Source organism: Fodinibius roseus (assembly GCF_900129315.1).
GTDB classification, from domain to species: Bacteria; Bacteroidota; Rhodothermia; order Balneolales; family Balneolaceae; genus Fodinibius; species Fodinibius roseus.
This window is the reverse complement of the sequence record NZ_FQUS01000004.1, coordinates 1-57,671: the sequence shown is the minus strand read 5'-3', so window position 1 is coordinate 57,671 and position 57,671 is coordinate 1. Positions and strand designations below refer to the sequence as shown.

General features: G+C 47.5%; 51 protein-coding genes and 1 riboswitch (1 of these 52 running past the window's edge). Of the genes, 39 read left to right on the top strand and 12 right to left on the bottom strand.

Annotated features, from left to right (window positions below):
* The 3 genes from BUB16_RS04700 to BUB16_RS04690 all read left to right on the top strand — a co-directional run.
* On the top strand, positions 1-1,072 hold the 3' portion of the coding sequence (locus tag BUB16_RS04700) for an alternate F1F0 ATPase, F1 subunit alpha (protein ID WP_073060019.1). 479 nt of this gene lie to the left of the window's left edge; 1,072 of the gene's 1,551 nt are visible here — the last part of the coding sequence; the start codon falls outside the window, past its left edge; the stop codon is at positions 1,070-1,072.
* Positions 1,059-1,955, top strand: coding sequence for a F0F1 ATP synthase subunit gamma (locus BUB16_RS04695; protein ID WP_073060017.1), 897 nt, complete (start codon positions 1,059-1,061; stop codon positions 1,953-1,955). The genes BUB16_RS04700 and BUB16_RS04695 overlap by 14 nt, the downstream gene beginning before the upstream one ends.
* Before the next feature lie 271 nt (positions 1,956-2,226).
* Positions 2,227-2,637 carry a DUF6567 family protein gene (locus BUB16_RS04690; protein WP_244545637.1) on the top strand — a complete coding sequence of 137 codons (411 nt, stop codon included), beginning with the start codon at positions 2,227-2,229 and terminating at the stop codon, positions 2,635-2,637.
* Between the two features lie 235 nt (positions 2,638-2,872).
* Here BUB16_RS04690 and BUB16_RS04685 read toward each other — a convergent pair whose 3' ends face one another.
* Together BUB16_RS04685 and BUB16_RS04680 are read right to left on the bottom strand one after the other, a co-directional pair.
* The gene (locus BUB16_RS04685; protein ID WP_073060015.1) at positions 2,873-3,982 is read right to left on the bottom strand and encodes a serine hydrolase domain-containing protein; all 1,110 of its coding nucleotides are present in this window, start codon (positions 3,980-3,982) and stop codon (positions 2,873-2,875) included.
* Positions 3,983-4,100: 118 nt separating this feature from the next.
* On the bottom strand, positions 4,101-4,685 hold the full coding sequence (locus BUB16_RS04680) for an outer membrane protein (RefSeq protein ID WP_073060014.1): 585 nt from the start codon (positions 4,683-4,685) through the stop codon (positions 4,101-4,103).
* Positions 4,686-5,341: 656 nt separating this feature from the next.
* On the opposite strand from BUB16_RS04680, the gene BUB16_RS04670 reads away from it, so the two are divergent.
* From BUB16_RS04670 to BUB16_RS04635, 8 genes are all read left to right on the top strand, one after another.
* A complete protein-coding gene (locus tag BUB16_RS04670) occupies positions 5,342-6,847 on the top strand; it encodes a GNAT family N-acetyltransferase (RefSeq protein WP_073060012.1) in 1,506 nt (501 codons plus the stop codon).
* Positions 6,807-7,103 (top strand): STAS domain-containing protein, encoded by a 297-nt coding sequence (locus BUB16_RS04665; protein WP_073060011.1) that lies wholly within the window; start codon positions 6,807-6,809, stop codon positions 7,101-7,103. Before BUB16_RS04670 ends, BUB16_RS04665 begins: the two co-directional genes overlap by 41 nt.
* A gap of 11 nt (positions 7,104-7,114) precedes the next feature.
* Positions 7,115-7,729 carry a flavin reductase gene (locus BUB16_RS04660; RefSeq protein ID WP_073060010.1) on the top strand — a complete coding sequence of 205 codons (615 nt, stop codon included), beginning with the start codon at positions 7,115-7,117 and terminating at the stop codon, positions 7,727-7,729.
* 11 nt (positions 7,730-7,740) lie between these two features.
* Positions 7,741-8,901 carry a M20 family metallopeptidase gene (locus tag BUB16_RS04655; RefSeq protein WP_073060009.1) on the top strand — a complete coding sequence of 387 codons (1,161 nt, stop codon included), beginning with the start codon at positions 7,741-7,743 and terminating at the stop codon, positions 8,899-8,901.
* A 161-nt stretch (positions 8,902-9,062) separates the two neighbouring features.
* Positions 9,063-9,404 carry a hypothetical protein gene (locus tag BUB16_RS04650; protein WP_073060008.1) on the top strand — a complete coding sequence of 114 codons (342 nt, stop codon included), beginning with the start codon at positions 9,063-9,065 and terminating at the stop codon, positions 9,402-9,404.
* 491 nt (positions 9,405-9,895) lie between these two features.
* On the top strand, positions 9,896-11,131 hold the full coding sequence (locus BUB16_RS04645) for an efflux RND transporter periplasmic adaptor subunit (protein WP_084088035.1): 1,236 nt from the start codon (positions 9,896-9,898) through the stop codon (positions 11,129-11,131).
* A gap of 3 nt (positions 11,132-11,134) precedes the next feature.
* Positions 11,135-11,896 (top strand): ABC transporter ATP-binding protein, encoded by a 762-nt coding sequence (locus BUB16_RS04640; RefSeq protein WP_073060006.1) that lies wholly within the window; start codon positions 11,135-11,137, stop codon positions 11,894-11,896.
* A complete protein-coding gene (locus BUB16_RS04635; protein ID WP_073060004.1) occupies positions 11,893-13,101 on the top strand; it encodes an ABC transporter permease in 1,209 nt (402 codons plus the stop codon). The genes BUB16_RS04640 and BUB16_RS04635 overlap by 4 nt, the downstream gene beginning before the upstream one ends.
* A gap of 167 nt (positions 13,102-13,268) precedes the next feature.
* Here the strand turns inward: BUB16_RS04635 and BUB16_RS04630 are convergent, their stop codons facing one another.
* From BUB16_RS04630 to hemG, 4 genes are all read right to left on the bottom strand, one after another.
* A complete protein-coding gene (locus BUB16_RS04630) occupies positions 13,269-13,667 on the bottom strand; it encodes a hypothetical protein (RefSeq protein WP_073060002.1) in 399 nt (132 codons plus the stop codon).
* A 40-nt stretch (positions 13,668-13,707) separates the two neighbouring features.
* Entirely contained in the window at positions 13,708-14,391 is a 684-nt protein-coding gene (locus BUB16_RS04625; RefSeq protein ID WP_073060001.1) for a dienelactone hydrolase family protein, read from the bottom strand.
* Between the two features lie 234 nt (positions 14,392-14,625).
* The gene (locus tag BUB16_RS04620; RefSeq protein WP_073059999.1) at positions 14,626-15,024 is read right to left on the bottom strand and encodes a YybH family protein; all 399 of its coding nucleotides are present in this window, start codon (positions 15,022-15,024) and stop codon (positions 14,626-14,628) included.
* 21 nt (positions 15,025-15,045) lie between these two features.
* The gene (gene hemG / locus BUB16_RS04615) at positions 15,046-15,582 is read right to left on the bottom strand and encodes a menaquinone-dependent protoporphyrinogen IX dehydrogenase (RefSeq protein WP_073059997.1); all 537 of its coding nucleotides are present in this window, start codon (positions 15,580-15,582) and stop codon (positions 15,046-15,048) included.
* Positions 15,583-15,979: 397 nt separating this feature from the next.
* Between hemG and BUB16_RS04610 the strand changes: the two genes are divergently transcribed.
* Positions 15,980-16,903, top strand: a complete 924-nt coding sequence (locus BUB16_RS04610; protein WP_084088034.1) for a L,D-transpeptidase — start codon at positions 15,980-15,982, stop codon at positions 16,901-16,903.
* A gap of 35 nt (positions 16,904-16,938) precedes the next feature.
* Here BUB16_RS04610 and BUB16_RS04605 read toward each other — a convergent pair whose 3' ends face one another.
* Positions 16,939-17,562 carry a Tll0287-like domain-containing protein gene (locus BUB16_RS04605; protein WP_073059995.1) on the bottom strand — a complete coding sequence of 208 codons (624 nt, stop codon included), beginning with the start codon at positions 17,560-17,562 and terminating at the stop codon, positions 16,939-16,941.
* Positions 17,563-17,808: 246 nt separating this feature from the next.
* Entirely contained in the window at positions 17,809-18,186 is a 378-nt protein-coding gene (locus BUB16_RS04600) for a hypothetical protein (protein WP_073059993.1), read from the bottom strand.
* A gap of 399 nt (positions 18,187-18,585) precedes the next feature.
* On the opposite strand from BUB16_RS04600, the gene BUB16_RS04595 reads away from it, so the two are divergent.
* On the top strand, positions 18,586-18,879 hold the full coding sequence (locus tag BUB16_RS04595; protein WP_073059991.1) for a hypothetical protein: 294 nt from the start codon (positions 18,586-18,588) through the stop codon (positions 18,877-18,879).
* 366 nt (positions 18,880-19,245) lie between these two features.
* Positions 19,246-19,346, bottom strand: a riboswitch (TPP riboswitch).
* 317 nt (positions 19,347-19,663) lie between these two features.
* Here the strand turns inward: BUB16_RS04595 and BUB16_RS04590 are convergent.
* Both BUB16_RS04590 and BUB16_RS04585 read right to left on the bottom strand, forming a co-directional pair.
* Positions 19,664-20,014: a hypothetical protein gene (locus tag BUB16_RS04590; protein ID WP_073059989.1), complete on the bottom strand. Its 351-nt coding sequence runs from the start codon at positions 20,012-20,014 to the stop codon at positions 19,664-19,666.
* The gene (locus BUB16_RS04585) at positions 20,007-20,408 is read right to left on the bottom strand and encodes a TraR/DksA family transcriptional regulator (protein ID WP_073059987.1); all 402 of its coding nucleotides are present in this window, start codon (positions 20,406-20,408) and stop codon (positions 20,007-20,009) included. Before BUB16_RS04585 ends, BUB16_RS04590 begins: the two co-directional genes overlap by 8 nt.
* Positions 20,409-20,849: 441 nt before the next feature.
* Between BUB16_RS04585 and BUB16_RS04580 the strand changes: the two genes are divergently transcribed.
* The 13 genes from BUB16_RS04580 to BUB16_RS04520 all read left to right on the top strand — a co-directional run bounded on the left by BUB16_RS04580 (position 20,850) and on the right by BUB16_RS04520 (position 44,038).
* A complete protein-coding gene (locus tag BUB16_RS04580) occupies positions 20,850-21,176 on the top strand; it encodes a DUF5335 family protein (protein WP_073059986.1) in 327 nt (108 codons plus the stop codon).
* 12 nt (positions 21,177-21,188) lie between these two features.
* Entirely contained in the window at positions 21,189-29,912 is an 8,724-nt protein-coding gene (locus BUB16_RS04575; RefSeq protein WP_073059985.1) for a glycoside hydrolase family 94 protein, read from the top strand.
* 475 nt (positions 29,913-30,387) lie between these two features.
* Positions 30,388-31,551, top strand: coding sequence for a chemotaxis protein CheB (locus tag BUB16_RS04570; protein ID WP_073059984.1), 1,164 nt, complete (start codon positions 30,388-30,390; stop codon positions 31,549-31,551).
* A 25-nt stretch (positions 31,552-31,576) separates the two neighbouring features.
* Positions 31,577-34,342 carry a cation-translocating P-type ATPase gene (locus tag BUB16_RS04565; protein WP_073059983.1) on the top strand — a complete coding sequence of 922 codons (2,766 nt, stop codon included), beginning with the start codon at positions 31,577-31,579 and terminating at the stop codon, positions 34,340-34,342.
* Positions 34,339-34,560 (top strand): CBS domain-containing protein, encoded by a 222-nt coding sequence (locus BUB16_RS04560; protein ID WP_073059982.1) that lies wholly within the window; start codon positions 34,339-34,341, stop codon positions 34,558-34,560. The genes BUB16_RS04565 and BUB16_RS04560 overlap by 4 nt, the downstream gene beginning before the upstream one ends.
* A gap of 87 nt (positions 34,561-34,647) precedes the next feature.
* Positions 34,648-34,971: a thioredoxin gene (trxA, locus tag BUB16_RS04555; RefSeq protein ID WP_073059981.1), complete on the top strand. Its 324-nt coding sequence runs from the start codon at positions 34,648-34,650 to the stop codon at positions 34,969-34,971.
* A 232-nt stretch (positions 34,972-35,203) separates the two neighbouring features.
* Entirely contained in the window at positions 35,204-35,590 is a 387-nt protein-coding gene (locus BUB16_RS04550) for a DUF302 domain-containing protein (RefSeq protein WP_073059980.1), read from the top strand.
* A 151-nt stretch (positions 35,591-35,741) separates the two neighbouring features.
* A complete protein-coding gene (locus BUB16_RS04545; protein ID WP_073060498.1) occupies positions 35,742-36,428 on the top strand; it encodes a response regulator transcription factor in 687 nt (228 codons plus the stop codon).
* Positions 36,415-37,734 (top strand): sensor histidine kinase, encoded by a 1,320-nt coding sequence (locus BUB16_RS04540; protein ID WP_073059979.1) that lies wholly within the window; start codon positions 36,415-36,417, stop codon positions 37,732-37,734. Before BUB16_RS04545 ends, BUB16_RS04540 begins: the two co-directional genes overlap by 14 nt.
* Positions 37,735-37,883: 149 nt before the next feature.
* Positions 37,884-39,122 (top strand): TolC family protein, encoded by a 1,239-nt coding sequence (locus BUB16_RS04535; RefSeq protein WP_073059977.1) that lies wholly within the window; start codon positions 37,884-37,886, stop codon positions 39,120-39,122.
* Positions 39,123-39,144: 22 nt separating this feature from the next.
* Positions 39,145-40,371, top strand: coding sequence for an efflux RND transporter periplasmic adaptor subunit (locus BUB16_RS04530; RefSeq protein ID WP_170864281.1), 1,227 nt, complete (start codon positions 39,145-39,147; stop codon positions 40,369-40,371).
* Between the two features lie 17 nt (positions 40,372-40,388).
* Positions 40,389-43,481: an efflux RND transporter permease subunit gene (locus tag BUB16_RS04525; RefSeq protein WP_073059973.1), complete on the top strand. Its 3,093-nt coding sequence runs from the start codon at positions 40,389-40,391 to the stop codon at positions 43,479-43,481.
* Positions 43,482-43,531: 50 nt separating this feature from the next.
* Positions 43,532-44,038: a hypothetical protein gene (locus tag BUB16_RS04520; protein ID WP_073059970.1), complete on the top strand. Its 507-nt coding sequence runs from the start codon at positions 43,532-43,534 to the stop codon at positions 44,036-44,038.
* 32 nt (positions 44,039-44,070) lie between these two features.
* Here BUB16_RS04520 and BUB16_RS04515 read toward each other — a convergent pair whose 3' ends face one another.
* Entirely contained in the window at positions 44,071-44,883 is an 813-nt protein-coding gene (locus BUB16_RS04515; RefSeq protein ID WP_073059968.1) for a universal stress protein, read from the bottom strand.
* A gap of 597 nt (positions 44,884-45,480) precedes the next feature.
* Between BUB16_RS04515 and acnA the strand changes: the two genes are divergently transcribed.
* The 13 genes from acnA (at position 45,481) to BUB16_RS04460 (ending at position 57,406) form a co-directional block, all read left to right on the top strand.
* On the top strand, positions 45,481-48,276 hold the full coding sequence (gene acnA, locus BUB16_RS04510; protein WP_084088032.1) for an aconitate hydratase AcnA: 2,796 nt from the start codon (positions 45,481-45,483) through the stop codon (positions 48,274-48,276).
* A 331-nt stretch (positions 48,277-48,607) separates the two neighbouring features.
* Positions 48,608-48,760: a hypothetical protein gene (locus BUB16_RS21380; protein WP_170864280.1), complete on the top strand. Its 153-nt coding sequence runs from the start codon at positions 48,608-48,610 to the stop codon at positions 48,758-48,760.
* Between the two features lie 8 nt (positions 48,761-48,768).
* Complete coding sequence (locus BUB16_RS21375) at positions 48,769-48,918, top strand: hypothetical protein (RefSeq protein WP_170864279.1); 150 nt, start codon at positions 48,769-48,771, stop codon at positions 48,916-48,918.
* A 12-nt stretch (positions 48,919-48,930) separates the two neighbouring features.
* Positions 48,931-49,170 (top strand): type II toxin-antitoxin system death-on-curing family toxin, encoded by a 240-nt coding sequence (locus tag BUB16_RS21045; RefSeq protein WP_280173643.1) that lies wholly within the window; start codon positions 48,931-48,933, stop codon positions 49,168-49,170.
* Between the two features lie 405 nt (positions 49,171-49,575).
* Positions 49,576-50,796, top strand: coding sequence for a tyrosine-type recombinase/integrase (locus BUB16_RS04500; RefSeq protein WP_073059967.1), 1,221 nt, complete (start codon positions 49,576-49,578; stop codon positions 50,794-50,796).
* A 39-nt stretch (positions 50,797-50,835) separates the two neighbouring features.
* On the top strand, positions 50,836-51,831 hold the full coding sequence (locus BUB16_RS04495) for a hypothetical protein (protein ID WP_139240189.1): 996 nt from the start codon (positions 50,836-50,838) through the stop codon (positions 51,829-51,831).
* A gap of 111 nt (positions 51,832-51,942) precedes the next feature.
* Positions 51,943-52,146 (top strand): helix-turn-helix transcriptional regulator, encoded by a 204-nt coding sequence (locus tag BUB16_RS04490; protein ID WP_084088030.1) that lies wholly within the window; start codon positions 51,943-51,945, stop codon positions 52,144-52,146.
* Between the two features lie 24 nt (positions 52,147-52,170).
* The gene (locus BUB16_RS04485) at positions 52,171-52,932 is read left to right on the top strand and encodes a hypothetical protein (RefSeq protein WP_073059965.1); all 762 of its coding nucleotides are present in this window, start codon (positions 52,171-52,173) and stop codon (positions 52,930-52,932) included.
* 411 nt (positions 52,933-53,343) lie between these two features.
* The gene (locus BUB16_RS04480; protein WP_073059964.1) at positions 53,344-53,724 is read left to right on the top strand and encodes a plasmid mobilization protein; all 381 of its coding nucleotides are present in this window, start codon (positions 53,344-53,346) and stop codon (positions 53,722-53,724) included.
* Positions 53,721-55,874, top strand: coding sequence for a relaxase/mobilization nuclease domain-containing protein (locus tag BUB16_RS04475; protein ID WP_073059963.1), 2,154 nt, complete (start codon positions 53,721-53,723; stop codon positions 55,872-55,874). The genes BUB16_RS04480 and BUB16_RS04475 overlap by 4 nt, the downstream gene beginning before the upstream one ends.
* Before the next feature lie 72 nt (positions 55,875-55,946).
* A complete protein-coding gene (locus tag BUB16_RS04470) occupies positions 55,947-56,723 on the top strand; it encodes a ParA family protein (RefSeq protein ID WP_073059962.1) in 777 nt (258 codons plus the stop codon).
* Positions 56,710-57,021 (top strand): ribbon-helix-helix protein, CopG family, encoded by a 312-nt coding sequence (locus tag BUB16_RS04465; protein ID WP_073059961.1) that lies wholly within the window; start codon positions 56,710-56,712, stop codon positions 57,019-57,021. Before BUB16_RS04470 ends, BUB16_RS04465 begins: the two co-directional genes overlap by 14 nt.
* A gap of 31 nt (positions 57,022-57,052) precedes the next feature.
* Entirely contained in the window at positions 57,053-57,406 is a 354-nt protein-coding gene (locus BUB16_RS04460) for a hypothetical protein (protein WP_073059960.1), read from the top strand.
* Between the two features lie 22 nt (positions 57,407-57,428).
* Here BUB16_RS04460 and BUB16_RS04455 read toward each other — a convergent pair.
* Positions 57,429-57,671: transposase (locus BUB16_RS04455; RefSeq protein ID WP_139240188.1), on the bottom strand; the 243-nt coding region annotated here is incomplete at its 5' end.

Below are 57,671 nucleotides of genomic sequence, written 5' to 3'. Positions count from 1 at the left end.
AGACGCACTGTTTCCGATCGGACGGGGGCAGCGCGAACTGATTGCAGGAGACCGGCAGATCGGCAAGACGGCTATTGCCGTGGATACCATAATCAATCAGCACGATAAAGGTATAATCTGTATTTATTGCGGTATCGGTAAGCAGAAAGCAGCGGTGGCCCGTGTTATAGCCGACTTGCGGGAACACGGAGCCATGGACTATTCGATTGTCGTTTCGGCCGGGAGTGAAGACCCGGTGGGACTGCAGTATATCGCCCCGTATGCAGCAACCAGCATCGGGGAGTATTTTATGGAGCGGGGAAAAGACGTGCTGATTATTTACGATGATTTAACATGGCATGCCCGGGCTTACCGGGAACTGGCCCTGCTGCTTCGGCGTCCCCCCGGCAGGGAGGCATACCCCGGCGATATCTTTTACATACACTCGCGATTGCTGGAACGCTCGACCCGCCTAAAGGAGGAACATGGAGGCGGGTCGCTGACCGCCTTGCCCATAGTGGAGACACAGGCTCAAAATATATCGGCCTTTATACCTACCAACCTGATTTCTATTACCGACGGACAGCTCTATCTGTCTCCGGAACTATTCCAAAAAGATGTGATGCCGGCCATTGACGCCGGGAAGTCGGTCTCACGGGTCGGTGGTGCGGCCCAGCGCCCGGCCTACCGTTCGGTAACCAAAAAACTCCGACTGGCCTATGCACAATTTGAAGAACTGGAAGCGTTTTCGCGGTTTAGCTCACGGCTCGATGAAGATACCAGGAAAACCATAGAACGCGGACGGTTGATTCGCGAGAGTTTAAAACAGCCGCAATTTGAGCCCCTGGACATTGGGGAACAAATGTTACTGCTGCTGGCGCTGATCTCAGGGCTGATGGATGATATTCCGCTCGACCGAATCGAAAAAGCCAAACGGGAGATCCGGGAAATCTACCGGGAGCATTCCGATGAACTGAATCAAAAGATCGACTGGCAGGAAGATATTACGGAAGAGGAGCGGACATATTTGCTCGATCTGGCGGAAACAGTGCTTGAATCGTTAAAGAAGGAGCAGGAGCATGCAGAAACTTGAACAGCTACAGCGCAAAGTTAAGAATGCGGAAGACTTACAGTCTATTGTTCGGACGATGAAAGTTATGGCTTCGGTAGGTATTCATCAGTTTGAGGATGCCGCCGATTCGCTTGGTGACTATTACGATACTCTTGAACGGGGCCTGCAGGTTGTGCTTTCCAGAGAATTCAGTGAGGCTCGCCCTTTCCTTTCATCGGATGATGAGGGATCAGCCGGGATCATTGTTATTGGCTCAAGCCAGTCGCTGTGCGGTCCATTTGATGAGTCGATACTAACCTATACGTTGGAAAAGATCAGGGAAGATAAAAAAAGGGACACACAGTTCTTTGTGTTGGGAGAACGACTGACCGGTTATTTGCATCAGGCGGGCGTGTCGGTAGACAAGCAGTTTATTTTGCCCGGTTCGGCTGGCGGGATCGGTGGACTGGTGCTGGATCTGCTGGCTGGTATTGAAGAGTGGCAGGCAACACAGGATATCCGTTCGATAAGGGTATTGCATAACAAGCCCGCTGATAAAGAGGGATATACGTCCCACAGCCAGCATCTGCTTCCGCTGAACAAACGCTGGCTGGAGCGGTTGGTTGATCGTCCCTGGCCGACCAATAATTTACCCCAATACAGGGCAGATGCACATACCCTGTTCCTCTCGCTGCTTCGGCAATATTTGTTTGTATCTCTTTACCGCGCTGTGGCCGAGTCGCTTGTTGCCGAGTATACCAGTCGATTGTCTGCCATGCAGCAGGCCGAGAAGAAAATAGATGAGCGCCTGGAAAAATTGAACCGGGCTTATACGCACGAACGCCAGTCGGCCATTACCAGCGAGCTGCTGGATATTATGGCGGGCTTTGAGGCGGCCCAGTCTATGGATGAAAATAATCAGTAAAACCAGTCATTGCCGCTAATAGAATTATACTGGCTGCTATTTCTAATACTTTGATTAAAGGAGGTTTTTAGCGGCTTCAGCAGAGTATGGAAACGGTTACTGTTTTGTGTTATGGTAGTTTTGTCAGCTATACCGGCTGCAGGTGGGCGATGGATAAACCGAATCAGGAGTCAAACAAATTCCTACAGTCATATAGGTAAATCCCTTACATCTTTAGGAATGTAAAATTTATTAATTGAGTGTAAACTTTTAACATAAAAGAGGACTTATTGTGAAGAACATTCTGATACCGACACTTTTACTGGCAACCTTGCTTACGGCATGTACCAGCTCAGGGGCTTTTTTGTCCGCCAACCAAACGATTGTTAACCTGAATGAGGGTAACTATGCCATATCGGCAACTAATGTCGCCGGAGAGGCAGAGACCGCTTATGTATTCGGGTTAAGCTATTCAAGCGGCCTTACGGCCAGCACCCTGGCCATCGCAAGGGTTAATGGCACAGGCATGCTGTATGCCGAAGCTCTGGAAAATCTGTGGGAAAATTATGAAAATGAATACGGGTCGATTTCAGGTCAAAAGCTGGCGCTTACCAATGTTCGGTACGATACAGATATCCTTAATCTCGTGCTTTACACAAAAGTTAAAGTTATGGTGAGAGCCGATATTGTTGAGTTTGAATAAGTAAGAGCGCTTTGGAAAATTACTTATGAATCTTGAGCAGGATTAAAGCCTGAGCGAATTCAAAATCGTACCATAGAAAGGCATGTGTGTGGGTTTTGAATTTGTGAAAATGCAGGGATTAGCCAAAAGAACGGTTTTGCAAAGGCTCTCTAAAATGATAATAGTTCGGATGGCAAGGACGCATCAATAGTAGATCCAAAGCAATCTTTAGCCGGGCGTCGGGTTCTATTGGATCTCATTTTCTCAGTTCCCGGAGTAAAGAATAGCTGAGAGAATCAATTTGAGCAGCATGACTGTGTCCTGCCGAAATATTGGACAAAACGATCACTCCTTTTCTATTGTCTACGTCCAATACCATGGAGGAGCGGTATCCGCCCGTCCCACCATTGTGCCAGTACCATTTTGTGGTCGAATCCCGCTTAAGGATAAACCATCCTAAAGCCATGGCTCGATCATTATCTATAGAGAACGTCTCCTGACGCTGTAGCTTCATTATCTTGTTATCCCGGTCAAAATTAGCCTGCCCAAATTTTACCAGATCCTCCGAAGTGGAAAGTATAGCTCCGGCCCCCGGAATGGCCCCCAGATCCCAGTTGCTGGCGGTTTTTCCACGCTTACTTAATCCCGCTACAAGCTTATCGTTAACGAATGCTCGTTGTGTCGTAGAGTGCTGCATTTCCAGCGGCTGAAAGATTTTTTGTTGCAGCATCTCTTCATAGGACTGACCTTCGATCCGGGTGAGCACATATCCCAGAATACCAGCACCAATGTTGGAGTATTGAAAGGTACTGCCCGGCTCATGATCCGGTTCCATGTTATTGCTCATGTAATCGCGAAGCTTTTTCTCATTGTAATCTTTGTAGGGATTATCCATATGCCACAGCGATTCCCTGATAAACCCGGAGGGAATGCGGGGTAATCCCGATGTGTGGTTCGCCAGTTCAAGAAAGGAAACCTGCAGGCTGTCGTTGAGCGGAAAATCGAGGTAAGCCTGAATCGGTTGATTAAGCATCAGCTTATTATGATGGACCAGATTGGCAAGCAGGGTGGAGGTGAATACTTTAGACAAAGAACCAATTTCAAAAACGCTGTCTTTATTGTCAATGGTTTGCAGGGTATCACCTGCACGGATAGCCCCGTAAAACACCGCGGAGGTGTCATCAATGGATGCAATTGACAATTGGGTCTGGTTGGGGTAGTAGCGGAGGGTGTTGAAAATATGATCGGTCTGGGCCTCGGATACCCCGGGTGGACGCTGAAGATTATTTACGGCCACTTCAGGATTGCTGACGCTTCCACAGGAGATAATAAAGGTCAGTATCAGAAAATAAAGCAGTTGTTTCATTTCATTATTGCTTGATTAATAAAATAAAAGGATATATCTGATCGGTTTCTTTTAGGGATCAACTCCGGAAACTAAGCTGGGAAGTTAATTTACTTCCCAGCATTTATTTTGATGTGTGTCAGAAAACTTTTGCTATACCTACAGCTATATTGAAATATGTGAGATCAACATCCGAAGATACGTTTCCGACTTCAATATCTCTTGACAGTGAACGATATCGTACACCCGGCTTCAACATCCAGCGATTCCCAATATCAAAAGCGACGCCAGCCCCTGCCTGCCATCCCAGCCCATGATCTGAATCGGCCGTGATATCACCGTCGCTATTTTCAACTTCGACATGATTGTAGATGCCGCCTCCCCGGATATAGAAGCTCATTGGCATATTACCCAGTGGATGTAAAAATTCCATTCCGAAGGTATATCCCGTTTCTTCGAAATCCATATTTGAACCGGCAAAAGAATCATCCGAGGTAAATCGATGCCATCCCCAGCCGCCAAAGATTGAAGTGTGAGGCATAATCCGGTAGGTTAGAATACCATCAAAGCCGAATCCGGTATTCAGGTCAGCGTCACCCAATTCCTGGGTAGCAAAGTCGGCCCCGGTACGTAGTTCCAGACTGAATATGTTTTGGGCGTAAACCGACTGGGTAACCAGAATAATAGTTGCGCTCAGCAGAATCGTTTTAATAATTGATTTCATGATATATTCCTCTTGTTTTATTAGTTAGATGGTTTTTTCACGTATTTCAGATTTAGTTGTGATAAATAAGCCGTTCACTTTTAGAGTACCATTTTATAATTCTAAAATATGTAAGAAGTCCGGCTCAGTCTGCTGTAGGTACTTGGCGTGCGCGAATATAAGTGATTTCCCTACATTGAATCGACGGGTTTTCCTTCCATAGGTTTAATCGATGATCTCGTAAGTTTTTTATAGCAGTAATAACACGAGAGGCATGAGATGATTTAACTGCCGTTTTTGCGATAGATCAATTTTTACACGTATTTGAAGCATACAACCAAGCTATTTGGCCAACACAAATTGCTGCTTATTTGCTTGGGGCTGACGCTAATGCCTTCTGTTCGATATGGGTTTAAAAGAGAATGAGAAAGTGTAAACCCAAATGTATAACATTTATTAAGGAAAAAATAATCTTCGCATTTGTCATCGTTGTCTACGGGTTAATGCGTTTGCCGGGATTTGTAAATGCATATTATTTAGCCCCTGCCGAACAGCTGACCGAAGATATGTTGAAAATAATATCAGTCAGGAATATTCAGCAAGCAGTCCTGAAGGAAATTGTAATTTGCCATAAATATTGAATATTCAGTATGAACCAATGATCTTCAGTAGCGAATATGGATGCCAGATTCCAAATATCAACAGATGAGCAGATAATAAATCCGGTCTGTGATTTTACCTACAGCTGGGGAGTAAACTGCGGATTGTCAAAGGGAGATGCTCTTCGCTTTTCTGTAGCTGTTAGTGAACTTATCACAGATGTTATTCTTTTTGCCTTTCCTGATGACAGTAAGCAAAATTTTGAGATAGAATTTCATCATACATTCTCAAATGTCGAAATTATTGTCAGTGAGCTGGGGGAACCATTTGATCCGGACCGACACACGTACGATGTCCAAAAAGTTCGTTGTGAAGATGATTTTGAGGGGGCAGGGCTTTTACTGATGCAATCTTTCAGTGATGAATTTTCCTTCATTAATAAAGGCAAGGAAGGCAAGGAATTCAGGCTGGCGAAAAATATTCAAATCCATGATATAGATGAGCTGTTGCTGCAGTCGGCCGAGCAACGTGAGGCTCAGGTAAGGTCTGAAGAAGATGAAGATACCCATATAAAAATTGAGGATTTTACTGTTGAGCGTATTAAACCTGCTGATGCGGAAGAAATCTCAAAACTTTTCTATCGTACTTATGGATATACTTATAACAAAGAGGATTTGTATTTGCCCAAAAAGATTGAAGAGTCAGTGCTGGCAAAAGAAAAGCTCGGGGTTATTGCCCGAAATAAAGATGGAAAAGCCATTGGCTTTTTTAGCGTAATTCCCAATGACAACTCCAACCTTGCGGAAGTAGCCGAAGCAGTTGTATCTCCCAGATATCGCAGAAATGGCGTGATGAGTGCGATGATGGAACAACTTATTGAAATTGCGAGATCACGGCAGACAACCACATTGGTTGGTATGGCTGTTACCAACCATCCCGTAAGCCAAAAGGTAAATAATAAATTTGGATATAAGACAACAGCGCTGCAACTGGCTTTCTCAAAAAATGTAAAGTACAAAGGTTTTGATGAAGAATACTCTCAGCCGGTATCCATGGTTCTGGATTTTCTTCCCATTATTCATCTTCCAAAGAAAGCAGTATATTTACCAAAAAGATATAATGAGATTATTCTTGAAACATATAATGAGTTGGGGATGGATGTTGAACCAAAAGGTTCAGAACCATATCATTTGGCCGATAAATCGGATATTGATTTGAGAATAAACTATTCCAGTTCTTCATCGCTTATTATTGTTAAGAAGTACGGGCAGGATTTCTTTACCACACTTTCTGGTATACTTGGCAGCCTGGAAGAAAAATCGCCTAAAACGATATTGCTGGATCTACCTCTTGAAAATAGAGCTACACCGGAGCAGTTTTCAAATATTACAATGTCCCTGAATTTTCTCTACTGTGGTTTGCTGCCACAGTATCATTTCAATGCTGACTTCCTGCGGGTGCAAAAAGTGTACTCGGCTATTGATTTTAATATTATTGATATTTATTCCGAATTTGGGAAAAAGATAAAATCATTTATTGCTGATGAATACCATAGATGCTCGGAAAAAAGGCAAAAGGCTTAACGTAACCGTACAAGGCGATTTTAATCTGCATACTAAAAAGATGATAGTAAGTCGCCTTAACCCGGCCATTGATAAGCTGGTAATAAACTTGATTAATTGTGAACGTATTGATAGTGAGGGAATTATTTTTTTACACCGCTGGCTGCAACAGGGAAATAAATTACAGCTGATTGAACCCCCTGCTATCCTTTTCGAAATACTTGAAATTTTAAATCTTGACAGTACCTGGGATTTTGAAAAAATCATAGCTAACTGAAAATATTTCTTATGGCTGATCAATCTTCTTCACCAATGATCGACATTACCGATAACCCGAATTTGTGGACTCGCTTCTTTATGGTTCATGCACTGCTTATTATTGGCAGCAAAGAAAAAGACGGGAGTTTTAACATGGCCCCTAAACATATGGCTATGCCCCTTGGTTTTGGCCCCTACTTCGGCTTTATAGGTACGCCGCGGAAAACGACTTATCGAAATATTAAGCGGGAAGAAGTTTTTACGGTCAGCTTTCCACAGCCGGATCAGCTTGTACAAACCAGCCTGGCAGCTTCTCCCCGCGAAGATGATGACAGCAAACCGGTTATTGAGGCTATTCCAACCGTAAAAGCCCAAATTATTGAAGGAGTGTTTATGGAGAATTCCTACCTGCAGCTGGAATGTACTCTCCATGAAATCATGGGAAAGTTTGGGGAATGGGAAATAATTGTCGGTGAAATTGTTGCGGCCTACGTACACGAGGATGCCCTTCGAAAAGAGGGAGAAGATTCCCGCGACAATAAAATAATTAATGACTCCCCTTTGCTGGCCTACCTGCACCCCAACCGATTCAGTATAATCAAAAAAAGCCATAACTTTCCTTTGCCAAAAGATTTTAAAAGATAATTAAACAGGGTATGACAGATTTAGGCCGGGAGCTGCACAGTTTTTTTAGGGAAAGGAAAGCGGATTTTATAAACCTGCTACAATCCCTTGTCGAGCAGGAGACGCCGTCAAAAGAGCCTGCCTCTTTTACTGAAATTCTGGAAATTATCAGCCACAATTTTCAAAAATTGGATTTCAATGTTGAGCATACAGAAGGTCAGCAGACTGCGGGACAACTGCTTTGTAAACCGGAAGGTTTTAATTCACAGGTTCCAACTCAGCTTGTACTCGGACATGTTGACACCGTATGGAATATCGGAACGCTGAATGATATGCCTTTCTCCGTAGATGGCAACAAAGTCAGTGGCCCGGGAATCTTTGATATGAAAGCCGGCATCTGCATGATGATTTTTGCTATGAAAGCCATCCGTGAGCTGGGGAAAATTTTTGAAGTACAGCCTGTTTTTTTGATTACTACTGATGAAGAAATTGGCAGCAGGGAATCCAAAAATCTTATCATTGAACAGGCAAAGCAGGCAGAACGGACCTTTGTGCTGGAGCCTTCACTTGGAACGGAAGGTAAAATCAAGACTGAACGCAAAGGCATAGGTCAGTTTGAAATAATTATCAAGGGTAAACCTTCGCATGCGGGACTTGACCCAGAAAAAGGCGTAAGTGCCATTGTCGGGTTATCAAATGTTGTTCAGCAGCTGGTGGAACTTAATGACCCTGAAAAGGGCATAAGCGTAAATGTAGGGACGATAGAGGGTGGCGAACGGGCTAATGTTGTGGCTGCAAAAAGTAAAGCTGTAGTTGATGTACGGGTTCCGACAACGGAAGACGGTAACGAAATAAAGAATAAGATTTATAATATCGATCCCCGTCTAAATGGCATTGAAATTACAGCAACCGGTGGTATAGGACGTCCCCCACTTGAAAAAAATGAAGCCAACCAAAAGCTGTGGGAGATAACGAAATCCCTGGGTGCGGATTTGGATTTGCATTTGAAAGAGGGTAAATCAGGCGGCGGCTCCGACGGTAACTTTACTAATCTCTTTTCTCCGACTATTGACGGACTTGGCGCCGTGGGGGAAGGTGCTCATGCTTATCATGAGAAAATATTTCTGGAAGAGACGCTTAAACGTGCTGAACTATTGACCCTTTTATTGTTATATCCTTCAGTGGAAGAGTGATTGCTCGTATCAGCTTCGACCATTATTTGAAGTATACACTAAAAATTTAAGCCAGTGTATCAATTGTTTATGGAGTGGGTTTAGCAGTTGTGATTTTATTGATTTTGACGCTCATGCCAATCATTCAAGAGACATATTAAACACTAAAAATTAAATTTACCATGCAGAAAGTAATCTTGTCCTTCGTTATCATTATCCACGGGTTAATTCATTTGCTTGGCTTTGTAAAAGCATTTGATTTAGCACCCGTCGAACAGCTGACCGAAGATATATCCAAAACAGCGGGAATGTTCTGGCTGGTGGTATGCATACTGTTCCTGGTCACCGTTTTTCTGTACTTCACACAGAATGATATCTGGTGGATGGTGGGAGCTGTTGCGGTGGTCGTTTCACAGCTGCTCATTATCCTCTCCTGGAGCGATGCCAAGTACGGTACAATAGCCAACATTATCATAGCGATACCCATTATTATGGCTATTGCCGGGCAGCTCCCAGAAAACTGAACACTGATTCAACCGGCTGTCAGGTCAGGCGTTTTATGCGTCGGTGCCACCATAATATTTGTAATACATCCAACAAATAAGCCAATAATAGATGAAGGGTCCTGATATAATTTAATACCCTGGATGATTTCCAACATTGTCGGTATTCTGATGCTCCTGCGGCATATCTTATTATCCGCGAAGGAGAATATGAGTATTTGTGGATATCCTGAAAACGGGAAATAGTGAGTCAACCATCCCCTTGAGAGGCAGTTAATCTACTATAGTGGGGCAAAGCTGTATATCAGGTAGTGGATTCCCTCATTTGTTCTTTTTTCCGCTGGTTACACGGTTCTAATGATGCGTAGCATCCGGGAACCAGATCAACCCGGGGTATTTAGGTTATGTAGGGATTATGATTACGGTATGTTTCGCATTTTGCCTCTTATAATCCGGACTCCCAAAAGCTGATTTTGTAATCTAATTAAGTTCTTAGATTACAGCTACAGATAATGATTGAATCGGATGAAAAAGTAGATCAGACCAAAAAAACCGAGTCCGGGCACAGGTTCATTGATCCCAAAGAAGTTGAAAAAACGCTCGGCACAGGAGAGGATGGTGGTATATCCACCCGCAAAAAAATGGTGTATGGGTTAATTGTTATTGCTATTCTTTTGGGTATTTCCTGGGGATGGAATCAGTTTACTGAAACGGCTCCCACAACGTTTGTAACAGAAAAAGTTGCGAGCGGTGATATTACTGTCATTGTTTCTGCCACCGGAGATTTACAGGCCGTCCATACCGTAGAAATCGGCAGCGAAATTTCCGGACTCGTTAAGTCCGTTTATGTCGATTATAATGATCAGGTTTCGGCCGGGGAGCTTTTGGCTGAACTCGATACCGATCAACTCGAAGCGGAAGTGACCCAGGCTCAGGCATCCTTGCAGGCATCAGAAGCTTCTCTCAGGCAGGCTTTGGCCGCACTCGAGGAGCAGCAGGCAAAGACAGATCGGGCCGAAATATTGGCCCGCCAGGATCTGATCTCTTTGCAGGAAGTCGAAATGGCACAAGCTTCACTTGCGACAGCTGAGTCGAATGTAGCCGCCGTACGTGCAGAGATTACTGCCGGCAGGGCGACCCTCAATATGGCGGAAACCCGGCTGGAAAAAGCATTCATCCGATCTCCGATCGATGGTATTGTTTTAATCCGTACGATTAAATCCGGCCAGGCCGTTGCCGCTTCATTCCAGACTCCGGTATTATTTACGCTGGCCGAAGATCTCAGGCGAATGGAACTGCACGTCGACGTCGATGAAGCCGATATCGGGCAGGTCAAAGAAGGCCAGGAAGCCAACTTTAAAGTAGATGCCTATCCCGATATGACCTTTTCCGCTGTAATTACAAAAGTGTACTATGCTCCCCGGATAGAGGCGGGGGTGGTTACCTACGAAGCAATCCTGAGCGTTGATAACAGCGGGATGTTGTTGTGGCCCGGCATGACGGCCTCCACAGATATTGTGATCAATGAGGCAAGGGATGTGACAAGGGTACCTAATAGTGCTTTGCGATTTATACCCCCCGGATTTGAGAAGAATCAAGGAGAGGATACATCGGTTTGGATTCTGGAAAATGGGGAGCCCGTAGTTGTTCCGGTAAAAACAGGAATAGCAGATGACCGGCATACGGAAATTGTGTCGGGTGTAGAGTCCGGCACGGAAGTGCTTGTTAATATTAAAAGGGAAGAGTGATTGATGGATACTTCTATATTACCACGGTCGGGGAACGACAAAGATAAAAGGGCTGAAAAGACAGGGTTGCCATTGGTCGATTTCAGCAAGGTGAGCAAAGTTTACGGGGTCGGACGTGCGCAGGTTATTGCCATGGATGAAGTAGATCTTGCCATAAACGAAGGAGAGTTTGTAGCAATTATGGGTCCCAGTGGTTCCGGAAAATCAACGTGCCTGAATCTTATCGGTTGCCTTGATACGCCGTCTTCAGGTTCGTATCGATTTAAGGGGGTAGCGGTGGGCGGTCTCAGTCGAAATCAGCGGGCACTGCTGCGCCGGCATTATCTCGGTTTTATTTTTCAGGGGTACAACCTGCTGAAAAGAACAACAGCCATAGAAAATGTTGAAATGCCGCTTGTTTATCGCGGATATAAAAAATCGGTTCGCCAGAAAATGTCACTTACCGCCTTGAAGGAAGTGGGCCTTGAGGGTCGTGAACATCATACCCCGGCACAGCTTTCGGGTGGAGAACAGCAGCGCGTAGCTATTGCACGGGCTATTGCTACCAATCCAAGCTTGTTGCTGGCCGACGAGCCCACCGGAAATCTGGATTCAAAAAAGGGGAGTGAAATTATGGATCTGCTTACCAAATTAAATCAAGATCGCGGAATTACCATTATCATGGTTACCCATGAAAGAGCAATGGCGGAATATGCGGATCGAACCGTACATTTTCTGGATGGACGAATTTCAAATATCCAAAATAACCGGGTGATCCATCAATGATCTGGAATACCATAAAACTGGCCGTTTCAGAAATCGGACGCAATATGATGCGGTCATTTCTGACTATCCTCGGTATTGTGATTGGCGTGGGAGCGGTCATCAGTATGGTGACCCTGGGCGGGGGCGCAACCTCGCAAATAACCAATGAAATTACAAGCCTCGGCAGTAATTTGCTGATCCTTCGTCCCGGTACCAACGAAGGTCACGGAGGCATAAGAACATCAGCAACTCCTTTCAAGCTTGAAGATGTTGAAGCGATCGATAACCATATTGCAGGGATTGCTGCAGTGACTCCTGTCTCTTCGACAACAGCCACGGCTGTTTATGGCAATACGAACTGGTCAACCAGCGTAATGGGGACAGATAACAAATATCTTACCGTCCGCATGTGGGAAATCGAAAGGGGACGGGCTTTTTCGGCCAATGAACTTGCGATCGGGAAGACGGTTTGTTTGCTCGGGTCAACAGTGGCCGAAGAATTGTTTGGCTCACTGGATCCGCTGGATGCCAAGATCAGGCTGGGGAAAATAGCATGTACGGTTATCGGTGTATTGACATCAAAGGGAGAATCGACCTTTGGGATGGACCAGGATGATTTTATTCTGACGCCGGTTAAAACCCTTCATCGAAGAATGCGCGGAAATACGGATGTCAATATGATTTATATATCTGCCGAGAGTGAAATCTCAAGCGAGCAGGTACAAGAAGATATTACTGAACTAATGCGGGAGCGTCGGAATATCAGGACGGGTGATACAGATGATTTTGAACTGAATGACATGGCCCAGGTTGCCCGTACGGTAGAGAGCACGACCGGGATTTTAACTACTTTTCTCGGTGCTATTGCTGCCATCAGTCTTCTGGTGGGAGGTATTGGAATTATGAATATTATGCTCGTTTCAGTGACCGAACGAACCCGGGAAATTGGTATTCGCCTTGCCATAGGGGCACTGGGCCGAGAGGTACTGCTTCAGTTTCTTGTTGAAGCAATTATACTGTCACTGTTTGGTGGAATTATTGGCATAGGATTAGGGCTGGGGCTGGCGGCAGTTACGGCCCCGGCATTGGGCATACCCTTTGTATTTAATCTGGATATTATCGTAATCGCCTTTCTTTTCTCAGGGCTGGTAGGCATTATTTTCGGTTTTTTCCCGGCTCGACGCGCTGCTTTGATGGATCCCATTGATGCGCTGAGATATGAGTAAATCATGGAGAGAGTCATTAAAAAGTCCTTACCCCTCTACCTCCACTCCAAGACAAGGACTCTTCACTTTCTGGAGTGCGATAAACCTTGAGTTCCGTGGATCGAAACACATTCTACCATGGTCTTCCCGATATATGCAAAAGTCATGCTAAGTGAGGTAAGAGTGACTCACACGGGCCTGACTGCCCTCAATGACTTCATATGGCGCAGCATCTCATTGATAAAAACACTTTGCTGTTTGGCGATACCTCTCAGATCGCTGGGGTTTCCCTTCACCAGCATATAAGCACAAGCCAGCTCGGATATTTTCCAATCTTTAAAAATTAAATTCTGTGGAGTGCAGCGATATACCGCGTAAAAATGACCATCTGTCGATATATGCAGTGTATGAAATATTGCAAGCGCATGTTGAATTAACTCCTCCACTGCATTCAGATTTTTTTCCTTATTTACTCCCAGAAAATCACTGGCATAATAATGACAATTATTTTCCATCACAATGTTGGAAAACCGCCTGATCTCTTCAGAAGTAAAATTCTTATTTTGTATAGGCAAATTCTTTTCCATTGCTGATTGTACTATCTGCGACTCTGGTGAAAGTCGCAATTCAGATTAACCCGGTAATTTTTTTTGAAATGTCAGTATCAGACTTCAACTTCTCTGGAGCTAAATATTTTTTAAACCACAATCCTGCTATATGTGCAGCTTTATTAAGTTTATCTGGTTCTTCAAAAAGATGGGAGGCGCCGGACACCACGGCTAACTGCTTTTTTACGTTCAGCTTTGACAGGGCTTTCTGGTTTATTTTGACAATGTTAAAATCAAGTTCGCCTGCAATTAACAGTGTAGGACAACGCACCTCCGCAAGTTCTGCTTTTACTAAATCCAGCCGTCCACTAATAGAGACAACAGCCTTAATCGTGTCCCCCAGTTCCGACGCTGCCTTCAGTGCAGCCGCTGCCCCGGTTCCGCTGCCGAAATAGCCCAGATTAAATGAATGATAGTCAGAATGGTTGTGCAGCCATTGGGTAGAAGTGAGCAATCCTCTGCTGAGGAAGGCAATATCTATGGATTCTTCCGGGATATCTTCATGGTTGTCCAGCGTATCAAAAATCAGCGTTCCAAACCCTTCCTGCTGGAATGCAAGAGCCAACCGATGCACATGGGGCATTAATATAGATCGTCCGTGCCCGTGTGAAAAAATAATCAGGTTTTGTGCCTTGACAGGTAAGGTAAGTTTCCCCTGTACATGATAACCATCAAATGGAAGCTGCATAGAGATTCCATACATAACACCACCTCTGAATTTAAGTTCTTAAGATCATATTATAAGCTATTTGTTCCTCGGCTATTTCTATGTAGGTTTTATCAAAAAGAAAATGTAGGGGAAAATCTGTCAGAAAAACTTGTAATTAAATTGCTTTAAAGTGTTATTCTCAATGTAAGACCATAATTATTATGGCCTTGGGTCCAGCTCATAATTGGTAAAGAAATTAAAAAAGCTATCAAACATGTTTTCTTCATTTTACTCTCCTAAAAGCTGTGTTCTCCATATTATTTGCCAATTATTTTCCTGTTTTCGGAAAACCAGGATTTCAGTGTTGCTTTCATCAAATTTTGTGTCATCCATTTCATATTTTATCCGGTATGTAAAGTATCCAATGGCTGTATCTTCAACCAGTTCAACAAACAGATCAGTAATCTTATAATCGGTTATTTTGGCATCCTCAATAAAAAGCAGATAGTTTTCCAACACATTATCCACTCCCATAATCCGATTATTGGTTCCTGCTTCAATCATTACCACATGGTCGTAAAAATAACGATCCAAATTTTCCCCCTCATTATCCATCCAGTCTTCCATGAGATGATTGATAATTCTTTCAACTTCTTTTATATGAGTTTTCTTTGCTCGTTCTGTCATTTGTTTATAGATTTCTTATTTTTATTCTTTTGCCACTTCTTTTTCCAGATTAGTCAGAAACCCGTTTACCTGATTCCAATCAGTGTATTCCGTATCCTTTGACGTATCGGTACTTCCCCCGCTTTTCTGGGCAATCATTCGCATAATGAACTTTTTAAAAAAGTTATACTTTGTGTAGCGAAGCGCGCCGGCTACCTGTTCCACAATGGTCGGGCTCCATCCACTTTTCTCTAAAAAATTATTGGAAATTTCCCTGAGCTCTCGTTGGCTTTGGGGATCATCATGAACAGCCGCCAAACTTACCGATAAGAAACCCGTGGGCATTTTATTTAAGGATTCGCGATGTTCCTGCACGTAGTGTTCAACAGAATTTTGGTATTTTTCAGCATGAAGCGAAGCCCCGATAATAGCCGCGTCAAAGCTATTGGGATTTACATCGGGGCCGGTGGCATCCACAATCGTAACCTGATGGCCGTCACCTGTGGCTTTGTCGCGCAGATAGTTGCAAATTTTCCTCGTTTGTCCTTCCGTTGTACCGTACACAATGAGCAATTTCATGACGAATCGAATAGTTGGTTGTCAGACTAATCTGTTTATAGTTAACGTAGGTGTCTTTTTGCTGATAAAGTAGAAGGATAAATAGATGATCAGGGTAGGCATTTTCCCTACAATAGCGTTGGCAAGCAGCAGAATTATGTGGGGTAGACGCCGAACTAACTTCACAGTGTAGTATTAAAACAGGCAGCCTGCAGGGAATAAGACTACAATTCCATTGGGAAATCACACGGGTACGGCGGATGATAAATTTTTGTACCCTGTGGTTGAAGCTTAATCTTTATGAAAAAATGATTCGCTCTTTTGAGTAGAAAAGGTCGGCTGTACATGATTCCGGGTTTTTGAGATGGGGCCGAATAGACGGAGCCTGATATTTTAGATAACGATAAATTCATAAAACATGATGATACTGATACACCGAAATTCAATCTTCCTGCTGGTTGCGGTCATGCTTTTTTTGCTTTTTTTCAACCAAAATGAATCCGTAGCCTCTTATGCTATTTCACCTCCGGAAAAGTCGGAAATCAGATCAGAAATAATCCACACGTTTTCGGATACGGTGAAAATCAAGGACTACTTCAAGGAGATGGAAGACATCGTAAAACAGTATAACTCCCTGCTCGCTTATCCCGTCTCGGAGCATCTGATCGTCCGTAATAACTCCTGGGTGATCGATTCGCTGGCCGCCACCGATTATTATCGTTTAAAGGATCGGGGCATTACCAGCCGGAACATCAGGGAACTCACCATTTTCAAACCGGGCAATACTCTGGTTATTCCCGATTCCGCAGAGGCAGATAGTCTGAATCGGCTTTTTGAGCAGACCTGGCTGGACATTAATCTTCCTGAATTTAAACTCCGGATCCGGCAGCGTAACAGCACAATTTATGAGTTTCCGGTACGCATCGGCCGCGATGAACACAAGTACCTGGCCATGGCCGGCAGGGTAGTGGACCTTCGCACTCATACCGGAGAGGGAACTATTGTACAGCATAGCAAAGATCCGGATTTTATCAATCCCAGTAACAACCATGTCTACCACGTCACTCGCCGCGACGACGGAGTGGTGACTGACCTGCCCAACGTGCCCTGGCTCGTACCTGAGATCAACGGTGTGCGCTATGGCCAGCTTATCCATCCCACCACCAACCTTGAAACGTTGGGCAAGGCCTACTCGAACGGCTGCATCGGTACCTCGGAGGCGGCCGCCTGGTACATCTATTATTATGCACCAGTAGGCACACGCATTGTTATTCGGTATGATCTCGAGCTTGTCGATGAAAAGGGGGATACCCTGCAGCTGGAAAACGTATACAATCGGTAATCTTTGAAAATTCGAGATTGGTCAGACCTGACTGCTTATTCATCCTGTTGGTCGAAATGACCCGGCGGAAATTGTATCGACCAGATGCCCCGTAGCTCTCCCATCTCAAAGCCGGTGGCCTCATCCTCGGGATACAGCTCCTGGATGGTCTTTAAATCCGATTGCGCTATATCCGTTCCGGGACTGCCGTGGCAGTTCAGGCACAATTGGCCGGGAATGCGAATGGGGGCGTGATAAGTGATGGTGTTGCCCCGCGCGTAGGTAACCGGTTTTAACTCACCGCCTTGTTCTATTTTTCGTATGTATTCTTTTATGGTTTCCATTTCCAGCGAATCGGCACGGTTGACGGGATTTCTGGGCTGGTGAGAGGCCCTGCGAAGTTTGATTCCGTAATGAGCGGCAAGGGAATCGGTAAGGGGCATTGCCCTGACATTGCAGAATTCCAGCGCGTTTTTCACGCCACCCTCCTTCACAGCCTGCTGTAAATTGCGGCTTAACGTCTGGAAGGCTGCCCCCGAGATTTCCTGTCCCGCTGAGACGACGGCTGTTGTGTCTATTTCGGCCTCAATATCCATACGTTCACTTTCGGATGGGCGACTGTCATCTTGAGGGCCGCAGCCCACCAGCAGAACGAAAAAGAGGAGAAGAGTAAAGCGCATAAAAGGATAGTTTTTTTAGTTTACACTAATCGAAGTCTTTGCAAAACCGTTCTTTTGGCCAAGGCCGGCATTATCGGTCGGTTGAAATCCTCACATATAGGCAATATGCTGCGAGGGCAACCTCCCCGGGGCCTTGGCTATGAACAAAATCCTGGTTTTTCTAAGACTTCTAATTGCAAAATACACTGGAAAACCTTTTTGGGTTTACGGCAAAAGATGAAATAGATGTAGTCTTAATCCTTACATTTACATTTCCCAGATCTCATTCACGGGCAGGTTGTAGTTTTGACACCATTCCCGTACAGCGTCTTTATTGCCATACCGGGTCACGAGTACGAAGTCCGTGTCCCATTGCTTATAGCCCAGCGCAATGATTTTTTGGAGCGGCTGTCTTATTCTGTTCAGGTCCTTTGGATTGTCTTCGATAAATTCAAAATAATAAATTACCCCGTTTTTTTTGGCCATCAGCGGTGGTATATATCCCAACTCAGTCATGACTATTTCATGAACTTCGGGGTCCGGAAATGCTGTATTGCTGCGAATGCGGATATCGGAAAAATTGAGATGTCTCAGTAATTTTGTGAGATTGTTGGCTAATTCAAGCTGGGTGTCTTTATATGTCATGGGCCAAGTATCTTCTGTTTTATACAGTCAAATCACCATGGGAACCTCTGTAAAACCGTTCTTTTGGCCGCTCTCTGTATTTTCGCGCATTCAACATACTCACAGATGCTTTATATACTGTGGTTTTGTATACACTCAAGGCTTTGATATTGTCTTATATCCCTGTTTTTTCAAAGTTTCTTATAGTACAATTTTGCACTTTCAGTTTTCTCTATACTATTTTAATGTTATTGAAATAACAATATGTATTCAAGGTAATTATCAGAAAGCCGGTTGCCATAAAACGCCCTCCTAATCCCTTCAATGTTAAGCGGGAATCCCTTACCTCTTCGTAAAAACAACATGCCTATATTTACTACAAGATAATTATAATTATTACACTCAAAATGGGAGGTAAAGATGATTAGTTTAAGCGCAACAGCTATTTTTTGGTTTATAGCACTGGGATTACTGGTTGGTTTACTCTACGGGCTCATTGTCAAAAGAGAAGGAGTGACAGTCCCCGCTAATATATTCTGGGGCGTCATTGCGTCGGTTTTGACCGGTTCGCTTGGTATCTTGTTGGATTTCGGTGATGGACTGTTATTCGCCTTCGTTTATACGATTGCTTTCTTATTTATTGTGAATGTATTTCATCAGCACCACGAAGAAGACAAATATGGTAATATCAAGCCGCGAATCAAGGTGGAATAAACGAAAGGAGAAGTCATATTTATTATTACAATTTTATTGCCGTATAAAGAATTGTGGATAATTAATATAGACCCTGAAACTGGCAATGAAGGAGAGATTGTTTTAATAATTTTAATTTTTTTGTGCGAGAATGTGCCCGGGTGAGGCAGACAGGTTGTAAAAATCATTCACAGCCGGGAGGAGTCCCTTTTTTGCTATTAGGTAAGATTACGATTTATTTCGTGTACTTATTAACTGAAATGAAAGATTTCGGTGAGCTTAAACTAACACCTAAGCGGAATAAAAAAAGCCCCTGCGTGTTACTGCAGGGACCCTTGCCCTCAAGAGAATAAAATGAAATCGCCCTCAGTAGAATATAAAAATAACTAATGAAGCCGTTGGTTTCCTTTCGCCGGCATGGTCCGGATCAAGTTCGAGGGGTCTGATCTCAGTCCCAACTCTTGTTTGGGACACCCCCAACCGCTGGCTTCGTGTTGATCACCTTCCGGCGATCAACAAAAAACCCGAGCACTCTCTTTAAACCCTTCAGTTATAAAAGGGATTTATCGAGAAGCCTGAGGTAAATTTTCTGGCTTGCCTACGTTTACACCAAGGTATACCCGTAAGCAGTGCTCTTTTTTAAGAATTCTTAACTTCTCAATCATTACGTCAATGTTTCTATATATAATATAACTCCATGTATGCTTCTTGTTTGTAGGAAAAATATGGAATGGGTTGTGGGGGTTTCCCTGTAAACCACCCTTCTTACTTCGTATTAACGAGCTTAGATTTATAGAGCGAATGGTTAATTTATTCCTATAGTTACAGGATCTGAAAATTCGCATAAATCATATGATTTTGTTGATTGCCGGATCAGGGACTCTGGTATAAAAAACCTTCCCTCCGGGAGAAATAAAGTAACGCTGTAATACCATTCGAGCCATTCTTCTGCTGTTAACGAATCGTATGATTCCACGAAGCGTAAGTTTAAGATTGATACTTCTATTTTTTTGATATTATTATTTTTTAAAAAATGAAAGATTTCCACAAGATTACCCACAAACAACGCATGTCCATGGTGTACATTCTTATTCCATACAGAAAATGTCAGGTTATTGACTTCTTTTGGTATTTCATATTGATAAATTTTATTCATGGTCAAGCCCCTGCTCTTTTGCTTCAATGCTATACCGGGTATGGGGAACCGACTCCAGGCGGCCTTTTGCTATGGGGTTTCCCGTAGCTTTACAGATACCATAAGTCCCGTCTTCAATTCGCTGGAGCGCATCGTTGATCTGGTTAATGTACTTTCGGGTTCGCTCCAGGAACTGGTAATTCAACTGCTTTTCTTCCGTATCGGAGCCAAAATCTCCCATGTGATGCGCAATAGAGGACTGATCCGCATCATCGGCCTCATTTAAATTGGAGATGTTCTCTTCAACTTGCGCTTCCTGCTGCTCCGCTTCCCTGCGTTTTTCCAGTAGAAGTTCCTTAAAGTACTGAAGGGTTTGCTCGTCAAATGGTGAGTTGATCGTTTTTGTCGTTTCCATAATGTAACCTCATTCCTGTTTGAGTAATTGTCTGTTTTATGGTAAGAACCTCAATTACCAGCTGCCGGGATATAGTAAATTAATCTATAAATGGTGTAGTGTTATTTCTTACATCCTGTCCTGAAGAGCCCGTCAATTTCTCAAACTTCGCACCATTTACTTTGAGTCTGTAAACCTGGACCGGATTCCGTCCCTTTTCATAAAAGAAGTCCAACCATTGGCCTCAAAAGGCCCCGGAATCTGATTGATTCAAAGCGTCTGACCTACCCCACGCGATCCACGAATCCGCAGGTTCCGAAAGGGAAACGGTTCCTGTTGATTTACTTTCTTCCTGTAGGGTATTCGCCCTCATTACAGACCGGAATCCGCCTGTAAACAGGTGATGCGCGCTTTTGAGATTATGACGTTAACATAATTTCAATTTTAAAATAACCTGCTGTTATGGCTATCAGGGAAATACAAAAAAAAGAATGGGGTAATTATTTCAATTCATTTTCTAAAAATTTTTTAAAAGATAAGCAGCCGGAGTACGCTGAAATACGGATATTAGCGGACTCGATGGGAATGCAACCTGAAACAAACTGGTTACTTTTAAAAGGGATTACCTATGATGACAAATCCGATTTGCTGGAGATCCAGCTGGAAAAACTAAACCGGTTAATTCACCATCCTGAGAAAATATATGTTGATGACGATGATCAGGGCTGGATGCTCAGTTTTGAGGTAATTCAGCCTGACGGCACCAAAAACATCATCGAATTGCGCTAATAAACATCGATTATGGCTCCAGAGTCCACATTAATGTTTCAGGCTGATCTGTTGAAACAGGATGCGAAAGAACTGTCCCGAAGGCATTCTTTTACCTACCGGAATAAGGATATTCTGCCCGTGAAGCCACGGCTGGAGGAAGCCCGGGAGATTTTGACAAAGGCCTACAAGGTTCTGGCTACCTCGGTTAAGCAGAACAAAGATATTACGCCGGCCGCGGAATGGCTGATCGATAATTTTTACATCATCCAGGAACAGATTGTTCAGGTAGAGAATGATTTTCCCATCGGTTACCAGCGCAATCTGCCTCACCTGTCTTCCGGATCGAACAGCGGGATGCCCCGGGTTTATGATCTGGTACAAAACCTGTCCCTCCATACTGATAATGTTATTGATATCGAAGATCTGACCCGGTATGTCCAGAGTTACCAGGAGGAGCTGCCGCTCCGGGTCGGGGAACTCTGGGCCATCCCTGTCATGGTGCGCCTGGTGCTCATCCGGCATTTGGCACTAAAAGCGAACCGGATACTCGAAAGGCGGGATATCCGGTCGGATATCCAGGATCTTGTTACCCGGCTGTTGGAGCAGGATACCGACGAGCCGGGAAGCGTGTTGCGCCGGGTTATTGAATGGCTGGACGGGCGAAGGGATTCATATGATGACCGGCTTCATTATGTTGAACTCGCTCACCAGCTGCAGGGAGCGGGACTGATATCCGAAGAGGAGAAGAAGTGGTTCGAGTACCGGCTGCGCTCCCATAATACCACACTTAATGAAGCCCTCAGAGACGAAGCCCAGCGGCAGTCCAAACTGCAGGTCAGTATCCGGAATGCCATTCTTTCCATGAGGGAGGCCTCCGAAACAAAGTGGCAGGAATTTGTGGAAGAGTGTTCCATTGTAGACCAGATCCTGCAGCTGGACCCGATGGAGGCCTTTACAGATATGGACTCGGGGACGAAGAATCAGTACAGGAGTACCGTCGAGCGGTTGGCCCGCCACTCAGGGTTCACCGAGAAGCAGGTAGCTGAAGAAGTGCTTGTGCTTACCGAAAGCCAAATCAATCACTCCGGCCGGGACGCCAATGATATTTTTGAGGATTACTCAGTGTTGAAAAAGCATGTGGGCTACTACCTGCTGGGGGAAGGCTATGACGAGCTGACCCGGCGTATCGAATACGATATGCCGCTGGGCGAACGCATCCGAAAAAAATTAGAGGAGATAGCAGGATATTATATTGGCTTTATAGCTGCATTTACTCTTTTTTTACTGGCGGTTCTCTGGGTCGCTACCGATGCCATAAGTTCATCGCTGTTGGTCTCTTTGAGCGTGCTGTTGGTAGGATTCTTTCCCGCCCTTGAACTTTCGATTTCAGTCATAAATCGCTTTTTTGTCTTTTCGCTGCCACCGCATATCCTGCCCAAAATGAAGATTAAAGAGGGGGTACCGGATCAGGCCCGCACCCTCATCGTGGTGCCGACGCTTGTGGATTCACCCGGGGAGGTGGAACACCAGCTGGAGAAACTGGAAATTACCTCGCTGGCCAACCCCGATCCGGGACTGCAGTTTGTCTTGCTCTCCGATTTCACGGACGCCGACCGGGAGCATATGCCGGGAGATGAACGTATTCTTGAAAAAGCCGAACGTGAGATAAACAGACTGAACAGGAAATATTCCTCCCGTTACGGTGACAAGTTCTTTGTGCTGCACCGCCCGCGAAAGTGGAATCCTTCGGAGGACCAATGGATGGGATGGGAACGAAAACGCGGGAAGCTGGAAAAACTGAATAAACTGCTGTGTAATCCCTCAGAAGGCTCTTCATTTTCATATATGATGGGGAATTTTATCGATTCCATCCGGGAAAAGCCCGTCCGGTTCGTTTTAACCCTGGATGCCGATACCCGAACCCCTCCCGACAGTATCATTGACCTGGTTCGGGTCGCTTCCCACCCGTTGAACAGAGCCTGGTACGACAGCGAAAAAGATCGCATTACCAAAGGATACGGTATTATCCAGCCGCGGATATCCATTCCGCCGGACGCTGCAAACAAGTCGCTGTTTGCACGGATATTTTCCGGCAATGTGGGCATAGATCCCTATACCACCGCGGTGTCGGATATCTACCAGGACCTGTTGGGGGAGGCGATTTTCACGGGAAAAGGGATTTATGACGTGCGCGCTTTTCATACCGTGCTTGACGACCGGTTCCCGGAGAACAGGATACTCTCGCATGATCTGATTGAAAGTAATTATGTCCGTGCGGCACTGAGCACGGATATTGAACTCTTTGATGAGTATCCGACAAATTACGCCAGTTATTGTAAAAGAAATCACCGGTGGACACGCGGTGACTGGCAGATTGCGCGATGGCTCTTTCGAAGCGTGCCCGGACCCGATGGAACCACAAATAATCAGGCTAACCTGTTGTCGCGCTGGAAAATTTTTGACAATCTGCGGCGGTCGCTCAACCCGTTCTTCCTTACCCTCTTTTTCGTGACCGGGTGGTTTTGGCTGCCGGGATCGGCCCTGATATGGACGCTGGCAGCCTTCGGTATTCTTGCTTTTCCCATTTACGTGAGCTTTTCAACGGACATATTCAATCGTCCGGCCCGCATCAAATGGAAGCTTTATTTTGAAAAGGTCCGGGCGAACCTGAAAATCAATACTGTCCAGGCTGTTTCAACGCTGGCTATCCTGCCGCACCAGGCTGCTCTCCAACTGGATGCTATTGCCCGTACATTGTGGCGGCTGTCGGTGGCCCGGAAACGATTGCTGGAATGGACCTCCGCTTCGCAGGCGGAAAAGCTTAGTACCAATGACCTCAGCTCCTATTTCCGTTCGATGATGGTGTCGGTTATCCTGGGGACAGGTATTTTAGTGCTCGGCATCTTCATTGATCCTGCTGATCTTTGGATTATTATCCCGTTTTCCCTGTTGTGGATAACCTCGCCCTTTTTTGCCAACTATTTCAGCACCACCGGCCGAAAGAAAAAAAGCGAATTTTCGGAAGAGGACAAAAAAACACTGCGGAGCTATGCCCGGCGGACCTGGTTTTATTTCGAGCGACTGGTCAGCGACGAGTATTCCTGGCTTCCGCCGGATAATGACCAGGAAGATCCCGAGCTGCCGCCGGTAGCCCGTACCTCACCGACCAATATCGGACTGACGCTGGTCTCCACGCAGGCAGCCTATGAAATGGGGTATATTACCCTGAGCGAGCTCTTGACGCGGCTGGAGAATACCCTGCACTCACTTCTGCAGCTGGAACGCTACAAAGGGCACTTTTACAACTGGTACGAAATTAATTTGGGCGAGGCTTTGAGTCCCAAATACATATCCACCGTGGACTCGGGGAACCTGGCAGCGGGACTCATTGTCATCCGGCAGGCGGTTGGCCGGCTTATGAAAAAGCAAAATCCCAATGGCGCTTTCCGGGATGGACTGGAGGATACGCTTGAAACCCTGAGAACCATTGTCACGGACCTGCAGGAGGAGGTTGAAAACGGGGAGGAGGTTTGCAGGGAGATGAAAACCTGCCTGGACAGGATGTCGGACCTTTTGAACCGCGAAGATCCAACCACTATTTCAGGCAACCTCCGGTTATTGGACGATTTGAAAGAATCGGCCTGTACCTTGTGCGGACAAAATGTGATGAAACTTCGCGGATCGCTGGGAGATCAGCGGGTGGATGACCTGCTTTACTGGATGGAAAGTCCCCTGAGACAGATAAAAAGCTATAAAAATGAGTTGCAGCAGCTGGAGAAATCCGTTCCGGACGATGCCCTGCAATCTTCCCCCGATGAGTGGTTAAAGCACCTCGAGATCGAAAGGGAGAGGGGAAGACCAGAAGACAATAGTGCCTGGCAGCTGCTGAAAAACTGGAACAATCAAATTCAGTCCATCCGCGAGATCAGCGAGCGGCTGGTCTCCGAGATGGATTTCCGGTTTCTGTATGAAAAGAAAAGCGGCCTGTTCAGTATCGGCTATAATGTAGAGAAAGCAGAGCTTGACGAAGGAACCTACGACCTGCTGGCCAGCGAGGCCCGCATCGCTTCCCTGATTGCCATTGCCAAGGGCGATGTTCACTCGGAACACTGGTTCCGGCTGAGCCGTCGCCTGACCAGCCGTAACCAGCATGAGTTTCTGCTTTCCTGGGGAGGCACGACTTTTGAATACCTGATGCCCCATTTGTTTCAAAAATCATACCCCAACACCCTGCTGAGCCATACCTATGGACATATCGTGGACCTGCAGCAGGAGTATGCCGAAAAATTCAACCGTCCCTGGGGGTTCTCCGAGAGTGCCTATAACAGCCTCAACATGGATCTGAACTACCAGTACCGGGCCTTCGGGGTACCCGGACTGGGCCTGAAAAGGGGGCTGGCCGAGGATTTCGTGGTGGCGCCCTACGCCTCGATATTGTCTCTGATGGTAGCTCCTGAAAAATCAATGGACAACCTGTTGGAACTTGAAAAAATAGGGGCATTGGGACTGAAGGGATTTTATGATGCCGTTGATTTTACGCCGGATCACCTGGCGAAGTCGGAATCCTACAAGGTGGTAAAAACGTATATGGTACACCATCACGGGATGAGTTTTATGGCTCTTTTGAACGTGCTGCATGACTGGTCGATTCATCGCTACTTTCACGCCGATCCCCAGATTAAAGCCTGCGAACTCCTGCTGCAGGAGCGTATTCCACGCGGTATTCCGGTCAAGGAACCGTACCCGATTGAGGTAGAGATGGAGCCCGGCGAGCAGCACAGCGTGACCTATACGGTGGATCACGCCGGAATAAACAACCTGGACGACGCCCCCCCGCGGCTGCACCTGCTGTCAAATGGCCGGTTCCATTCGTTCGTAAGTCATGCCGGCACCGGGTGCTCCCACTATGGTGATATCAGGCTCACCGGCTGGAAGCCCGATGCTACGGAAGACCCGCTGGGCCCCTTTATCTATATCAAAGACCGTGAAACCGATCGTTACTGGTCGGCCTTTCACCAGCCGGTAAAACGGAAGCCCGATCGTTATGATACCTGGTTTCACAACGGCAAGGTACAGACCTCAAGAGTGGATGAATGGATTGAAACCACAACGGAAGTATGTGTCTCCCCGGAAAACCCTATTGAGCTCAGAAAGGTTACGCTCACTAACTATTCCGACCGTAAAAGAACCCTTGAGCTTACCAGCTATGCCGAAATCGTGCTCAATGGGGCGGCGGACCATCAGTCGCATCCGGCCTTCTCAAAGTTGTTCCTGCAAACCGACTACCTGGCCGACCATCACGGGATTCTTGCCTGGCGCAGGCCCCGTAATGCCGGGGAAGACCCCCTGTGGATGGTTCATATGGTGGCAAGCCACGACCTGGAGAACCTGGAGGAACCACTGCAGTTTGAGACCGAGCGGGCTAACTTTATAGGACGGGGACGATCGCTGAAAAATCCCCGGGCCATGGATTCCGGGTACAGGCTCAGCGGTTCCATCGGAAATGTGCTGGATCCCATACTCAGCCTGCGCCGGTCGGTAACACTGGGGCCGGGCGAAAAGATGCAGGTTACCTTCGGGACCGGCTGGGCCGGGAGCCGGGAGGAAGCGGAAGACCTTGCCGATATGTTTGACAATCCGCATGCGGTGGAACGCTCTTTTGAGCTGGCCTCTATTTATAATACGGTGGAGCTGGATCATATTGGAGTAACCAGCAACGAGTTTCAGTATTTCCAGAAGCTGGCGGGGTATATGCTGTACAGCGATACCCGATTCAGGGCCGCCCCGGAAGTCCTTGCTCAAAATCGCCGACAGCAGTCCGGTTTGTGGGCATATGGGATTTCAGGGGATCATCCGATTATTGTTTTCCGGGTTAGCAAGACCGACCAGTTAAAGTCCATGAAAAAGATGCTGAAGGGACATCTTCTTTGGAAGCATCGCGGGCTGCGGGCTGATTTGGTGATCATCAATGATCATCCCCCGAGTTATGCCGACGAGCTGCAGGAAGGCATTCAGCAGGCGATAGAAGCCTCTCACAGCAGCCACCGGGGACATGGTGAGGGGGAGGTGTTTACGCTGCGCTCCGATCGTCTTTCACAGGAGGACTTAACCCTTATGTTGACCGTTGCTTCGGTCGTATTCAAAGGCACTCTCCCCCGGGTGGAGATACTTGACTCCGGTCATTCTGAAGAGGTAAACTCATTCAGCGAAAACCACCAGTCCCAACTCTACCGGCCGGCTTCACTTGCTGGAAAAAAACCTGAAGGACAGGAAGCGGCTGAAAACGACCTGCAGTTTTTTAACGGTTACGGGGGATTTTCCGACGAAAATCGTGAATATCGTATCATCGCAGAGCCGGATGTCGTGAAGGGAACCGTGCGGTACCCGCCGGCCCCCTGGATCAACGTCATTGCCAATTCGAATTTCGGATTCCTGGCTACCGAAAGCGGGGCCGGATACACCTGGAGTGAAAACAGCCGGGAAAACAAGCTGACTTCCTGGTCCAACGACCCGGTGCTTGATCCGCCTGCAGAGGCCTTTTACATCCGTGATGAAGATGAAAAGGTGTACTGGTCCCCCACGCCGGCGCCCGTGCCCGGTCAACATCGCTATGTGGTATCACACGGATTCGGATATACGAGATATGAGCATTCCTCGTACGACATCGAATCCGAGCTGCTTCAGTTTGTCCCTGAAAACGATCCGGTTAAGGTTTCAAGGCTGACCATACGCAACAAAAGCGACGTACAAAGAACTCTTTCCCTGTTCCGTTATCAGGAGTGGGTGCTGGGGATCAACAGGGAAGATTCCGCCCGGTTTATCATCCAGGAAGCGGACCGGGATGAGTATGCCATCTATGCGCGAAACCATTACAACAACGAATTTGCCGGGCGGATCGCTTTCGCTTCCGTGTCAACAGCGTCAAAGGAGGCGGGGGATGCCGAGGTCTCCTTTTCCACCGACCGGCAGCAATTCATCGGCCGGAACGCTTCCCTGGAAAGGCCGTCCGCCGTTGCCGGAGAAGCTGACCTGGATGACAGCGTCAATACGGGCGGGGATCCCTGTGCCGCCTTTCAGGCCAGGCTGGTGATGGAGCCGGGCGAAGAAATAGAATGGATCGTGGTCATGGGAGAAGCCAAAGACACCGAAGAAGCGAAAAAACTCGTGCGGAAGTACCGGCAGACTCAGGAGGTGAACCACGCATTTCGGGATATAACGGCCTTCTGGGAAGAGCGGCTGAGGCGCATCCGCATAGAGACGCCCGATTCCTCTCTTAATCAAATGATGAACGGCTGGCTTATGTATCAGAACATCGCCTGCCGTATGCTTTCGCGCACGGGATTCTACCAGGCCGGCGGGGCGTACGGATTTCGCGATCAGCTGCAGGACGCCATGACAGCCCTGTATGTCGATCCCCAAATGACGCGGGATCAAATTTTACTGCATGCGTCCCGGCAGTTCCCGGAGGGTGATGTACAGCACTGGTGGCATCCCCCGACAGGCAGAGGGGTTCGGACCAAAATATCGGATGACAGGCTCTGGCTTCCCTATGTGGTCAATTTTTACATCGAGTCGACCGGTGACGAGGAAATTTTGGAGGAGCAAATTCCATACCTTGAAGCACGGGAACTGGAGGAGCACGAACACGAGGTTTACCTGCAGCCGCAACAGTCAACCAAAAAGGCGTCTCTATATGAACACTGCATCAGAGCCATCGAGGTGACCCTGAACACCGGCCGGCACGGCCTGCCGCTTATGGGCACCGGCGACTGGAATGACGGGATGAACCGGGTCGGGGATGAGGGGAAGGGGGAGAGCGTATGGCTGGGGTTCTTCCTTCACATCGTCCTGGAGGAGTTCACGGAGTACTGCGAAAAACAGGGAGAGAAGGAACGGGCCAGGCGTTACCAGGCGGAGGCCCGCAAGCTGTCGAAACATCTCAACAAGGAGGGATGGGACGGCGCGTGGTACCTGCGGGCGTTCTATGACGACGGCACGCCGCTGGGATCCGCCCTGAATGAGGAGGGACGGATAGATGCCATAGCACAATCCTGGTCTGTTATATCGGGGGTGGCCCCAAAAGCGAAAAAGCAAAAGGCTCTTGAGGCCCTGGAAACACACTTGGTTTCAAAAGAGGATCGCATCATCCGCCTGCTCACCCCGCCCTTTGATCAGACGGATCAAAACCCGGGCTATATTAAGGGCTATATCCCGGGCGTTCGGGAGAATGGGGGACAATATACCCATGCTGCGGTTTGGGCGATAAAAGCGTTTGCCGAGAGCGGCTGGGGTGATAAGGCCGTCGAGTACTTGCACATGATAAATCCGGTGAACCATGCAATCTCCCCGGAACAGGTGTCACAGTACAAGGTTGAGCCTTATGTGGTGGCGGCTGATGTCTATGGCGAACCACCGCTTACCGGTCGGGGCGGGTGGACCTGGTACACCGGGTCGGCCGGGTGGATGTACCGGGTGGCCCTGGAATCGATTCTGGGCATTCGAATTAAAGAGCATGTCATGACGATCCGGCCGGCGATTTCCTCCGAATGGGAGTCTTACTGCCTGGAATGGAGACTGCGAGACGGGGAGACCGTTTACCGGCTGGAGATCAACAATCCCGATGAACTGCAAAGCGGGGGACTTGAAGGAACGGTTGACGGGGAGCCGGTTCGTTTTCCCGAAGGGGAAGCCCGGATACCACTGGAAAACGATAACCAAGAGCATTCCGTCTCACTGCGGCTTATCAGGCGCTGAACCGGTCCGCATTGCTCATCCGTCAGCCCAGCGGATTTGAAATGAGGAAGTACGCCGCCCGTAATCTTATTTCTTTGGAAAGCAAAAATGCGGCATCGCCTCTCATATACTGCCGGAAAAAGGTGTGGACCTCATAACGAGCTGCTGAAAAAAAGAGAAATTATTCAGTCTAAAAAAGGCTGATATTTCTGCTTGTCCAGGCAGGGAAAATATGTAATACATTCCCTCACATGTTATCCCCCGAAGACCGTACAAAAAGTGACGGCACCAGATCATATAATTTAAGTTCAATAAGCAATCATCCGACGTCCGTCTCGTAAACGGCCTCGGATAAACAGCCGGGAAAGGTTTTACAGGGTATGGATGCGGAACCCTGCCGGCTGCATGTGGATTATATAAATAGGAAGCGTTGCTGCCACGGAATATTGAACGTGTAGCAGGCAGCGCGGTATAGTAAAAGAAGAAGGAGTTTGTTATGGAAAAGATGAAAGTGCTTGTCCTCGATAACGATATAGTAGTCCGGCAGGCCATTGCAGGGATACTGAGCCGGGAATCCGATGTAGTGGTCCGGGTCAGCGGAGAGCTAACCCAAAGCGAACAGCTGGTTAATGAGGAAAATCCCGATGTTGTTTTGCTGGATATTGAAGATTCCGCGCCGGATGGATTCACCATTTTTAATACCCTCCGGGTGCGTTTTCCAAAGCTGCCGGTAGTGGTTATCAGCTCCCGTTCGGAGGGGGGAGCCCAGGCTGCGCTCTATGCGCTTCGCAAGGGAGCGGTTGACGTTATTACCAAGCCGGAAAAAAGCAATGCTCTTTTATTCGCCACCCGCCATCTTGCCAAGCGCCTGCCCCCGATGATACAGGGGATAAAGCGTGTGGTTGGCAGCGATGCTCTCGACGGGTGGACGGCGGGAAAAAAGGAGGCCCGGTCCCTGGTTGACACAGAAGAGCAACCGGAAAAAGAAAAGGCCTGGATGAACAGAGGGCCGGTCAGGCTGATTGTCATAGGGGGCAGTATGGGGGGACCGAAGGCACTGAATGATATTCTCAGGAAGCTTCCGGCCGATTTTCCCGTTCCGGTTGTGGCCGTTCAGCACTTGCCTAAGTTTTATACCCGTGCCCTGGCTCGGCTGTTAAAAGAGGGCTCCCCTCTGGCTGTCAGGGAAGCGCTTGAGGAGTCGGCGCTGACGCCGGGAACGGCCTTACTGGCCTCCGGAGGTCGCCATTGTGAGATTGCGCAGAGGGGCAACCGGCCGTTTGTTAAAGTCCATCGCGGTCCCAGGGAAAATGGGGACCGTCCCTCTATCGATGTCCTTTTCCGGTCTGCGGCGAGATTATACGGGAGGGACGTACTGGGTATTATTTTAAGTGGAAACGGCGTTGACGGGCTGTCTGGCGCCCGTGCGATCCGGGAGGGAGGGGGACGTGTCATTATTCAGGATCCGGGGGATGCGGTGGTGGATGATCTTCCGTTGTCTGTGATGGGAGAAGGGTTGGCCGATCACTATTATCCGGCAGAACAGATCAGTCGCCAGCTGCTAAAGCATGTTCTACAGCCCCTGGGAAACCGGAAAATGAAAGGATATGAGCACGTGAATCTTTTTAACAGGGATCAAGAGTACTTCAGGAACGTATGACGAATCGATATTCTCAAGAGATATTATGAGCAGCCCGCATTCCCTTAAAAAGCCTGAAAATGCATGGGCCGCTGAGGCAGGCAAGGTGCTAAAGGCGTTGGAAAGTGAACAGGAGAGCGGGCTTTCCGGCGCGGAAGTGCAAAAGCGCCTCAAACAATACGGTCAGAACCAGCTTCGGGAGCATGAGACGAAGAGTCTGTGGCAAATTCTTGTCGAGCAGGTCAAAAGTCTGATCATCCTGTTGCTGGCTGTAGCTGCGCTGGTATCCTTTCTGTACCGGGAAATACTGGAAGGCTGGGCCATCGCGATTGTCATCGTCATTAATACGGGCATAGGATTTTTTACCGAGCTGAGAGCCGTCCGGTCGATGGAGGCCCTGTTCAAGCTCGGCAGGGTAGAGACCAGGGTGCGCAGGGACGGGGAGGTCATGAAGGTGGACGCCCGGGACCTGGTCCCGGGCGATATCATCCTGGTGGAGGGGGGCGACATCATCACGGCCGACATACGTATCCTCGCCTCCTCAAAGCTGCAGGCCGACGAGTCGGCCCTGACCGGCGAGAGCATGCCGGTGGGGAAAACCCCTGAGCCGGTTGACGAAGATACGGTTCTGGGGGAACGCACGTCCATGCTCTATAAGGGGACCGCCATCACCCGGGGCTCGGGAGAAGGAGTGGTCGTGTCCACGGGACAGCAAACGGAACTGGGACATATTTCGTCGCTGGTCGAGGAGGCCGAAGAGGAGCAGACGCCGCTGGAAGAACGGCTTGACCGGCTGGGTTACCGGCTGATTCTGCTGACGCTTGCGATAACGGCCTTTATATCGGTAAGCGGTGTGCTGTCGGGCAAGGAGATGTTTCTGATGATCCAGACCGGTATCGCGCTCGCCGTGGCCGCCATCCCGGAAGGACTGCCTATAGTAGCCACGATTGCCCTGGCCAAGGGCATGCGTATCATGGCCCGCAAGAATGCCCTCATCAACCGGCTTTCGTCCGTCGAAACGCTGGGGGCGACGGAGATTATTTTTTCGGACAAGACGGGAACACTAACCGAGAACCAAATGAGTGTTACGCGGCTTTTTCTTTCGGAACGTGAGATAGACGTCGGATCGGATTTTTCCGGGCATATCGGGGACGGGGACACGGACGATGAAGATATAAGGCTGGCGCTGGAGACGGGGGCGTTTTGCAATAACGCCACGTATGCGGGGGATGGGGGGCCTGGCACAAACACTGAAACCGATACCGATACAGACGGAGCCGGAGATGAAGAGGGCAGTGGAGGAAACAGCGGGGATCCCCTCGAAATAGCGCTGCTGGAAGCCGCGAATCTTGCCGGTATTGAACGGAAAGAGCTCCTGGAGCAGTATCCCGAAGTTCGGGAAGAGGCCTTTGATCCCGAGGTTAAAATGATGGCCACCTGGAATGAGATGGAGCCGGGCCGGTACCGGGTTTCAGTCAAAGGGGCTCCCGGTACGGTGCTCGAGCATTGCAACTCCTATCTGACAAACGGGCAGCAGCGTTCCCTGTCCGGGGAAGAGCGGGAAAAATGGGAATCGATGAACGAAAAGCTTGCCGCCGACGGCTTGCGGGTACTGGCCCTGGCTTATCGGGAGGCGGATACGGCCGATGGTGATCCCTATGAAAACCTGGTGTTTATCGGGATGGTCGGGCTGCTGGATCCGCCGAGGGGTGATGTCAGGGAGGCAATGGAAGCCTGCAGGAAAGCGGGAATCCGCGTCGTGATGGTGACGGGCGATCAACCCCATACGGCCGAATATATTGCTAAATCGGTGGGATTGGTTACCGCAGAAGAGGGACAGGAGGCGGAAGTGATTCACGGGAGCGACCTGCCGTCCCCGCAGGAGCTTGAATCGTCGCAACAGGATACCGATCAGATTTTGTCTGCCAGCATCTTTGCCCGCATCAGCCCCCGGCAGAAACTCGACCTGATCGAGTTATACCAGAAGAAGGGTCATATTGTGGGTATGACCGGCGACGGGGTGAATGATGCCCCCGCTCTCAAGAAAGCGGATATAGGCATCGCGATGGGCAAGCGCGGCACCCAGGTGGCCCGAGAAGCGTCGGATATGGTTTTGACGGACGACGCCTTCGCCACTATCGTTACGGCTATTGAACAGGGTCGTGTTATTTTTACGAATATACGGCGGTTTGTATATTATCTTCTGTCCTGTAATGTCAGCGAAGTGTTGGTGGTGGGACTGGCTTCCCTGCTGGGGGCGCCTTTGCCGATATTGCCGTTGCAAATACTTTTTTTGAACCTGGTAACGGACGTTTTCCCGGCTCTGGCACTCGGCGTCGGTGAAGGAACGCAGGGGGCGATGCAGCAGCCACCCCGTAAAATGGGTGAACCGATCCTGAACCGGCAGCACTGGATCGGCATTGGTGGTTATGGCCTTGTGATCACAACGGTGGTTCTCGGAGCCCTGTTCACCGGTCTGTACTGGCTGGAACTTCCCGAGCGTGAAGCCGTAACGCTCAGCTTTTTAACCCTCGCTCTTGCCCAGCTCTGGCACGTATTCAACATGCGGGACAGCAACAGCGGTTTTGTGGACAATTCGGTTGTGCGGAACAGATGGGTATGGAGGGCTATTGTCCTGTGCCTGGCGCTGATATTCGGGGCCCTTTATGCCGGACCGGTTGCCGAGGTGATGCAGCTGTCGCCGCCGACCGGGGAGGGCTGGCTGGTGGTCGCGGTCATGAGTTTTATTCCCCTGTTGGTGGGGCAACTCCAAAAGGTCTGGGCCGGAAGAAGCCGGGAGGGAAGAGAATGATGTTAAAAAACAGGAATACGGAGGCCAGAGTACAGGATATTATGGAGAAGGAGTTTAACCCGGTTCAAATCGATGATAAATTGACCGAAATATACCGGAAAGTGCGCTCCAATAATAAAACCTTCTTTCCCGTTATAGAGGGAAAGAAGCTGGCAGGTGCGATAGATATGAACAATATCAGTGAATTTATCACCTTCCGGGCTCCGCTTGATTACTGATGCGGGCGTGAAGAATGTGCCGGCGGGGAATGCGGCTGGCCTGACAATACTATTATTTACGACACCTAAAATTAAACAGCCAAAACAATGAGTACTGCAAAAAAGACGATGAGCTTTTCCGAAGTGATTAACGGGGATACCCCGGTACTGGTGGATTTTTACGCCGACTGGTGCGGTCCCTGCAAGATGATGGCCCCGATTCTTAAGAATCTGAAAAAAGAGATGGGCGACAAGCTCAATATTATAAAAGTGGACACCGAAAAAAATGCCGCTGCCGCTATCCGGTACCAGGTGCGGGGCGTGCCGACGCTGATCCTTTTCCACAGGGGACAAATACTCTGGCAGCAATCGGGGGTCGTGCAACTGCCCCAGCTTAAACGCATTCTCGATCAGAAACTGCGGGAAATATAAGCGGGGAGGAGCCCTATAATTATGGCCCACCATCCCCGGCATGAACGCGCGCGTTTCTCGTTTTTAAGCCCGGTATTTATTTTAAATTTTAACAGACCGTTACGTTGAATGCGTGTTTTTATCCCGTATTTTTACTCCTGCAGCTGGATGTCAGGCAGTCGAGACAGCCGCAGCTTAGTATCGATTTTGAATTTTAAAGGGAAAATTAATGCAAACCACTAATCCCACTATTATGTCTTATCACATCAGCAAAAAACTGGATATCCCATTTGAGGAAGCCATCGAAAGAACGACCGCCGCTTTGAAGGAGGAGGGCTTCGGCGTTCTAACGGAAATTGATATCAAGGCGACCCTGAAAAAGAAACTGGATGTAGATTTCAGGAAGTACCAGATTTTAGGCGCCTGCAACCCGCCGCTGGCCCACCAGGCCCTTACGTCAGAAGGTCATATCGGCCTGATGCTGCCTTGCAACGTGATTGTACAGGAGCATGAGAACGGCGAGGTGGAGGTATCTGCGGTTGATCCCATTGCCTCCATGCAGGCGGTCGAAAATGAAGAGCTGGGCGAGGTGGCCCAAAAGGTACAGGGACTCCTTACCAAGGTTATCGACTCCCTTTAAGGATATCAGAAGAAGAGGAGGTAGTTCCGGACTGTAATGAATCCGGTTGGCCCCTTCAAAAAATGGACAATGCCTTCTTATGTGGCTTTCCTGCACCCCCGGGAGCCCGGGACGGGCTGTGGGCGTTACAATAACAAATACAGGATTATATATGCGAGCCCTTATCGTAGAAGATGAACCACTGTTGATCGAGGATCTCGAGCAATGCTTGCTTGAGGAACATTTTTATGTGGATACGGCGGAAAGTCTGCAAGAGGCCAACGACCTTGTCGCAGGGGAGCCATATGATCTGGTGCTCCTGGATTTGGGGCTCCCCGACGGTAACGGCCTTGAATTACTGAAATCAGTGAATAAATACTACCGGGAGACGGCGGTGATCATCATTACGGCGCGGGGAGAAACCGAGGACAAGGTTAAAGGTCTGGAACTGGGCAGCGACGACTATCTGTCCAAGCCTTTTCCGATAGCAGAGCTGCGAGCCCGCATCCACGCGGTGTTACGCCGCAAGTTCAAAATAAGCGACAATCATATTTCCGGAGGCCCCCTGGAAGTCAACCTCGATCATATGGAGGTGCAGGTCAACGACCAACCACTTGATGTTACCGAAACAGAATATAAAATGCTGCGCTACCTCATCCTTAACAAGAACAAAACCATTACCCGGATATCGCTGGCCGAACATATCTGGGGAAACAGGATCGACGACCGGTTTTCGCTCGACTTCATCAGCTCTCACATGAAGAATATCCGGAAAAAACTTTCTGAAGCCGGCGCGCACAATATTATAGAAACCATTTATGGCGTCGGGTACAAGCTGACCGCGTATGAAGCTGAATAACAAAATACTGCTCAGCAATACCATACTGACACTGGTCGTGTTTCTGTTTACCAGCGTTGGCATCTATTACCTGGTCAATAAGACGGTGTACGACGAACTCGACAATCACCTGCTTCAGCATAAGATTGATATCATCAGCCAGGTCGGGCAGGACGCATCCAGTCTTGAACAGATAATCGAACTGGGCAGGCTCGGCTCCTACGAATGGATTGAAATAGTGGAATATGACGGTTCCGTAGCTCCCCATGAAAACCGGTTTGCGACCATTGATACGCTTCGTAACCCGGAGAAAGAGGTGGAATCCAAATCCTACCGGCAACTAACTACCACTGTCACCGTAAATGACCGGTATTATACATTGCGAATTTATGAGGAGGTAGCCTCTTGGGCCGACATCAGTACCACGATCCTCATAAGCGTGCTGGCCGGGTTACTGATATGGATTCTTCTGCTGTATGTATTCAACCAGTTTGTGCTGGACCGGATTTTAACCCCGTTTTATCATACAGTGGACACCCTTGAAAACATATCCGACCCCTCTGACTTTGATGAGTCCCTTCCGGGGACTTCCACCTACGAAGTAAACGTCCTTAACCGGGCCCTGAACTCGATGATGCAGCATATTCGCTCTTCCTTTGAAGATCAAAAGCATTTTATCCAAAATGTTTCACATGAGCTTTTGACCCCGCTTTCCATTATTAGGCAGAAGGCGGAGAATATTCTGTCGGAAGCGGAATCGCTGGACAAGGAGACCATCGAATCGGTCAGCGATATACAGCATACCGCCGTGCGGCTGAGCCGGTTAAGTGATGCCCTGCTGCTAATCAGCCGGGTAGAAAATAAACAGTATTCGCTCGATCAGCACATTGCAGTCAATGAAGTGGTTGAGGAGGTGACGGGGGAACTTAGGGATTTTATCGAGATGAAGGAGATTGCCATAGAAAAAAAGTTTGCGTGTCACATCGAAGTCCATGGAAACGGAGAGCTTATTCACGCGGCCGTATACAATATCATACAGAATGCCATAAAATTTTCTCCCGGCGGATCCACCATAACGCTTGCAACATGCTGTGAGGATGAGAATCCCCGTTTTTCGGTACGGGATCAGGGACCGGGCATCCCGCCGGAATTTATTAACTCCGTTTTCGATCGGTTTAAAAAGATCGGCAATCCCCCTGACAGGAAGGATGCCGGCAGTCCCGGTCTCGGGCTTTCTATTGTGCAGAGCATTTGTCACCTGCATAACTTTGACTGCAGGGCTGAAAACAGGCCGGGAAAAGGAGCGGAGGTAAGTATTCTTTTTTAGTTTTTTCCGGAAGTCCGACAGCCCCCGGCAAGGTCGGGACGCTCCCGGGAATTACGTATGAAATCCATATTCTCTACAGATTCTCTTTATACCTTTTAGCCAGTGAAACAATAACGCGGCAATGCGTTTAACGGCTAAAAGGTATTGAGATGATTTATTCCCTCATTTTTGCACTGATTTTTTCCTGGCAGGCAGGAAGTGCCGATACGACGGACCTTTCTTCCCTGGATGTTCAAAAAGCTCTCCGGATCGCCTATGATCAGAATCCCCGGATCAACCAGCTGCGCAACAAGATAGATGCACAGCGGCAGCAGCAGCTTTTGAGCATCGGGCTCCGGGATCCCGAACTCGCCTACCTCAGGGAGGGCGTTGGCGATAACGGCTTTTCCGAACAGCGCTGGTCGGTGTCACAGACGTTTGATTTTCCGCTCACCAGCTATTATCGCTACAAAAATGAGCAAGCACGAACCGGCGTACTTGAACGGCAGTTGGAGGCTCAAAAGTTGCAGCTTAAGGCTGATGTAAAATCGGCCTACACCGAATTGGCCTACGCTATCGAAATAAGCCATCTTGCCCGCGAGCAGGTGAATCTGTTCCAGCAATTACGCAATGCCGCCCAAACGAGGTCAGACCTCGGGGAGTCCTCCGAAATTGACGCCATGCAGGCCGACCTGCAGCTGTCTGAAGCCCGGAACAATCTCGAGACGGCCCGCAGGCAGATCATGAACGCCCGGTACGATCTGTTCGAGACGATCGGACTCGAACCGGAAGATCAGAGGTATGATATCAGCTTCCCCGATACCCTGCATTATATCGCGGTGGATATTGACCAGGAGGAGGTTCTGCGGCGGCTGGACCATCATCCGGAGTTGAAACAGATCAGCCGGCAGCAGCGGGCGGCATTGTTGCAGACCAAAATTGCCAGGGCCAGTTACCTGCCGGACCTGAGCATAAGCTATTACAAACAGGACTTCGGCAATAATTATGATTTTTACGGTTTCGAGGTGGGCGTAAGCATTCCTCTCTGGTTTGGCGCCAGCCAGAGCCGCAAAGTGAAACAGGCCCATGCGCTGCAGCGCGAAATAGACTGGAAATTTGCAGAACAGGAACTTTCGCTAAAAAAACGGGCGGAACAAACCTGGCACAGCTACCAGACGACCCGGGTCAATATCCAGCGCTTCAGGGAGTCCATTCAATCAAAATCCCTGGAACTGGTGCGCATGACTCAAAAAGGGTACCAGTATGGCGAGCTGGACCTGTTGAGACTCCTGGAGGCCCAGCGCACTTACCTGCGAACCCAGGAAGCATACTATCAAACACTCAGAAATTATTATTTGAAGGTTATTGCCCTGGAGCAATACCTGCAGGCCGATATCATTTTTAAATGACAAGTAATCAATGGACATGATCATGACTATTTTTTCAGGCAATACCATTCATAAATATCTGAAGCCGGGGACACTGCTTCTTTTCATATTCTTTGCGATAATAAGTTGCGGGGGAGATCCAACGGAAAATGAAGGGACACAGGATCCCGGTACGCCGCCCTCTCTTGCCCGGGCCCACTCACCGGCGACCGTACAGCTTACGGAGCAGCAGGCCGAAGACCTGTCCATTCAAACCCAAACCATTGAATCCCGGCAGATCTCTTTTACGATTGAAGCGCCGGGACAGGTGTTTGCCTCCCCGGAGCGGATTTCATTTTTAAGTGCTCCCATTAACGGGAGGGTGGCCCGTATTTATGCCCATGAAGGAGAGCACGTGCGCAAAGGGGACCCGCTTCTGGAACTGGAGAGCCTTGAATTCGCCAATCTTGTGGCTGACTATCTCGAAGCAAGAGCGGAAATTATATTCCAGCAACAGCAGGTAGACCGCCTCAAAGTCCTGACAGAGGAGAAAATAAGTCCCGAGCGTACGCTGCAACGGGCCCAGGCCGATTTGAACAGGGCCAAAGCCAAACAAAATGCCTCGCACGCCCGCCTGCATGCCGTCGGTATTTCCGAGGGGACTATTCAGCAGTGGGATCCCCAGACGTCTGAACCTGAGTCCCGTCTCACCCTCTACGCCCCGATAACAGGCGTGGTGAATGAGCATTTAATCGATCTGGGGCAATCGGTTAACGCCTACGAGGAGCTGCTCAACATTATTGACAGTAAAGAGGTACTGGTAAAAGGTTTTGTCTCCGCCTCCGATGCTCCTTTTCTGCAGCCCGGAAATCCTGTTCTCATCACAGAGCGATCGGGCGAAGGCCCCGCATCGGGATCCCGGCTTAAAGCGACCGTTACCTCCGTAAATCCGGCCCTGGACCAAGAAAACAGGTCCATCGTACTCAATTCCCTGGTGGAAACGAGGAACAACTGGCCTATTATCGGACAAAATGTCCGCATGACATACACCGCCCGGGCCGGCGAAGACGCCATCAGCATACCGATGTCCGCTATTCAGTTTGACGGATCCCGGGCTACCGTTTTTGTTCAGCTCTCGCCCCGGGAATATGAAAAACGACCCGTTGATATCAATCGTGCAACCGCTGATTCCGCCATTATTGAATCCGGACTGACAGCCGGCGATAAAATCGCGGTAACCCAGGTATTCAGCCTTAAAGCGCTGGAACGTTTTGAACAGTTTGCCGACTAACATTCAGGATATGTATCATGCTAACTCGATTAATTGATTTCAGTTTAAAACAGAAATTCGTTGCCCTTTCGCTGACGCTCCTCATGGCGGCCGCCGGCGTCTTTTCGCTGTTGAATATTCCCATCAACTCCCAGCCGGATGTCACCCCTGTTCAGGTTCTTGTGATTACAAAAGCCGGACAGTATTCACCGTATGATGTAGAGCGCCTGGTGAGCTATCCCATTGAAACGTCCATGAACGGGCTGCCCGACGTCAAGGAGGTGCGCTCGATCTCGCAGTTCGGCCTTTCGGCCGTAACCGTGGAGTTTGAAGAAGGAACAGATATCTATTTTGCCCGCCAACTGGTTAGCCAGCGCGTGCAAAGCATCGCCGGGGAGCTGCCCGAAGGGGTTTCCTCCCCGCAATTGGGACCTATTTCCACGGCGCTGGGAGAGATTGTGCAATATGTGGTCCGCGGCAGTGACCGCTACACCCTTACCGAGCTGCGTACGATCCAGGACTGGCTGATCGCCCCTCAGCTTAAGACCGTTAAGGGCGTCACCGAAATCAACTCGTTCGGCGGCTTTGTCAAGCAGTATGAGGTGGCGGTTGACCCGGATAAACTGAGAAATTACGGGATCGGGCTGAAAGACCTGACCGATGCTATTGAAAATAATAACAGCGTCTCGGGCGGGAACTATCTGGAGCACAACCGGGAACAGTATATCGTCCGCGGATTCGGTCAAATAAACAGTACCGGGGATATTGAGGATATTATCGTCGAGGAGCTGGAAGGGCGACCGGTCTACGTAAAAGATATTGCGGATGTTTCGGTCGGGCGGCAGCTGCGGCAGGGGGCGGTTACCCAGGATGGCAGGGGCGAAATTGTGACCGGTATTGCGATGATGCTTCGGGGCGGCAACGGCCGCGAAGTGATCCGTGACGTAGACGCCAAGATTGAGGAGGTTAATGAAAGTCTCCCGGAGGGCGTTTATATCGAAAAATTTTACGACCAGTCGGATCTCGTGGATCGGACGACGGATACCATTGTGACCAACCTGGTTGAGGGCGGATTTTTTGTGATTGCCGTGCTTCTGTTGCTGCTGGGAGAGATCTCCGGGGCTTTAATTGTGGCTTCCGTAATTCCTCTTTCCATGCTCTTTGCTTTTATCGGGATGGAGCAGGTGGGACTCGCAGCCAACCTGATGAGTTTGGGGGCGATCGATTTTGGAATGGTCGTGGACGGTTCGGTGGTGATGGTCGAAAACATCGTGGATAAACTGCATGAGGATCGCTCCAAAAAATCCCGCCTGCTCATCATCCGCGAGGCCGCCCACGAGGTAGCCCGTCCCATCTTCTTCGGGGTGCTTATTATCCTGATGGTCTATGTGCCGGTCATGACCTTTTCCGGGATGGAAGGCATCCTGTACCGGCCCATGGCTATAACGGTAGCCACCGCTGTCTTTGGCTCCCTGCTGCTGGCCCTGGTCTATGTGCCCGCCCTGTCCGCTATTGTGTTTCGCAAAGGGGTTAAGATCCGAAAGAATTATGTCATCAACTGGCTGCGTCCCCGTTACGAACGATTCCTGGAAGCAAGCCTGGAAAAAAAAGGGATTATTCTCTCAACGGCAGTGGCCATTTTTGGCATTTCTGTGGCTTTGATCCCTTTTCTGGGGACTGAATTTCTGCCCGAGCTGGATGAAGGTTCGATCCTGGTGGAACAGGTACGGATGCCTTCGGTGACTCTTGAGGAGTCGGTAGAAAATGCAGACTGGCTGGCGGCTAAGCTGACGCAAAATATTCCGGAAATAAAAACCGTCGTGCCCAAAACGGGACGATCCGACCTGGCCAATGACTGGATGGGCGTGCATCAAACCGATGTATGGGTGGTCCTCGAGCCAAGAGAGGAGTGGCGCGGGGGCCTGACCAAAGAGGATATCATTGACGATATCCGTCCCTATCTGGAAACCGAACCCGGCCTTTCCTATAACATCACCCAGCCCATCGCCATGCGTGTTGACGAACTGACCAGCGGCGTGAAGTCCGACATTGCCGTCAAGATATTCGGGGAGGATTTGGACACGCTCCAGGCGGTCGGACAGCGGGTGTCGGGGATCCTGAGGGATATCGAGGGCACCGATAACTTCTATCTCGAGCAAAGCAGCGGTCAACCCTATTACAACATCGAGATCGACCGCGAGGCCGTGGCTTCGTACGGATTGAATGTCAACCACATCCAGCATGTTATCGGGACCGGCATCGGCGGCAGTGAGGCGGGACAAATTTTTGAGGGGCAGCGACGGTTCGGCATCAACGTACGTCTGCCGGAAAACCTCAGGAACAGCTTCCAGGATATTCTGGAAGTGCCCCTGCAGCTGCCCGGCGGAGGATATATCCCCCTCAAGGAAGTGGCCGAAATCTACGCAGAAGAAGGGCCCCGTGAAATCGCACGGGAGAACGGGTGGCGGCGCGTCATTTTAGGCATTAACATCCGTGATATCGATACGGGCTCGTATGTGATGAATCTTCAGAATACCATTGCGGAAAGCGTGGATATACCGGCCGGCTATTTTATTCAATACGGCGGAACGTTCGAAAACCAGCAGCGGGCCATGAATCATCTCTATGTTGTCGTACCGATCTCGCTTCTGATTATTATCGGCCTGCTCTACCTGATGTTCGGTAAAATACGGTTCACCCTGCTCATATTCCTGAATCTTCCGATGGCGTTATCCGGCGGTATATTTATCCTCTGGATGCGCGGGCTGTACCTGTCGGTATCGGCCAGCATCGGCTTTGTAGCCCTCTTCGGGGTTGCTGTTCTCAACGGAATTGTACTGGTTGCCCATCTCAACGACTTGCGAAAGGAGGGCACCAATCTTAAAACGGCCGTTATCCAGGGAGCCAGCGACCGGCTGCGTCCCGTGCTGATGACAGCCCTCGTGGCCAGCCTCGGTTTTATCCCGATGGCGTTTAACACGGGACCCGGTTCCGAGGTACAGCGTCCCCTGGCATCGGTCGTCGTGGGGGGGCTCGTAACCGCGACCCTGCTGACCCTGCTGGTACTGCCTACCATCTATCACTGGATGGAAAAAGGCAAAAAACTGGAACCCAGGGAAGAAGCATTCTAATATTAACATTACCACCATCATTTAACTTTTAATTTTAAAAAGAGGTTATTATGGAAGCTGACTACCTGCATTTAATCGTAAATCACGTTCCCATTTTCAGTGTTCTCTTTGGAATTCTTATCCTGGGGTGGGGACTTTTCAGGAAAAATAAGTCCATACTGCAAATTGCAATGGTCCTCTTTTTGGTCGGAGCGGCAAGCAGTTATGCAGCTATGGAAACGGGGGAAGCCGCTGAAGATATTGTCGAAGAACTTTCTGTGGCCTCCCACGAGGTCATTCACAATCATGAAGAGGCAGCGGAAATTGCCTTCTGGTTTACCATTACAACCGGCCTGTTGAGCATCGTTGGCCTTTTTGTGATTTCATACGATCTGCGGTGGCGGAATACGCTCTTCGGGGTGCTGGCCTTTTCTGCGCTGATTTCACTGGGAACGTTGCTTTATACCGCTTACCAGGGCGGCAAGATTTTTCATTCGGGAGCAAGCACGAGCAGTACGGAACAGCTAACGACCGTGCCGGCACTTACACTTACCTGTCTTTATGAGGATTTGGAGTAATATCCGGCACCTTCACGTTCTGTTCTTTTATCTCAACAGATACTATCTTCTTGTTCCTTCTTTATATATTTCTCACCGGGCAAGCTGAGAAATGGTACCGTGATCTCGTATCCGATTTCACGGAGGTGGTCTGGTTCCGTCAGTTTTTGAAAAATTGTTTTTTCATATCGGGTTAAAACTACCAGCTGGGGACTGTGGGATTTCATATAATCGAAGAACCCTTCATCAAAAGACGGATTTAAGACCCGTTCAAAAGATAGTACGTCATCTTCTAAACGCTCTTTTGCCACCTCCTTGAATCCTCTGAATTTAATGAGTTCCTGAAGGGAATCATCGGTAAACAGATGAAGTACATGCAGGCTGGCATTAAAAAAACGGGCCCAATCCGACAGCTCCCTTAATGCGGACAGGTCTCCTTCATTGTAATCGGTCATAAACACGATATCCTTAAAACCCGAATAGGTGCTGTTTTCAGGAATCGCAAGTACCGGAACCTCGGACCTGGAAATGACTTCCGTAGTCGTACTGCCTAAAAACTTTCGTCCCCCGGAACGACCTTTGCTTCCCATCACAACAAGGTCTGCCTTCACCTCTTTCGATTGTCTGAGAATAGATAAATCGGCATCACCAATTTCTGTTACGATATTGGTTTTTATTTTCCCAAATCGGTTTTCGTTCATTAGCTTTTCCAGAAGTTGTTCCGATGCGACAGAATAAAGGCCTTTCATCGAGTGCATCAGATGGAGGCGCGCCTTGAGACGGATAGCCAGTTCGAGGGCAAAGGATACGGCCGTTTCTGAACAATCGGAAAAATCAGTCGGTACCAGGATGTTTGTGATATTCATTTTTATTTTATCTGGAATTTTTGATGCTGGTTTTTCTGTTAATGATATGTGAAGATGAACAGTTCTGTATTATGATAGATTATGGTAGGAGCTTTTATAAACCGTTTTTTCACCGGGTTGTATTTTCGAGCATTCATCAGCATACAATTGCATTATGCACTATCAATATATAGACTGCGGTTTTGATTCTTCCGGACTTGACATGGACCCAAAATGCTGGTTTTTCCAGTCCCACTGCTAATAATACGGGAAAATAGCTATAATATATCATGATACGGATTATAAGCTACGGATCATGGACGGCTGAAGCTGTACACCAGTTTGCGGTTTCGAACGTAGGGAAAATGTCCACATGAAAGGGGCCCTTAGCCGTACAAAACCGTGGATCAATCTCCATTATCATGACAACTGCGGGTTTGCCGCAACCATGCCGAGCTTCAAAAGTGTTACGGCACGATAAGTTGGTTCGAACCCGGTGGTGGGTAGCCGCTGCAGCTGGTAACGATAAGAGGTCTTTGAAACCGTTGTTTTGCAAAGGCCTCGACAAGGATTTTTAAACCTTCTAACCCCCAGAAGAATCATTAACACTTCTCTGATATGGATATACAAAACCAGATAAACAAAATAACCCAAAAGCTAAACACCTCGAAGGGATCCCTTGACTACATAAATATGCACAAGCTTGCCGAGGATTACCCGCGGCTAAGAAAACTGCCCTTTTCAATTCGTATCCTGCTGGAAAATGCGCTCCGGAATTATGACGGTTTTTTGGTCAATGATGATCACATCAGCCATCTGATGAACTGGGATCCCGAGGGCAGCGACCATTCTGTCCCGTATAAACCGACGCGGGTTTTGATGCAGGATTTTACGGGGGTTCCCGCGGTCGTGGATATTGCGGCAATCCGTTCAGAAGCGATCAGAAAAGGAAAAGACGGAAAAAAAATCAATCCCAGGGTACCCGTGGATTTAATTATCGACCACTCCGTACAGGTGGATTTCTTCGGGACCGACTATGCTTATAAGAAAAATGTTGAGTATGAATACAAGCGAAATGCCGAGCGTTATGAACTTTTGAAGTGGGCTCAGAACGCCTTCGAAGATTTTACGGTTGTACCGCCGGGCATGGGTATTTGTCACCAGGTAAACCTGGAATACCTTGCCAGGGGAGTGGATGCGCGCGACGGCTGGGCATTTCCGGACACCCTGGTGGGCACCGATTCCCACACGCCCATGGTAAACGGTATTGGCGTTGTAGGCTGGGGCGTGGGCGGTATTGAAGCGGAAGCCGCTTTGCTGGGGCAGCCTATTTATTTCAGCAGTCCGAAGGTGATTGGGCTGGAACTTACCGGTAAACTTCCGGAAGGGATTACCTCAACCGATATGGTGCTCGAGGTTACCAACCGGTTGCGCTCTCACGGGGTGGTGGGCGATTTTGTGGAGGTTTTTGGCGACGGACTTGATCATCTTTCCGTGCCCGACCGGGCGACGATCTCCAATATGTCGCCCGAGTTCGGATGTACGGTAACGTATTTCCCCATCGATGATCAGACCCTCCGTTACATGGAAAGAACCAATCGGGATGAAACACAACTCGAACTGGTCGAGCGCTACTGCAAGGAAAATCTGCTGTGGCGCACCGACAGTGAGGAAATTGAATATAGCGATGTAGTCACGGTAAATTTATCCGCGTTAGAGCCGTCGGTATCCGGACCAAAGTTACCGCAGGAAAAGATTCTGGTAAAAAATTTAAAAACCGAGTTTGGCACGCTGTTAAAAGACGTGCACGGCCGGGATTACCTGCCACGCGACAAACGCGAAGTCTGGTATGGCGAAGGCGGTTCGGGAACAGAATTTCACCAGGAAGACGCGGTTGACGGGGGACAGCAGAGGCATGAGAGCGATGTAAAAGTTGAAGTAGATAAAGATAAGCTGCGATCGGTACACATCAAGCTTGAAAATGAAGAATATATTCTCAGCGACGGTTCTATTGTGGTGGCGGCCATTACCTCCTGTACCAACACTTCCAATCCTTCCGTGATGCTGGGCGCGGGACTGGTGGCACGCAAGGCCATTCAGAAAGGAATTGACGTGAAGCCCTGGGTAAAAACTTCACTGGCCCCCGGCTCCAAAGTGGTAACGAACTATCTGCGGCGAGCCGGTCTGCTGCAATACCTGGAAGCTCTGCGGTTTCATGTGGTCGGCTACGGCTGCACCACCTGTATCGGCAATTCCGGTCCGCTGCCCCTCCATATCGAAGAGGCCGTCGATGAAAGCGAGCTGGTCGTGTCTTCGGTATTGAGCGGGAACCGGAACTTTGAAGCGCGTATTCATCCTAAAATTCAGATGAATTTCCTGGCCTCTCCCATGCTGGTGGTAGCCTATGCTATTGCCGGCCGGGTGGATATCAACCTTATTGATGAGCCGCTGGCCACCGATGCCAATGGTGAGGAGGTATACTTAAAAGATATCTGGCCGACCCAGGGCGAAATCCGGGAAGCTATTGAAAGCGCCACAGCCAAAGAAGATTACGAGCACGAATATTCGGTGATTTTCGACGGCGAAGAGCAGTGGAAAAACTTGGATGCACCCAAAGGGTTGGATTACGAATGGAAAGAGGATTCAACCTATATCAAGGAAATTCCGTTCTTCAAAGGCATCAGCGAAAATCCCGAGCCCCTGCAGGATATCACGGGTGCCCGTGTGCTGATGAAGCTGGGGGATTCGGTCACCACCGATCATATCTCCCCCGCCGGTGCATTCGCCGAAGACAGTCCGGCCGGGAAATACCTGAAGTCAAAGGGAGTTGAGAAGCGAATGTTCAACTCCTATGGTTCTCGCCGCGGGAACCATGAAGTCATGATGCGCGGTACGTTTGCCAACGTGCGCATAAATAATGAAATTGCCGGCCAACAAGGCGGATATACCCGTTATTTTCCCGGCGACAAAGAAATGCCGGTGTATGATGCCGCCATGAAGTACAAAGAATCCGATACACCCCTGGTGGTACTGGCGGGCAGCGGCTACGGTGCGGGATCCTCACGCGACTGGGCGGCGAAGGGAACCAATCTGCTGGGCGTAAAAGCCGTAATTGCCGCCTCCTACGAGCGTATTCATCGATCGAATCTGGTCGGCCTGGGAGTGCTGCCGCTGGAATTTAAGGACGGAGAAGATGCCGATAGCCTGGGATTAACGGGCGAAGAAATCTTCAGCATCAAAGGGATAGAAGAAGGACTGGCGCCCGGGAAGGAGCTGGACGTATCCGCTGAACATCCCGAAGGGGAAAAGACAACATTCAAGGTTGTCAGCCGGTTGGATTCCCAGATTGAAATAGAGTACGTAAAGCACGGCGGCATCCTGCAATATGTGCTGCGCCAGTTTTTGGAAGAGTAAAAAACCTCCCCAACTAACCTTGCCGGCATAGCGCCATAAAATCCAGCCTGTTAAGGATAGAGGTGATTTGGGATTCGCTAAATCGTGACTTTTTCATGATTAAAAGTAGTGAATTTTATCTACTTTCAAACGGTCAACTTTCGGGTAAGCTTACAGTGTAATCTCAATTTTATAGTCTGTCTACCTCAAAAAACCTCAAATTTTAGATTGAAGCTACACTCCAAAACACTACATTGCAGAAAGCGCGCCGCACAGATAAAACAAATTTTACTTATTGCCGTTAAAGCTATATCATAACTAATAACTACTTATAGTTAATAAGAAGGTAGTAATGGCTAAAAAGAACAAACATACCAACCATTCTAAAGATGTAGGAGTTGACAGAAAGGCTGCCAAAGCATGCCGTTCTAAGAAATCCTTTAAAGAAGTAGCTAAAATCACATTTCGAAAGCATGAAAAGTCTTTCGAAAAGCTGGCAGAATAATTGCCTGGATGGAAGAAGTACGTTTTTTAACCTTGTCTGAAGTCTTAGAACTCCACCAATTACAAGTTTCCGAAAAAGGCGGCGCGGCTAAAATCCTTTCTAAAGACAAGCTGGAAGCTGCTATCCAGCAACCCCAACAAACCTTTGGCGGTCAATAACTATATTCAGACCTGTTTGCAATGGCGGCTGATTATCTAACCGCGATTGTGCGGACCCACCCCTTTATGGATGGAAATAAAAGAACCGGAACACATACAGCTATCACTTTTCTATACTTAAACGGATACGATATTGCCGAGTTTTACGAAACAGAGCTGGCAGACTTAGTCCTGGATTATCTATCAGGAGAGAAAACGGATGAAGATATAGCAGACTTTCTGGCGGCAAGGGCAACCGAAATAAAAGAATAAAACTAACCTTGCCGGCATACCGCCATAAAATCCAGCATGTTGGAGAGGCAAAATGAGAGGGGACATTCTATTCTTGTGCCCAAATTTAAATACATCTAATCCTAAAAAGCTCATATCCTTCAAAACAAAAAAGCCCTGTAACTCTATAACGCTAAGAGCTACAAGGCTTTAGGAGTACCCGAGGCCGGACTCGAACCGGCACTGGTATTTAGATACCAATTGGATTTTAAGTCCAAGTACAATACTCTTCCAAACTATTCCATACTATTCCGAAATGATTGTAAATTATTGTATTTCATAGTCTTATAGAATATTATATATTACAAGTGTTTCCAGATTAATCCGGATGGTTTGGAGAAAATCCTTGTACCAGTCTTGTACCAGAGTAGATAAAAATTATTTGTTATGCCTAAAAAACATTTAAACGATCAGTTCATTAGAAACTTAACTCCTCAAGGAAAACGTATTGAGTATTTTGACCAACATTTGATAGACCCTGAAACTAGTACGTTAAAGCGGGTCGGAGTAAAGGGGTTATTAATAAGATTAACTAAAGCGGGAAATATATATTTTTATTATAGCTATTGGTTTGATAATAAATCTAAACGATTTAAGATAGGTAATTATCCTAATTTAAGTTTGTCCGAAGCAAGAGATAAGGCTAGGAAACTAGCTTATAAAGTTAACAATAATATTGATCCACAGGTAGAAAAGATTGCTAATAAGAAAAAGTCAAAACCGAAAATTTTTGATTATTTAGTAAAGCATTTCAAAAATCAACACTTGCCAACTTTGAGAGAGTCTACTCAGAAAACTTATAGGAATAGGATAGAAACTGAAATATTACCAGCATTTAAGGGAATGACTATCGAAAATATGACGCGAGGGGTAATAATAGAATTGCTGGAAGATATTGCAGTTGATCGTAATCAGCCAACCCATTCTAATAGAATAAGGGCAATTCTTAGTAGTATGTTTTCTTTTGCGGTCCAACGAGAAATAGCAGAATACAATCCGGTGAAAACTATTAAGCCATTGGGAAATGAAAACCAAAGAGACAGAGTACTAAATGAGGAGGAACTCCGGAGACTTTGGGAACATCTATTGAAACTTCATGAGCCTCTAAGTTCAGTGTTTAGAATTTTACTGTTGTTGGGACAACGGAAGGGAGAGACCTGTAGAATGAAATGGGAGAATATCAAGGACAATGTCTGGACTATACCAAAAGAACAGACAAAGGCTGATAGGAAACATTCAGTTCCATTAACACCTTTAGCCGTTGATATTATAAGTGACTTAAAAAATGAAAGCCCTTATGTCTTTGAATCTAACAGAAATAAGGGGCAACCGATAAAGTGGCTCCATAATAGTTTTAAGGGGGCAACTAAACAGGCAAAAATAACTGATATAAGAATTCATGATTTGAGACGTACTGCTGCAACTTATATGGCTGAAAGTGGTACTGATCGTACAATATTAGGTAAGGTGTTAAACCATAAAGGTTTAGCTGGAGATTCCCAAGTGACGGCACGTTATGATCGTTATGCCTATATGGACGAAAAAAGACAAGCTTTAAATCGATGGAGCTATAGATTGAAAGAAATAATATCAAATGATAATAGCTAACATTCAATTCCTATAAAAATGAATCGAAATAAATCTCTAATGGAATTACATAAAGCTAATAGTAATTACCAGGAAAAAGTGCAAGAACTATCAGGTAAGTATTTGGTTCATTACATGAAAGCAGATTCAAAAATAAATTTTATATCTAACCTTATTCTCATTAAGGATGACTTGAAAAGGAGAGTCCGAAAATCTTATGATTTTTTAGAAGAAAAATTTGAACAAAATATAGAAAGATTAGAAAATAGAAGGGATTCTGAAATTTCCCATTATCATGAGGTTATTGATAAAAATAAATCCAAGTTACTTGGAAATACTAGAAAACTTATAGTTAAGAATGAGGAAGAGTTAGGAGAAAAGGAAATCAGTAAATATGTTTTAAAAATAAAAGATAGTGAAGAGAAAATTGAAAAATTAAGAAGGAAGTATCTCAGGTTATTCAGTCATCTTGGGCTGTATAAGGATCGATCACAAAAAGGCATACCCCATTCGGATTACAGGATAAAAAAAATATTAAGTTTTTTTGATAAATCAGGGTATTTGGAAACCATTCAAAAAGCTCAAATGCAGGAGCTTTTGAATCAATTTGTGGTTTTAGCTGAACGCCAATTTCGATTAAATATCCTTAATGATATTATTGAAAAAGTAGAAGCCAATGGTTTTCCTGAAGAAGTAGATACTACAACTATCAATATCTCAGTTGAATTAGATGAAAATGAGCTAAATTTTAATCTTCCGCCAGCTAATAAACTTGATGATTGGATTAATGAGAAAGCGAAGAGAACTTCCGGTAAGAAATCTGCAACATATAAAGCTAATACAAGGATACATTATCTCAATGCTTTCCTAAAAACTCCAACTCATTCTCCTTCTGCAATCCATACAGAATTAATTAACTCCTCTAATATTCCATCAGATGTAAAAAATGATTTACCTACATCGACTAGCATTTTATATCATTGGGAAAATTCATTAATAGAACGAATTGACAAGGGTGGCTATGAAGATTACGCACAGTATTTGAAGCGTTCCTAATAAATTCAATGAATAATCAATTAATTTACAATATTTCGTTGATAGGTAGATTTTCCGAACTCTTCTAAGTTGTTGGTAGTAATTCCAATCAAACCTAAACCTTTACTACCAATGGATAATCTTATTCGTCCCAAAGTATTATCAAACAAGTTAGGAATCGGCCTCAGTACACTATATGAGCTCATGAAAGAACCAGATTTTCCCCGGAAGGTCCGGATCAGTAAACAAGCTGTGGGTTTCCGCGAGAGTGAAATCATGGAGTGGATCGAGAGCAATACCGAGGATCGAGACGATCCCCAATCTCCCAATATATAACTCTCTTAAAATCTGAGGAAGATAATGGATTTTACAGAGGATACGTATGTCTGGGTCCCGGTGGAGATGTGTCGTTTCGGGTTAGAAGATGCTTTTCATAACCCGTTACGTCTCTATTTGGTGCTTGCCATAAGCGCGAGTGGGCTAACTGTTTTCAATAGAAAAATTAAAAGCTCCGTCGCTTCTAAACTCACTTGCTCAAGTCGAACCGTTGAGCGATATATGAAAGAACTATTGGATCGAGACTGGATTGGGAAAAATCCCAAGACGGGTACTCATTTTGTCAGAAGCTTTGAGCAAATACGTCGACAAGAAGACTTTTACAATACCACAGCAGCAAAGCTTTTTCTCCAGGAGTTGCAATCGACCAAAAGACTACGAGGATTTTGTGTAGCGGCTATTATTGGAAATCGAATTTTAAAAAAACAAAGGGAGGTAGAGCGTTTGAACAAAAACACTGATGTTCACTCCAGAACGCTCGACCTCCCACCCAATTCCATGCCCGTAGCGGCAAATTATCTTAAACCGATCGTTGATCTTTCCAAGGCAACATGCCATCGGTTAAAGCAATATGCAAAAAAGTATGACTACATAAAAATCACAAAGAATGTGAAAAAGAAGCGTGCTGATGATGCAACTATTAAACATGCCCAGCAATATGATTTATCCCTTCCAGGATTTTACCGGAAAACAAAAACCAGTCATATATATGAGCACGTACAAGCTGACATCATAACCTCAAATATAGAATTCAGATATCGATGCAATATAGAGCGACAGAAATGAAACCACTATATACACTGATGTTAGTGGTTTCAACTTTGTCGTGGGTTTAAATAGATCTCCATTGAACAAGCAGTTGTTGTTGCGAACTACCGCAATTGGGGGATCACACTTGCAGGTATTTGTCATTGCAGGAAGAGGAAAGAAAAATCTTGACATTCTCTAAAATCTGCTTCTATAAAAAAGTAACGTTATAAAAAATAATATATCTAATGATAGATAATACACTTGAATAATGATAGCCAGCTATGTGTTATGTCTGACATAGTGATTCGCTTTCGCTCACTACTATGCAACATAACACTACTGGACTATTCGCAGATCGGCCAAGGCCGACTGCTCAAAGTGTTTTTTTTGGCCCGCCCCAGGCGGGTATATCTCTAACTAAAAGCAGGAATATTGGAGGCCAATAGAATGGGTGTAACCGGAAGAATTACAGTACGGGTAGATGAGGACGAAGAAGAATGGATTATCAAAAAAGCCGGAGAGGTTGGGGTTTCAAAAAGCAGATATATGCGCCAAGTCACTTTGGGGGAACGTCCTCCAGCCAAGGTACCATTTGCCACTAACCAACGGTCGTTAGAGCTGGATGATAATGTTACTCATGGAGAGGTAAAAGAACTTATACATAAAGGTTTGCCAGCGGTGGGTAGGAATGTGGATCAAATAGTAAAAAAAGTAAACTCAAAAGATGAGTTTGCCGAAAAAGAACGAGAAGAATTAATAACTGAAATCAAAGCTTGTCGGAAAAGTTTAGACCGGCTGGCAATTAAATTCATGGAGGCAATATTATGACAGGTGCAGAGGTAAGTTTAGGGAGTCATTTTAGCGGAGCTCTTTGGTATGGTTTAGAGAAAGATCGGAGTCGAGTAGAATGGATGGAGTTTCGGAATTTAGGCACAAGTAGTGTTAAGGGTTCTGCCATGGAAATGGAGAGTGTGGCGAGGGAGTCCCGGTGCGAAAAGCCAGTCTATCATACGTCTTTGAATTGGGCACCGGAGGACGACCCAACCGAGGCTGAAATGCGGGAGGTAGCGGAGCGATATTTGAAGCATATGGGGCTGGAAGATAACCAGGTTTTATTGGTTGCTCATAACGATACCGAACATGCCCATGTTCACATTATGGCAAACCGTGTTTTTCCCCCAGGCCACCCGAGGGAATTTAGGGCATGGGACTTAAATACCTATAAGGGAAAAGGCAGAGATCGCACGTTTGACAAGATGCACAACCAGCGGGTACAAGAATTCCTCGAAGGGATTGAAAAGGAGTACGACTGGCGGGAAGTCAGGGGTAAGTATCGATCCAACGGTAAAGCAAAAAACAAAAACGGTCGGAGCCTTAAAGATCACGAATACCACCGGGAACAACGCAATAAAGAAATGGCCGCCAGGTTGGGAATCGACCCGGAGAAGATTGATGGGCGGGCGGTATTGGAACGGGCGAGGGAGATTAAGGACGAATTATTTCAAGCAACATCCTTTCGGGCGTTTGACCAGGCATTGGCAAAGCAGGGCCTTTGGCTGGATATGGCCCGGAATAAAAAGGGTATGATTATTTGTGGTGGAACCCGAGATACGATTAAAGCCAGTTCTATATCCAGCCAGCTGTCTGGACCGCAATTGGAAAAGAGGTTTGGCAGGTCCCTGAAAGGCTATGTCTATGATCGGGAAAAGCAGCTGAAGAAGTTAGACGGCATGGCATTAGCCGTGAACTGGCGAAGCGGGATGATTGAGGACCAGTTGCAAACCCTCAAAATGATCTCACACCAAAAACACAAAACCGCTGAACAGCAGGTACAAGAATTAAAGGATTTAGACCAGGCTTTCAGCCGGGAGATCAAGAGCGAGTACGGGCAGTTCGATATGAGGTGGGACGAGGCCTTTGAGAACGGGAAATCGGCCCGCAGAGCCTTTAACAAAAAGATGACAGGCAAGGATATGGAGGCATGGGTTCAGGAGGGGCAGCACGACCTCATGGAGAATCCGGGCCAATTTGGGGAGGTGAAAGATACCCACGCCATTACCCAAATGAGCCGGGACCTTCGGGCCATGGAGCGCCTCTCCCATGAGTTCCAGCAATACTTTTCCGAGGGGCTCAGCAAAAAGGACCGGCAAGCCCTTATTGAACAGACCTCTCTCAAAGCGAAACAGCTGGTCCCCTCCATCCAGCGCGTCAAATCTGAAATTAAGCAGCACCTGCGGGAGCAGATGGACGACCCCGACGTGCAGCGGGCGGGCGAACGGGGCTATAACGAAGCCTTAACCTTGTGGCGGGCCGTGAGTCGCATCCAACAGGCCTACCAAAATGTTGACCTATCGGATAAGCAGATAACCTCCATGGAACGCAACCCGGCCCTGGACGGGAAAATGGCCGAGGCGATTACGGTGCTAGACGGGAAGCTGGAGGAGTATTACGCCGATCCGACGAAAGCCCGCCTGGCCCTGTGGGATATCATGTGGGCCGACAAAGCGGAAGAAATTGGAGCAATCGTTTATAATCCCGAAAAGTATGGGGTTCCGGACGGGGATGTCACTCGTGTGGAGATAAGTAAGGCATTAGTAGCTCCGAAGCAGGTACGCCAGGAGTTTAAAGGATTCCTCAATGAGATGAGCCCGGAGGAAGTGGAAGGGTATTTCCGGAAACTTCCGGAGGCTATGAAGGAGCGGCCTGCCGAGCAGTTCCAGGCCCTTAGCCCCCACGCCGTAACCGGTCTCGATCTTATGAAGACAAGTAGCCGGTGGCTGTCCCGCGCGAGCGGCACCGAAGCCGGCAGGGCCTTGTTCTCGATGTCGGCCCGGGCGGTTAAGGTGTCGGCCAGTATTGCCAAGATGCTGAAGAATCCCGTAGCGGGAAGTCTCAGCCTGGCCAAAGGCGTCATGAAGGAGGCGATCCAGCAGGCCAGCGGACGGGAGCACGAAAAGAACCAAGAGCTCGAGCGGTAAAAACCTTGGGTTACCGTCCCACGATGCACTACAATCACTACACGAAATACAAATATTAAAAACAATACCTATATGAATACACGTATTGCTATTACCAATCAAAAAGGTGGGGTGGCCAAAACCACCACGGCCGTAAACCTTGCGGACGGACTGCAGCGGCTGGGGAGATCCGTGCTGTTGGTCGATTCAGATCCCCAGGCCAATGCGACCTCTCATCTGGGCATTGATCGCAAGCGCCTGCGGAAGACCATGGATAACCTCTATTATGAGGCCGATCTAGATATCTCCGAGGTGCTTATCTCCCGCAACGGATTTACCGGGCTGGACGTGCTTCCTGCCGGGGAGCCCCTGGCGTATGCGGAGCAAAAGCTCAGCGGCGTGCCGGTCAAGGAAAAACTGCTTTCCGAGCGACTGGCCGAAATCGAGGGGAATTATGACTATATCATCATCGACTGCCCGCCAAATTTGGGATTTCTGACGATGAATGCCCTGGTGGCAGCCACGGATATGCTTGTGGTTATTAAACCGGAGTATTTTGCCCTGGAGGGACTCATGCGCATATCCCAAAAAGCCGAGATGATTAAGCAGCGGATCAATCCGGATCTCAACCTGTCCGGGTATCTACTAGCCAACTACGACGGGCGCAAAAACCAGCATAAGGCCATCCGAAAAGCGGTCAAAGAAAAGTTTCCGGGGAAGCTGTTCCAGACGATCATCCGGACCAACGCCCGGCTGAGCAATGCCACCTCCCAGGGACAAACGATCTTTGAGTATGACCCTAAATCCCATGGGGCCACCGATTATAGGAACCTTTCAACCGAAGTGGAGGAGCGCTATGGCCGACGATGAATTTAATATTGATGAGCTGATATCCGGCCCGGAGGAATCCGGCCGGGATGTACCACAATCCAATACACGCAATACAAGTAATACAGATCATACATCCACTACAGAAACTACCGATTCCCCCCTGCATCCCTTTTCGGTCCGGCTAGGCCAGCAGCATGTGGATGTTATTAAAGCGCTGGCCTGGTGGAAGCGAATCAGTCAGCGAGAGTTTATTGAACAAGCGGTAGATCAATATTTAGATGATATCAACTCTGAAGAATTAAAAGATATCATCACGCAATACCACGAGAATAATTAACATATAAATCTAAAAACTAATATAAATACCTATGTCACAATTAAAAAAAACGTATGAGAAATACCGAGATGAATTTGAAAAGCTAGAAAAACACTGTTCAGCATTTACAAGTGCTGCTAATCCTTTTGAATATGAACAATGGGCTAAAACTGGGGGTGCTTATGATCGATATGGTAATGATATGATGAGTAGTGAAGTACCTGATTCTATAAAAGAAGACCATCGCTTATATTGGGAGCAGCGGGATAAGATTGATGCTATTCTAAGAAAAGACGAAAAATTTCAAAAACTGGTAGCAAGTAAGAATTATGAAACCGGTGGTACTGGACTGGAAGCGTTCTTTTGGATCAGTTTATATGTTATTAAGCACAAAGTGGGAGTGTAAGCTGAACTCTGTCTGGTTTGTTTTATTCATCAGTGTTCCGGGTTAAATCAAGTGGAAGCCGATCTCCAAATTTAATCGCCAGCTGCTGCACAGTCAAGGCCCAGTTTTGTAGCGGTGATGTCCACTTCTTTTTTATGTTTCTGGTTGCTAAATAGACCAGCTTGAGTAAGGCCATATCGCTGGTAAAGGCTCCTTTGGTCTTGGTCACCTTGCGAATCTGCCGGTGATAGCCTTCCACCGCATTGGTCGTGTAAATGAGCTTCCG

What these genes read in the sequence shown, in the direction of transcription:
- BUB16_RS04560 (WP_073059982.1), top strand. Translation starts at nt 34,339, where the DNA reads ATGATGTTAAAAAACAGGAATACGGAGGCCAGAGTACAGGATATTATG.
- BUB16_RS04595 (WP_073059991.1), top strand. Translation starts at nt 18,586, where the DNA reads ATGATTAGTTTAAGCGCAACAGCTATTTTTTGGTTTATAGCACTGGGA.
- BUB16_RS04565 (WP_073059983.1), top strand. Translation starts at nt 31,577, where the DNA reads ATGAGCAGCCCGCATTCCCTTAAAAAGCCTGAAAATGCATGGGCCGCT.
- BUB16_RS04485 (WP_073059965.1), top strand. Translation starts at nt 52,171, where the DNA reads ATGGATTTTACAGAGGATACGTATGTCTGGGTCCCGGTGGAGATGTGT.
- BUB16_RS04475 (WP_073059963.1), top strand. Translation starts at nt 53,721, where the DNA reads ATGACAGGTGCAGAGGTAAGTTTAGGGAGTCATTTTAGCGGAGCTCTT.
- BUB16_RS04500 (WP_073059967.1), top strand. Translation starts at nt 49,576, where the DNA reads ATGCCTAAAAAACATTTAAACGATCAGTTCATTAGAAACTTAACTCCT.
- BUB16_RS04680 (WP_073060014.1), bottom strand. Translation starts at nt 4,685, where the DNA reads ATGAAATCAATTATTAAAACGATTCTGCTGAGCGCAACTATTATTCTG.
- BUB16_RS04585 (WP_073059987.1), bottom strand. Translation starts at nt 20,408, where the DNA reads ATGGAAACGACAAAAACGATCAACTCACCATTTGACGAGCAAACCCTT.
- BUB16_RS04545 (WP_073060498.1), top strand. Translation starts at nt 35,742, where the DNA reads ATGCGAGCCCTTATCGTAGAAGATGAACCACTGTTGATCGAGGATCTC.
- BUB16_RS04655 (WP_073060009.1), top strand. Translation starts at nt 7,741, where the DNA reads ATGACAGATTTAGGCCGGGAGCTGCACAGTTTTTTTAGGGAAAGGAAA.
- BUB16_RS04670 (WP_073060012.1), top strand. Translation starts at nt 5,342, where the DNA reads ATGGATGCCAGATTCCAAATATCAACAGATGAGCAGATAATAAATCCG.
- BUB16_RS04540 (WP_073059979.1), top strand. Translation starts at nt 36,415, where the DNA reads ATGAAGCTGAATAACAAAATACTGCTCAGCAATACCATACTGACACTG.
- BUB16_RS04610 (WP_084088034.1), top strand. Translation starts at nt 15,980, where the DNA reads ATGATGATACTGATACACCGAAATTCAATCTTCCTGCTGGTTGCGGTC.
- BUB16_RS04630 (WP_073060002.1), bottom strand. Translation starts at nt 13,667, where the DNA reads ATGGAAAAGAATTTGCCTATACAAAATAAGAATTTTACTTCTGAAGAG.
- BUB16_RS21380 (WP_170864280.1), top strand. Translation starts at nt 48,608, where the DNA reads ATGGCTAAAAAGAACAAACATACCAACCATTCTAAAGATGTAGGAGTT.
- BUB16_RS04470 (WP_073059962.1), top strand. Translation starts at nt 55,947, where the DNA reads ATGAATACACGTATTGCTATTACCAATCAAAAAGGTGGGGTGGCCAAA.
- BUB16_RS04550 (WP_073059980.1), top strand. Translation starts at nt 35,204, where the DNA reads ATGTCTTATCACATCAGCAAAAAACTGGATATCCCATTTGAGGAAGCC.
- BUB16_RS04695 (WP_073060017.1), top strand. Translation starts at nt 1,059, where the DNA reads ATGCAGAAACTTGAACAGCTACAGCGCAAAGTTAAGAATGCGGAAGAC.
- BUB16_RS04490 (WP_084088030.1), top strand. Translation starts at nt 51,943, where the DNA reads ATGGATAATCTTATTCGTCCCAAAGTATTATCAAACAAGTTAGGAATC.
- BUB16_RS04620 (WP_073059999.1), bottom strand. Translation starts at nt 15,024, where the DNA reads ATGACAGAACGAGCAAAGAAAACTCATATAAAAGAAGTTGAAAGAATT.
- BUB16_RS04465 (WP_073059961.1), top strand. Translation starts at nt 56,710, where the DNA reads ATGGCCGACGATGAATTTAATATTGATGAGCTGATATCCGGCCCGGAG.
- BUB16_RS04460 (WP_073059960.1), top strand. Translation starts at nt 57,053, where the DNA reads ATGTCACAATTAAAAAAAACGTATGAGAAATACCGAGATGAATTTGAA.
- trxA (WP_073059981.1), top strand. Translation starts at nt 34,648, where the DNA reads ATGAGTACTGCAAAAAAGACGATGAGCTTTTCCGAAGTGATTAACGGG.
- BUB16_RS04635 (WP_073060004.1), top strand. Translation starts at nt 11,893, where the DNA reads ATGATCTGGAATACCATAAAACTGGCCGTTTCAGAAATCGGACGCAAT.
- BUB16_RS04570 (WP_073059984.1), top strand. Translation starts at nt 30,388, where the DNA reads ATGGAAAAGATGAAAGTGCTTGTCCTCGATAACGATATAGTAGTCCGG.
- BUB16_RS04590 (WP_073059989.1), bottom strand. Translation starts at nt 20,014, where the DNA reads ATGAATAAAATTTATCAATATGAAATACCAAAAGAAGTCAATAACCTG.
- BUB16_RS04660 (WP_073060010.1), top strand. Translation starts at nt 7,115, where the DNA reads ATGGCTGATCAATCTTCTTCACCAATGATCGACATTACCGATAACCCG.
- BUB16_RS04580 (WP_073059986.1), top strand. Translation starts at nt 20,850, where the DNA reads ATGGCTATCAGGGAAATACAAAAAAAAGAATGGGGTAATTATTTCAAT.
- BUB16_RS04605 (WP_073059995.1), bottom strand. Translation starts at nt 17,562, where the DNA reads ATGCGCTTTACTCTTCTCCTCTTTTTCGTTCTGCTGGTGGGCTGCGGC.
- BUB16_RS04645 (WP_084088035.1), top strand. Translation starts at nt 9,896, where the DNA reads ATGATTGAATCGGATGAAAAAGTAGATCAGACCAAAAAAACCGAGTCC.
- BUB16_RS04685 (WP_073060015.1), bottom strand. Translation starts at nt 3,982, where the DNA reads ATGAAACAACTGCTTTATTTTCTGATACTGACCTTTATTATCTCCTGT.
- BUB16_RS04665 (WP_073060011.1), top strand. Translation starts at nt 6,807, where the DNA reads ATGAATACCATAGATGCTCGGAAAAAAGGCAAAAGGCTTAACGTAACC.
- BUB16_RS04575 (WP_073059985.1), top strand. Translation starts at nt 21,189, where the DNA reads ATGGCTCCAGAGTCCACATTAATGTTTCAGGCTGATCTGTTGAAACAG.
- BUB16_RS04495 (WP_139240189.1), top strand. Translation starts at nt 50,836, where the DNA reads ATGGAATTACATAAAGCTAATAGTAATTACCAGGAAAAAGTGCAAGAA.
- BUB16_RS04525 (WP_073059973.1), top strand. Translation starts at nt 40,389, where the DNA reads ATGCTAACTCGATTAATTGATTTCAGTTTAAAACAGAAATTCGTTGCC.
- BUB16_RS04625 (WP_073060001.1), bottom strand. Translation starts at nt 14,391, where the DNA reads ATGTATGGAATCTCTATGCAGCTTCCATTTGATGGTTATCATGTACAG.
- BUB16_RS04535 (WP_073059977.1), top strand. Translation starts at nt 37,884, where the DNA reads ATGATTTATTCCCTCATTTTTGCACTGATTTTTTCCTGGCAGGCAGGA.
- BUB16_RS04515 (WP_073059968.1), bottom strand. Translation starts at nt 44,883, where the DNA reads ATGAATATCACAAACATCCTGGTACCGACTGATTTTTCCGATTGTTCA.
- BUB16_RS04650 (WP_073060008.1), top strand. Translation starts at nt 9,063, where the DNA reads ATGCAGAAAGTAATCTTGTCCTTCGTTATCATTATCCACGGGTTAATT.
- BUB16_RS21375 (WP_170864279.1), top strand. Translation starts at nt 48,769, where the DNA reads ATGGAAGAAGTACGTTTTTTAACCTTGTCTGAAGTCTTAGAACTCCAC.
- BUB16_RS04520 (WP_073059970.1), top strand. Translation starts at nt 43,532, where the DNA reads ATGGAAGCTGACTACCTGCATTTAATCGTAAATCACGTTCCCATTTTC.
- BUB16_RS04600 (WP_073059993.1), bottom strand. Translation starts at nt 18,186, where the DNA reads ATGACATATAAAGACACCCAGCTTGAATTAGCCAACAATCTCACAAAA.
- BUB16_RS04640 (WP_073060006.1), top strand. Translation starts at nt 11,135, where the DNA reads ATGGATACTTCTATATTACCACGGTCGGGGAACGACAAAGATAAAAGG.
- BUB16_RS04530 (WP_170864281.1), top strand. Translation starts at nt 39,145, where the DNA reads ATGACTATTTTTTCAGGCAATACCATTCATAAATATCTGAAGCCGGGG.
- acnA (WP_084088032.1), top strand. Translation starts at nt 45,481, where the DNA reads ATGGATATACAAAACCAGATAAACAAAATAACCCAAAAGCTAAACACC.
- BUB16_RS04480 (WP_073059964.1), top strand. Translation starts at nt 53,344, where the DNA reads ATGGGTGTAACCGGAAGAATTACAGTACGGGTAGATGAGGACGAAGAA.
- hemG (WP_073059997.1), bottom strand. Translation starts at nt 15,582, where the DNA reads ATGAAATTGCTCATTGTGTACGGTACAACGGAAGGACAAACGAGGAAA.